We start from the raw sequence: 56,576 nt of genomic DNA, 5'->3' as shown, positions 1-56,576 counted from the left end.
AGCGGCACCCGCGCCGGGCCGAAACCCAGGGACACCACGCACGACACCAGCAACAGGGCACCGAGTGCGATCAGCATCAGGGCGTAGCGACGGTTGGTCATTCGCCGTGGAAACCCTTGGCCAGGGTTGCGACCGCCAGCACGTTATCGATCCCCGGCGTGGCCTGCACGTAAGGGATGACGATGAAGCGCTGGTGCCTGATCGCGGCCACCGATTGCAGGGCCTTGTTGCTCAGCAGGAATTGAATCTTCTGATCGGCAGTGACTTCGCTGTAGTCGACGATCACGATCACCTGCGGGTTGCGCTCGACCACGGTTTCCCAATTGACCCGGGTCCAGCTTGCGTCGACATCCTCCAGAACATTGCGCCCGCCAGCGGCGTCGATCAGCGCTTGCGGCATACCCAGGCTTCCTGAGGTCATGGCGCGATCTTCGCCGCTGTCGTACAGGAAGACCCGCGGTTTTTCCGCGGGCAGGTCTTTGCCAATGTCTGCCACTTGCGCCTGCATGTGGGTGATCAGGGCATTGGCGCGGTCCTGCACGTCAAAGATTCTGCCGAGGTTGCGCAGGTCGTTGTAGGTGTCTTCGAGGCTGGCCGGCGGGCGCTTCATCACGAAGGCGCAGGACTCGCTCAGCTCATACACATTGATGCCCAGCGGTAGCAGGGTTTGCGGCGTGAGATCGCCGCCGATACGCATGCCGTAGTCCCAGCCGGCGAAGAAGAAATCGACGTTGGCATTGAGCAGGGTTTCCACCGACGGGTACTTGGCCGCCAGTTCCGGCAGGCCTTCGAGAATGCCCTGCATCTCGGGCGTCACGGCCTTCCAGCCACTGATGCCGCTGTAACCGGCCATCCGTGGTTTGAGGCCGAGGGCGAGCATCATCTGGGTCATGTTGATGTCGTGGCTGAGCGCGTGTTTTGGTGCCTGCTTGAAGGTCACTTCGCGGTTGCAGCTTTTGATTGTCAGCGGGTAACGGGTGGCTTCGGCCAATGCCTGGACGCTGCCCAGCAGCATCACGAGAGAGAGGCAGGAGCGCAGCAGGGAACGCAAAGTCATGGTTGGGTTATCCAGGTGATTCGTGGGTAGCCGTGCAGTGGATGTTCATCGATCAGTGCTTGGACGCCGAACACATTGCGCAGCAGCGCAGCGGTCAGGACTTCTTTCGGCGTGCCGCTGGCGACGATACGACCATGGTTGATCACGTACAGTCGATCACAAAAAGCCGCCGCCAGATTGAGGTCGTGGATGCTCGCCAGGGTGCCGATATTCAAGCGCTTGACCAACTTCAAAAGCTCAAGCTGAAAATGCGGGTCGAGGTGGTTGGTCGGCTCGTCAAGGATCAGCAGTTGTGGTTGCTGGGCCAGGGCGCGGGCGAGGATGACCCGCTGTTTTTCACCACCGGAGAGAGTGGCGAACCCGTGGTCTTCGAAGCCCTTGAGGCCAACGGATTCCAGGGCCTGATTGACCAGGTCGCGGTCTTCAAGGGTGTCGCCGTCGAACAAGCCTTTGTGCGGCGTGCGGCCCATGGCGACCACCTCCTCGACGGTCAGGCCGAAGGCATCAGGGAACTCCTGCAACACCACGGCGATGCGTTGCGCGCACCAGCGCGAGGAGTGCTTCCAGACGTTCTGGTGATCGAGTCTGACCTCGCCGCTTTCCGGTTGATTGAAGCGCCAGGCACACCGCAACAGGCTGGTCTTGCCACTGCCGTTGGGGCCGATCAGCCCGACGAACTCACCGGCGGCCACGTGTAGCGAGGCGTCACGCAGCTGGAATTGGTGGTGGCAATGGCCGTGACCCAGTGGGGACCAGGTAAGGTTTGTCAGATTCAGCGAGGTCATGCAGTGACTCTTGAGGTGATGCTGATGGCCCCTTCGCGGACAAGCTCGCTCCCACAGGTCTTACGCAATCCCTGTGGGAGCGAGCTTGCTCGCGATGGGGCTGAGGTGATGCGCGGGGAGTTTACAGTGCCTTTCGCCCGGCGCATCTCGCCTGTTTCAAGATGAAGATGAAGCCGACTCAGTTTGCCGGGTAAAGCGCGACAGCAGCACGCGATCGAGCACCCACACCGCCACCAGAGAAGCACCCACCAACGGGAAGGCCACTGCCAGGGCGAACATGATCACCATCGCGGTTTTCCATTTTGGCAGGTCATGGCGCAGCGGCGGCACGCCGAGTTTTCCTTGCGGACGGCGCTTCCACCAGATCACCACGCCGCTGACCGCGCTGAGCAAAATCATCAGGCAGATCAGCAATACGACGATCTGGTTGAACACGCCGAACATCTTGCCCTCGTGCAGCATCACGCCGATTTCCGTGGCGCGGGCGACGGTGCCGTACTGCTCGAAGCGTACATCGGCCAGGACTTTGCCGGTGTACTGATCGATGTGCAGCGTGGCGTCATTGCGCGGGTCGTCGGCGAATACGGCGATGGTGAACACGCCGGTCGCGGTGGTCGGCAGGGTGATGCTGTAGCCCGGTTCGACCTTGCGCTCGCTGGCGATGTTTTGTACGTCCTGCAGGCGGATGGTCGGTGATGCCGGACCGGCCGCTGCGTCGTCGTGGGCCATGTGCTCGGCATGGTCGCCGGACATCGGCATCGGGGTGTTTTCCATGGCCCACGGCACGGTCTGGCGGGTGGCGGTGTTGAGGCTGCGTGCCTCGACGTCGGACTTCGGCACGTCATCCCACATGGCCGCCGGGAACACGTTCCACACTTCGGCGTATTGCTTGCCCCAGAAACCGGTCCAGGTCATGCCGCTGAGCAGCATCACCAGCAGCAGGGACGCGCCCCAGAACCCGGTGACCGCGTGCAGGTCGCGCCACAATACGCGACCTCGACTGTTCAGGCGTGGCCACAAAATGCCTGCCGCCTGACCGCGCGGCCACCACAGGAAAATGCCGGACACCACCAGCACCACGCCCCACCCGGCGGCCAGTTCGATCAGCCGATCGCCAACGGTGCCGATCATCAGCTCGCCGTGAATCGACCGGGCGATGGCTTGCAGGTTCTTCTTGGCGTCTTGTTCACCGAGGATGTCACCGTGGTACGGATCAACGAAAACGTTCAGCTCCTTTTCATCGTTGAGCACGACAAACTGCGCGCTGCGCTCGGCAGTGACCGGCGGCAGGTACTGGGTGACCTGACCTTGTGGATAAGCCGTTTTCACCCGTGTCAGCAGGTCGTCGGCCGGGACGGTGTGATGACCGGCCGGGACGTTGAGCAGGCTGCTGTACATCAGCGAGTCGAGCTGCGGTTTGAACAGGTAGACGGTGCCGGTCAACGCCAGCATCACCATGAATGGCGCAACGAACAATCCGGCATAGAAATGCCAGCGCCAGGCCAGGTTGTAGAAATTCACTTTGGGCTGTTTCATCACGTGTGCTCCGCTTGGCTGGATCTTTTAGTTGTTTGTTTTTGCGGTTGCTGCGCAACCGATCGCGAGCAGGCTCGCTCCCCTGTAGGGGCGAGCTTGCTCGCGAAGTTTTTAGAAACTCATGTCCACCTTGGTCCAGAGCGTTCGCCCCGGTTCCTTGATGGCTTGCGGGTTATTGGCCGGGTAGCCGAAACCGGCGTTGCCGGCCAGGTTCAAGTGTTCGGCGTAAGCCTTGCCGAACAGGTTGTCGACGCCGCTGCTGACCTTCCAGTTGCTGTTGATCCGATAGGCTCCGTTGAGGGAGAACACGCCGAAGCCCGGCGTCTTGTCGAAGTCCTTGCCGACCACGTTGCCCTTGTTCTGGTCGATGCGGTTTTGTGCGGCAACCACTCTCCACAGTGCGCCGGCGCTCCAGTTGTCTTCGCTGTAGGTCAGGCCGAAACGGGCATCCAGCGGCGGCATCTGCGGCAATGCACTGCCATCGCTGCTGTTCTTGCCCCAGGCGTAGGCCAGGGTCGCGTCGGCTTTCCAGTTGTCGGTGAAGTTGTAAGCGGCGCCCAGTTCGCCGCCCATGATTCGCGCGTCGATGTTTTCGGCTTGCGAGGTCGTACCCATCATTGTCGGGGTGTAGTTGAACAGGATGTAATCGCGCACCTGTCCGACGTAAGCCGAGGCCCAGGCTTCGAGGTCTTCGGTCTTGTATTGCAGGCCGAAATCGAGTTGGGTTGTTTTTTCCGGTTTGATCGAGTCGAAGGCATTCACCGAACCGGCGGGGCCGGACTTGGGAGAGAAAAGCTCCCAGTAATCCGGGAATCGCTGGGAGTGACCGAGGCCGGCATACAGGGTGGTCGGGCTGTCGGCCAGGTCATGTTCATAGCGGATGAAACCACTCGGCAGGGTGTCGGCGCGGGTGTCGTCGGCGGTCGGATTCGGGCGGGTCATCATGCCCGAGCCGGTGGTCTGCCGATAATCCTTGGCCGAGGCGCGGTCCAGGCGCGCGCCGCTGATCAGGCGGTCACGGTCGGCGGCGTACCAGGTCAATTCGCCGAAGACTCCGTAGTTATGGAAGTCGGCATCCTTGGTGTACGGCAGGTCCTTGTAGGTGTCGACGCCCATGGCGCCGCGCTGGCGATGTTCGTTGGTCTGCGCGTCGATGCCGCTGATCAGTTGCACATCAGTCCAGCGCCAGGTGGCCTTGACCCGGGCGCCGAGGGTGCGGCGGTCGACGTTGGAGGCCATGGGGCCGGCCATCATCCCGGTGCCGGACGGCGTGCGCAGGGTGTAGTTGTCCATCACGTGATCGGCGTAGTTGTAGTAGACCTGCGCCTCGACCTTATCCAGTACCTCGCCGATGTTGGATTGCTCGAAGCGCAGGCCAAGGCTTTCGCGCAGGAACTGCGAACCGTCCATGCCGCGCCCGGCGTAGCGGGCTTCACCATCGCCACGGCCGGCGGTCAGTTCCAGCAAGGTGTCGGTATTCGGCGTCCAGCCGACGGCCACGTCGCCGTTCCATTTGTCATAGCGCGACGCCACGGTGTCGTTGTTGCCGTCCTGGTAGTCGTCGGAGTGCGCGGTGTTGCCGATGACCCGCACATAACCCGATTGTCCACCGGCGGCAGCGTCCACCAGTTTGTCGAAGCGGCCGTTGGAGCCGGCCAGCACGCTGGCGTTGACCCGTGTGCCGAGTGCGCCGAAATGCTCCGGCTCGCGGTCGAACAGGATAGTGCCAGCCGAGGAACCCGGTCCCCACAGCACGGTTTGCGGGCCTTTGATCACGGTGAGCTTGTCGTAGGTTTCCGGCGAGATGTAGGAGGTCGGGGCGTCCATCCGGCCCGGGCAGGCACCGAGCATCATGCTGCCGTTGGTGAGGATGTTCAGCCGCGAGCCGAACATGCCGCGCAGCACCGGGTCACCATTGGTGCCGCCATTGCGCACCATGGCAAAGCCGGGGATGGTCTTCAGGTAATCGGCGCCATCGCTGGCGGGCACCGGTTGTCGCGGGTCCTTGGGGTTGGTGACGATGGTCAGGGGCGAGCTGGGCGCAACGGCGGTAATCACCGTCGGGCTCAGTTCTTCGGTGTGACCGGCATGGTCATCGGCCAGCACAGAAGGCGCCAGCAATGCACCGCACAGGATAGCGGTGGCGTGTCTGAAACGAACGCCGAATTCGTTCAGGGCATAAGAGGCTTGGGCAGGGCTCAAGCACGGGACAGCGGAAAACCTGGACATGACAATTTCCATCGAACAGTCGTAAACGACACGGCCGGCAGCCTGAAGCTGTCCCTGTGGGAGCAGGCTTGCTCGCGAAAGCGGTGTGCCAGACGACATCAACGTTGACTGACACTTCCTCTTCGCGAGCAAGCTCGCTCCCACAGGTTGCTTTGGCTGTCTTGCGGACCGTGTGAAATCAGAAGTGAGTGTTTACGCGACGACGGGCGGGGCGCGGGTGCGGGCGCCGGGGAAGAAGGTTGGCCGGGCATGGCCCTGGCGCGCAGAGGGTGTGGTGAAGGTATTGATGGGCGGGATGACGAAGTTGGCGAAAGACACGCCACCGGTCAGCGCCGGGCAATTGAACAGCAGGCTGCAATAGCCACACTTTTCCCACAGCACATGGTGCCCGGGGGCTGGCGGGCAATGCTCGGTGGTGGCTTGCGTGGCTTGCGTGGCTTGCGTGGCTTGCGTGGCATGGTCGGCATGCTCCATCGCCGACATGTCCATGCTCATACCCGTAGGCATGCTCATCGACATGGCGCGCGAATCCATCGGCATCGACTGAGAAATCAGCGGACCGATAAAGATCATCAGCATGGCGAACAGGCTGATCCAGCTGCCACGTGTCAGGCTCAATGCCTGATTGCGTGACCTGGATGACCTGGCGCTAAGCGGGCGCATGGGCGTATTCAGCGCGGGTGGTTATTGCGCGTGCTTGTGTTCTTGCATGGCGTCCGGCGCCTGCTTCTGCACCGCGACTTCGACCGTCACGTCACCGGACTTCTCGAAGTGCAGCGTCATGGGGAAGCGCTTGCCGTCAGTGAGCAGGCTGCGGTCCTTGAGGCCCAGCAACATCACGTGATAAGCCATGGGTGCGAAAGTGACCTCGCCACCGGCGGGCACTTCCACGCTCGGTACGTGCTGCATTTTCATCATGTCGCCTTGCATCACGTGCTCATGCAATTGCGCTTCGCCCGCAATGGGGGTGTCGACGCTGAGCAGGCGGTCGGCGGTCTTGCCTTGATTGTTGATCACGAAATACGCCGCAACGGTGGGCGCATTGGGTGGCAACTCCTGGGACCACGGATGAGCGATTTCCAGTGTGCCGACCTTGTATTCGTGGGCATTGGCAAAGCAGGCAGGCAGCAGCAACGCAGCCAGAACGATGAGTTTGTTCAACATGGCAATTCTCCGGAACGATTTAAAACGCAGTCAATTGCGAGAAAAAATCACACCAGAGGGGACGCGCGGGGGTTGAGGCTCGGCCATTGCTGGCGCGGTGACGGGCTTTCCAGAGAGGTGGCAGGCAGGCTTCGGTTGGACTCGAAGTGCGCGAAATACAGTTGTGGCGTATGCCCCGGCAACGCCACCAATGGCGCGGAACCCGAGCAGCACCAGCAATGCTGCATGTTGGAATGATCGTCGCTTTGCGGGGCTTTGTGTTCAAGGTCCCCGATGGAAATCGCCACCATCCTGGTGCCACTGGAGCTGCAGAAGCTACCCCACAACAACTGTTCGGCGGATGACTTCGCCGTTTGCGCCATCGCTCCGGACATCGGCATGGCGAGCATGTTGAACAGCACTGCGAAGCAGGCTATCCAGGCAATTGCGAGCCGGTGTCGGGACATGGGACAAAATCCGTTTGGGTGGGCGATCAGGCGCGGGCTATTTAGCCTGATCAGGGCCGATAAGTAAAAAGGCGGCGTGCGGTGTGGTGTCGCAGCATCAGACAGCGATGGCGTGCAAACGCAGACCCAAGGCTTTCATAACCTTCATGATAGTCGCGAATTCCGGATTGCCACTACTGCTCAGTGCCTTGTACAGACTCTCGCGCCCCAAGCCGGCATCACGGGCTATTTGTGTCATGCCCTTTGCCCGGGCGATATCGTTGAGCGCTGCACGTATCAGCACGCCGTCTCCAGCATCCTCTTCAAAGCAGGCATCCAGATAAGCCGCCATTTCTTCCGGTGTCTTGAGAAACTCGGCGGCATCAAAACGGGTAAATTGTTCGGCCATGATTTACTCCTCATTACCGATATTGTGTGCCATTTGAATAGCACGTTTGATATCTCGTTTTTGAGTCGACTTGTCACCCCCAATCAACAGCAAGTAAATCACCTCATCTCTGCGAGTGAAGTACAACCTGTAGCCTGGGCCGTAGTGAACGCGCATCTCATACACCGCAGCACCTACAGATTCACAATCACCAAAATTTCCATACTCGGCTGCCCGGAGTCTCGCGATTATTCGAGCTTTGCCAATGGTGTCCCTCAGCGAGTTGAGCCAGTCAGCAAATACTTGGGATCGCTCAAAATCGATCATGTTGAATCGTATTCCTTGGGATACAGAGTGGCAAGCGGCACTTTCTTTTGGGCGAGGCCATTCATCCCCGTGGATGTCGGGTGCGCTTGATCGGTTCAGGAGGAGGCGAACTATAGGACTGCGGTCGTAGAGTAGATAGCCAGCTGCGTCTGAGTTTATTGCCAGCGCAATCACTGGATTTAGCAACTCTCAGGAACAGTCCTACATCGATAGGACATCCAGCATATCCGCCACCGAGAGGAATTCACGATCCACGTCGGGCAACACCGGCCGCTTCAAGACAATCACCGGCACCCCACGTTCACGTGCGACTTCCAGTTTCGGTTCGGTCGCCGTGCTGCCGCTGTTCTTGCTGATCAGCACGTCGATGTTTCGCCGTTCGAACAACTCGCGTTCATCGTCGATCAGGAAGGGCCCACGTGCGCCAATCACTTCGCAGCGCTCATTGCCCGGATACACATCCAGTGCGCGCAGGGTCCAGAATTGTTCCGCTGGAATTTCGTCCAGGTGTTGCAGGGGCTCGCGACCGAGGGTGAACAGCGGTCGACGGAATGGCTTCAGGGCGTCGATCAGTCCGGCCCAATCGCTGACTTCCCGCCAGTCATCACCCGTTTGGGCTTGCCAGGCCGGACGCCGTAGCGCCCAGCAGGGAATGCCGCTCAAGCGCGCGGCGGTCGCGGAGTTCTGGCTGATCCGGGCGGCGTAGGGGTGAGTGGCGTCGAGCAGCAGATCGATGCCTTCATCGCGAATAAATTGCGCCAGACCCTCGGCACCACCGTAGCCGCCGACGCGCACTTGGCATTGCAGATCCGTCGGAATCCGACCGACACCGGCCAGGCTGTAGATATGCTGCGGTCCCAGCGTGCGGGCAATGGCCATGGCTTCGGTCACGCCGCCGAGCAACAGGATGCGCTTCATTGAAAGGCTCCCGCATGGCCAACGATCCCGCCCTGGCGATCGATGGCGAAGACTTCCACCTGAACCTGCGCCGGCACCACGCTGCGGGCAAAATCCAGGGCGTGCTGACAGACGGCATCGCCCAGGGCGACCCCGGCTGTGGCGGCCATGACCAGTGCCTGCTGGCTGGTGTTGGCCTCGCGGATGCTCTGCTGCAACGCCGCATCGGCGCCGACCTGCGCCGCCCATAACGCCAGTTGCGGCAGGTCAATGCTCGAATGGCGACTGTGCAAATCCATGTGCCCGGCCGCCAGTTTGCTGATCTTGCCGAAACCACCGCACAGGCTGAGTTTATCCACAGGTACTTTGCGCAGGTGCTTGAGCACGGCGCCAACGAAGTCGCCCATTTCGATCAGGGCGATTTCCGGCAGGTTGTAGACCCGGCGCATGGTGTCTTCGCTGGCGTTGCCAGTGCAGGCGGCGATGTGCAGGTAACCGTTGGTTTTCGCCACGTCGATACCCTGGTGGATCGAGGCGATGTAGGCCGCACAGGAAAACGGTCGGACGATACCACTGGTGCCGAGGATCGACAGACCGCCAAGAATGCCCAGGCGTGGATTCATGGTTTTCAGTGCCAGTGCCTCGCCATTCTCGACATTGACCGTGACCTCGAAACCGCCGCTGTAGTCGAGCTCGTCAGCCAGTCGGGCCAGGTGTTCGCTGATCATTTTGCGCGGCACCGGGTTGATCGCGGGCTCGCCGACTCCCAGCACCAGCCCGGGCCGGGTCACGGTGCCGACGCCGCGACCGGCCTTGAAGCGCGTCCCCGGTTCGCTGCTCAGGCGCACCTGGGAGTAGAGCAGGGCACCGTGGGTCACGTCCGGATCGTCCCCGGCGTCCTTGAGGGTTCCCGATTCGGCGCCGTCCTCGGTGAGGCGGCAGAACTCCAGGCGCATCTGCACCTGTTTGCCCTTGGGCAACACGATTTCCACCGCATCGGCCGATGTGCCAGCCAGCAGCAGACGCGCGGCGGCGAGGCTGGTGGCCGTGGCGCAACTGCCGGTGGTCAGGCCGCTGCGCAGAGGGGCGGGGTGTTCGGCGGTTTCGTCACGCATCGAAGGGTTTCGTCACGTCCAGCAAGGTAATCGGCAAGGCCTGGCGCCAGGTGTCGAAGTCGCCCAGCGGTTGGGCCTGGGCGATATGAATTCGCGTCAGCTCCCCGCCGTGTTGCTCGCGCCAGGCCATCAGGGTCATTTCACTTTGCAGTGTGACTGCGTTGGCAATCAGCCGGCCACCGGGTTTGAGTTCGGCCCAGCAGGCATCGAGCACGCCCTCGCGGGTGACACCTCCGCCGATGAAAATCGCATCCGGCCGCTCCAGCCCGGTCAGTGCCTGCGGCGCGCTGCCGCGAACCAGTTGCAGGCCGGGAACGCCTAGGGCATCGCGGTTGTATTCGATCAACGCTTGTCGGCCCGCATCTGCCTCGATGGCCAGTGCGCGGCAACCGGGGTGGGCGCGCATCCATTCGATGCCGATCGAGCCACTGCCGGCGCCGACATCCCACAACAGTTCGCCGGGGGTCGGGGCCAGGCGCGCGAGGGTGATGGCGCGCACATCGCGCTTGGTCAGTTGGCCGTCGTGCTTGAAGGCGGAGTCCGGCAGGCCGGCCAGTCGCGACAGGCGTAGCGTGTCCGGCTCGGCGATGCACTCGATAGCGATCAGGTTCAGGTCGGCGATCACAGGATCGGTCCATTCATTGGCGATGCCGTCGACACGTCGCTCGGCTTCACCGCCCAAATGTTCGAGCACCGTTATCCGGCTCGGGCCGAAACCACGTTCACGCAGCAGTGCGGCGATGGCGGCGGGGCTGCTGCCGTCGTTACTCAACACCAGCAAGCGCACGCCACTGGACAATTGGGCGTTGAGTGCGGCGACGGGGCGGGCAACCACTGACAACGTGACCACTTCCTGCAAAGGCCAACCCATTCGCGCCGCGGCGAGCGAGCAGGAAGAGGGAGCGGGCAGAATAAGCATTTCATCGCTGGATAAATGTCGGGAGAGACTGGCTCCCACCCCGAAAAACATTGGATCACCGCTGGCCAGGACGCAAACGGGTTCTCCCTGTTTCGCCAAAACCGGTTCAAGGGCGAAAGGACTGGGCCACAATTGCCGTACACCGCAGATGCAGGCTGGCAACAGGTCCAGTTGCCGTTGACCGCCAATGATCCGCGTAGCGTTCAGCAGAGCGTGTCGGGCATTTTTGCCAAGCCCCTTGAAGCCTTCTTCTCCAATGCCTACCACTGTCAGCCAGGGGGTCATGCTGTTCCTCTTCTATCAATCGAAGCCAAATCATCGCGCTGCCGGTCTATGTCGACCTGTGCGGTGGTGCATCATAGCGCGGTGTGGATTGAGTTCGCCGGTTGTCAGCGGGAGAAAGCGTCATTGACGGTGATAGCGCACTATTACGGATGTATTGTTGGTACCTTTTGCAGGTCGAATCTCTTCATCCTGATTTCGCTCCGTTTGCGGTCTATGAGCGCTCTTTTGCTTTCGAGTACGCTTTTGTCAAGTTTCAGAGTGGCTCGGTGCTGAATGATCTTTGTCGTCTGTTCTTCCATGTGAAAAAATAGAAAATTGCTCCTTTTTGTAGATGTCACCAATTCGAGATTAAAAACTGCGATCTCAAGAAAACCCTTTGAATCATAGCGTGCAGGTATTACCTGAAACCGCTCTCCCAAGAGACTTTGTTGATCCAGCGAATACAGCGCGGGCTCGTCGGTTTTCAGCGCGTCGAGCGTGTCAATCATGGCGTTCCCTTGTCGGATGTCCGGCATGGCTTGAGCGCTTTGGACCAGAAACTCCGCAATGCTTTTCGAGAGAGTGTGTTGAGTGCGGGTAAAGATCGCATCCTGAAAGACGGACCAGCCAAGAAAATTCAACGTTGTGACGTATTCATGCAGCCACTTTGTCGAGTTGGCAAAGCGACTGCTGACCATGTCGGCGGACTGGGTGGCTATCTGAGTGCAATGAGTGAAGTCATCGTAATCTTGCAGCGAAAGTTGCTCGATGCATGAAATGAGATTGTGGGCGGTCAATGCTCCAGCCGGTGTTTCCGTGTTCATGTACTACTCCTTGAATATATCTATATTCCGGTGTTGTTTGTTTTGTATGTTGGGCAAAAGTACAAGAGTGGCCGTGTGGTTTGAATAAGATTGATGGGTGAAGTTGATTCTTGCTGTTTGCAAGCGAAGCAACTTTATGTCTGGATCGAGAGTATTTCGTCGTCAAGCCGCTTGGGCTTTTCATCAGACCGCCCAAAGCAGGCATAATGCTGTCCTTCGTCTTGTACCGGTCGTCCTGTGAAGTCACGTCAGATACCCAACCGCTTGCGCCCTTCCGCCTGTCCCGGGTTGTTGCGTGTCGTCCAGGCATTGGACGGTGGTATTTGCCGGATCAAACTCGACGGTGGCGCCATCCGTGCGCACCAGGCAATCGCTGTGGCCGATGCCGCCGAGCGATATGCCAGCGGAACGATCGAGGCGACCAACCGGGCCAACCTGCAGATCCGCGGCATTGGCAACGAGCAAGCGGCGTTGATCGACAGCCTGCTGGCCGCCGATCTGGGGCCGCGTACGGCGGCTGGCGACGATGTGCGCAACCTGATGCTCAGCCCCGGTGCCGGGATCGATCGGCGCATGCTGTTCGACACCCGCCCGCTGGCCGGGCAGATCCTCACCACACTGCAAAACCACGAAGCGTTCCACGACCTCAGTGCCAAGTTCGCCGTGCAGCTTGATGGCGGTGAAGAACTGACGATGCTCGAGCATCCCCATGACCTGTGGCTCTCGGCGTTTGAACAAGACAGCGAGCGACGGCTGGCGTTCGGTCTGGCGGGATGCCCGACGGACAGCCCCGCCGGTTCGGTTGCACTGGCTGACGGGCACGCGCTGGTAGTCGCGGTCCTTGAGTTGTTCCTTGAACTGGCGCGCCCCGAGCAGACGCGAATGCGCCATTTGCTGGCCGAATACCCGATCAGGGACATTGTGCTTCGACTGGCTGAGCGAGTGCCGCTGCAGGCCGTTATCGGTTGGCAACGGGTTTCGGGCGCCAGTGATTTGCACATGGGTGCCCATCCCCAGGCCGAGTCCGGTGTTGTCTATGTGGGAGCCGTCCCGCCGCTGGGGCGACTCGATCCGGCGATGCTGCGGGGTGTGGCACAACTGGCGCGGGAGTTCGGTGATTCCAGTCTGCGCTTCACTCCTTGGCAAAGCCTGCTGTTGCCCAATGTCCGCACGGAAAACGCCGCTGAGGTCATTCGGCAATTGCAATGTCTGGGCTTGCAGTGCGAAGCCGATCTGCCATTGTCCCGGTTGATCGCCTGCACCGGCTCAAACGGCTGCGGTAAAAGCCTGGCCGAGACCAAGGGTGATGCCTTGCAACTGGCGACATTGCTGCAACGTCACGGACAAACGCCGAGTGTCCATTTGAGCGGGTGCGCGCGCTCCTGCGCCGCCGCGCATACGGCGCCCGTCACATTACTGGCCGTCGCCCACGGTCACTACGACCTCTATTTTCGCGATGCAGCGCAGCCGGGTTTCGGCGCGCTGCACGCACGCAACCTTACTATTGAAGCGGTCGCGACCCTGCTCGACGCCCGCTCACGGAGCCCCCTTGATGCTTGATTACATCCGCGACGGTCAGGAGATCTATCGCAACTCCTTCGCGATCATTCGCGCCGAGGCCAACCTCGACCGAATCCCGGACGATCTGGAGAAACTCGCGGTCCGTGTCATTCACGCCTGCGGCATGGTCGAGGCCATCGACGGCCTGCAGTTTTCCGAAGGTGCGGGCAAGGCCGGGCGTGATGCGCTGGCGGCCGGCGCGCCGATTTTGTGCGATGCGCGGATGGTCTCCGAAGGCGTGACCCGTGCGCGATTGCCGGCGAACAATCCGGTGATCTGCACCTTGCGCGACGAGAGTGTTCCGGAACTGGCTCGTGATTTGGGTAACACCCGCTCAGCCGCTGCGCTGGAACTGTGGCGCCCGCATCTGGAAGGCAGCGTGGTGGTCATCGGCAACGCTCCGACGGCGCTGTTTTACTTGCTGGAAATGCTCGACGCCGGTGCGCCAAAACCGGCGCTGATCCTCGGTTTTCCGGTGGGCTTCGTCGGTGCCGCCGAATCCAAGGCCGCGCTGGCGGCTGACAGCCGTGGCGTGCCTTTTGTCATCATGCAGGGTCGCCTGGGCGGTAGCGCCATGGCCGCCGCCGCCGTCAATGCCCTCGCCACGGAGATCGAATGATGCAGCAACCTGGACGTTTGATCGGCCTCGGCGTCGGTCCCGGTGATCCGGAACTGATTACCGTCAAGGCCCTGCGCTTGCTGCGCGAATCCCCAGTGGTGGCGTACTTCGTGGCCAAGGGCAAGAAAGGCAACGCCTTCGGTATCATCGAGGCGCATCTGCAGGAAGCGCAGAATTTGTTGCCGCTGGTGTACCCGGTGACCACCGAAGCCTTGCCGGCACCGTTGTCCTACGAGCAAGTGATCAGCGACTTCTACGATGACGCAGCCGACGAATTGGCGACGCATCTCGATGCCGGTCGCGACGTGGCGGTGATCTGCGAGGGCGATCCGTTCTTCTACGGCTCCTACATGTACCTGCACGACCGGCTCGCCGAGCGTTATCAGGCCGAAGTCGTGCCCGGTGTGTGCTCGATGCTCGGCGGGGCCTCGGTGCTCGGTGCGCCGCTGGTGTATCGCAATCAGAGTCTGTCGGTGTTGTCCGGTGTGTTGCCGCACGACGAACTCAAGCGTCGCCTGGCCGATGCCGATGCGGCGGTGATCATGAAGCTTGGGCGCAACTTTCCCAAGGTTCGCCAAGTGCTGGAAGAACTCGGCCTGGCCGAGCGCGCGTTGTACGTCGAGCGCGCGACCATGGCCAATCAGAAGATCGTGCCGCTGGATCAGGTCGAGCCGATGTCCTCGCCGTACTTCTCGTTGATCATCGTTCCTGGTGAAAGGTGGCAAGGCTGATGCCCCGTCCAGTTCCGGCGATTGTCATTCTTGGCAATGGCAGCCTCGCCACCGCGCGTAGTATTCAGCAGGTGTATCCCGACGCCCTGATCCATGGCTTGGCCGAACGGGTCGAAGGCGCGGATCGGGCCTATCAGGAGTTCGGTGCGACCCTGCGCGAACTCTATCAACAGGGCACGCCGATCATTGCCCTGTGCGCGGCCGGGATCGTGATCCGCACGCTGGCGCCCTTGTTGCTGGAAAAAGGCGCCGAACCACCGGTATTGGCGGTAGCCGAAGACGGCAGCGCAGTGGTTCCACTGCTGGGTGGTCTTGGTGGGGTAAATGTGATGGCGCGGGAGATTGCCGCCGCGCTGGAAGTCGCGGCGGCGATCACCACCAGCGGCGAGTTGCGTTTCGGCACGTGCCTGCTCAACCCGCCCAGTGGCTATGCCCTTGGTGATCTGGAGTTGGGCAAGCGTTTCGTTTCCGATTTGCTCGCCGGCGAAACGGTGCGCATTGAGGGTGAGGCTCCGTGGCTGGCACACGTGCAGTTGCCTGAGAATGAGCAGGCGCGGCTGACCGTTCACGTCGGCCATACCGAGCGCGAGCCAGCCGCCAACGAATTGCTGATCTATCCACGCAACGTGCTGGTTGCCGTCACGGGCGAATCGAGCAATGTGTCGGGGACCATTCGCGAGGCTTTGCATCAGGCCGGAATCGCCGTGCAATCGATGGCTTGCCTGTTGGCCGCCGACACCGAAATGGCCAGCTCCGCGCTGCGCGAAGTTGCGCTTGAGCTGGGTGTGCCATTGCGTTTTGTCAGTGCTGCAGGTGCGGCCAGTGAACTGCTGCGGCATGCCATAGCGCAGCCTGTCTCCATCGTTGGTGATGACACTATTGCCATTGCGGTCGCCGAGCAGCCGCTGGACCCCTTGCAGATCGGCCGCCCTCGCGGGCGCCTGGCGGTGATTGGTCTCGGGCCGGGCGCTGCCGAATTGATGGTGCCGGCGGTGAAGGCGGAACTGGCTCGTGCCAACGATGTTCTCGGCTACGAGACCTACGTGCGCATGGCCGGGCCGTTCCGGGCTGATCAGATCCTGCACTGCACCGATAACCGTGAAGAAATGCAGCGCGCCCGTCACGCCTTTGAACTGGCTGCCCAAGGTCGGTCGGTGGTGGTGGTGTCGTCTGGCGATCCGGGTGTCTTCGCCATGGCAGCCGCTGTGCTTGAGGCGCTTCACGAGTCTAGCGATGCCATCTGGCACAGCGTCGATCTTGAGATTTTGCCGGGTGTCTCTGCTTCGTTGGCAACGGCTGCCCAGGCCGGTGCGCCCTTGGGGCATGACTTCTGTGTGCTGTCGCTGTCGGACAACCTCAAGCCTTGGTCGATCATTGAAAAACGCCTGGATCTGGCCGCTCAAGCCGATCTCGCTCTGGCCTTTTACAACCCGATCTCACGTTCGCGGCCGTGGCAATTAGGGCGGGCGCTGGAGATTGTTGGCCAGCATCGTGAACCGGCCACTCCGGTTGTGTTGGGGCGGGACATCGGCCGTCCGGGTCAGACCTTGCGGGTGACAACACTCGGTCAACTGAGTGTCGATCAGGTGGACATGCGGACCATGGTACTCATCGGCTCTTCGACAACGCGCGTGATTCCTCGCCTCGATGGCAGTACGTGGGTTTACACGCCGCGCAGCTATGGCGATAAGCTCACCCCCCTATAACAGTCAGTATTTTTTATTTATTGGATAAAACCGGATCGTCATAGGTTAATGACGGTCCGGTTGTCTTGCGTGCTTTATTTGTATGAGTTGTATGTGCTCTTAGTAAATATTGATTGAGGTACATATGTTGTATTTAGTCGCTGTTGATAGTCTGGATAGGGCGGGTTAGATTCAGGGCGCTCCCGGATGGGGCGCTTATTAATATATAAAGGAGTATTGTTTGTGGATAATTTTGAGAGTGCGGTAAGTGTTTCGCAACGCGTTGACTTTGTAAGAAAGTGCATTCAGAAGCGTAAAGTTGCCTTGGCTGGCAGGCCGCGTGTAAGGTCCTTGGCTTTGTCGATTGCATCGAGCCCTACAAAGGAGCTCAACGCGGTGGTACTTGGCAACAGTCTAGTCGGATACGGAGACAAAATAAGTCTCGAGAACATGGCGATTATTGAAAACTTGATCACCATGTCGAAGATGGAAGCAACTTACGAGGTTTCTGATAGTAAGGATCCCAAGGCTTGGTACCATGCGTTTACAAAGTGCATGGAGGATCTTGGATGTTTCGTGCCGGATAAAGGCTATTCAAAATACAGCGCCACTTCGCTTAAGGTAACGATGGATAATGTCATGGTCGATATTATTCAGGCGGCCGTCGAAGCCGCAAAGGCTGCAATTCCAGGGGCCTCCGTGCTCAGTGCAGTGACCAGCTCTACATTGGATGCATTGAAGAAAGAGCCTGAGGCAATCAACCTGTTGAATCTTGAGTCGAAGAATGCCGAAGGCGTGCGCCTGTCCACTATTCCCTGCGAACAAATGGCAAACGGAATTATCCTGATTGCGATAGGCGCGGTTGATCATCAGGGTGGGGGTAAGGACGGCGGCTTGCTGTTTGTTGATTGGAAGACGTCCTCTCTGGATATTTTTCACGGAAAGTCGTTCATTACTTTCAATCCCGTCCGTTATGCGGAAATCAAGTCGGATATCGAAGAGTATCTTGGCGTCCACCGAAAGGAAGTTCTGGTCAAGCGTTTCAGCCGGCGCAAGTGAAGGGGCAAGGCCAGAGGCTTTGTGTCTCTGGCCTTCTTGAAAAAAAGGAAAGCGTATGGCGTATTCCGTATTGATAAATTCAGGCAGCGTTTTGCTGTTGTCGACGTCGTTGTCGGCTGCAGTCGGGCAGGACGCCCTTGACACTATTTTATTTGCGCAACTCGCGGCAGAGGAAGATTTTCCAGGCGGCAGGAACCACGCTCAATGGACCGATGTATTTGTGGATACGCTGGTTGCCTGTGGTTGGAAGTTCCACGATCAAGGGAGAACTTCGGGAATGTTCCCGGTTGCAGGTGTTACGGTTTTCTCAATACAGGACGCTGTCCATGCGGCCTTTCAATCAAGTCTGTCCGCTGAGCAGATCGTGCTGACGGCAAGTGCTTTGCGCAGGGTCGCGCAATTGCCGGAGACGTCGGTGGCAGCCGGTGTTTTCCGTGGGCAATCGATCATGACTGTCGAGACTGAATCGGCGAGCACGGCAGGTCATTACGCCGGCAACCGTCATCATCGCGTGAGAGTGCTGGCAGGCGTTGTCGAGGCTGATGGCTTCCTGACGTTGGTTTCGGTGTTTTTTGAAACGGGTCAGCCGATAGATCGCCAGTTCATCAGGCAGGATTTTGCCTTGAGTCGCGTTGTGGGAGGTGTGAGCACTTCGTTCCTTCATTCGCGGTTTTCGGTCGACGAATACAAGGCATTCAGAGAAGACACAGTGCTGTGGTTAGGGTCGCAACGACAGGCACTGTGCATCAAGGTCAGCGAGCACGCCGTGCAGTCTCCTCGTTGATTGATGCCGGTTTCCGACACCGCTCAAGGGGAGACCGAGAACAAGAACGGTGAGAGACATGACGGGCTAAGGAATCAGGTAGCCCCTGACCCCGGTGAAGATGATCTGTGCCGCCAGTGCACACACGAACAACCCCATCAATCGGCTGACGATCTGTAACCCCTGGTCGCCGAGAATCCGTTCGATGCGGCTGGACAAGAACAGCACCACGCCCACGGTAAAACTGGCCAGGGCAATGCCGACAATGGCCGTGAGCTTGTCGTCCCAGTGCGGCTGGCTCACGCCCATCACCAGCAAGGCACCGATGGTGCCGGGGCCGACTGTCAGCGGGATGGTCAGTGGAACGATGGTGACATCCTGCTGCACATTGTCGGTCTGTACCGCCGATTTGCCTTGTGCCATGCCCAGCGCCGAGATGAACAGCACACTGCCGGCACCGATACGAAAGGCGTCCACGGTAATGCCGAACACACTGAAAATCACTCGGCCGAACAAGTACAGCAGAACGCTGGAGACCAGGGTGGCGACCGCTACTTTCCAGGCCAGCCGACGCTGTTCCTTGCGCGAATAACCACGGGTCAGGCTGATGAAGCAGGACAACACGAAGAATGGGCTGTAGAGCACCAGCATCTTCAGATAAACGCTGAACAACACATGGAGCATGGTGCCGGGCTCACTGGCGAGGGAAGTCGAGGGGGAGTCTATCAGGGGTTGCGAAGTCTGTCGGCTCAGGACGTTGGGGTCGTCGTGCGTTTCTGCTGATCACGCTGGGCGACCCAGTGTTCGATCAGTTCGCGCAACTGCGACAGTTCCACCGGCTTGGCCATGTGTCCGTCCATGCCAGCCTGGCGCGCACGCTCTTTATGTTCGGCAAGGATATGGGCGGTCAACGCCACCACAGGGGTGCGAACCCGCTGGTTGCCGACTTCCCAGGCACGCAATTGCTGGGTGGCCGAGAAGCCGTCGAGGATCGGCATTTCGCAGTCCATCAGCACCAGGTCGTAACGCTGGGCTTTCATCGCCTGCAGGGCTTCTTCGCCGTTGCAGGCGGTATCCGGTTGCAGGTTGAGCTTGCTCAGCATGCCGCGGATCACCTTGGTCGAGATGCTGTTGTCTTCAGCCACCAGAATGCGGAAGTCGCAGGGGACCTTGACCGGCAGCGTCGGGCCGATTGGCACGGGCTGGGTCGCGACGAGCCCTTTGTTGCGCTGGGTCAGTTCGTCGGCCAGAGTGGTCTTGAGGGTGTAGCCGGCAACCGGCTTGGCCAGGATGCGCTTGATCCCGGAGTTGCGCGCGATGATCTTGCTCGGTGCGTTGCTGATGCCGGTGAGCATGATCAGCAGGATGTCATGGTTCAGGCTCGGGTCTTCCTTGATCTTGGCCGCCAGTTGCATGCCGGTCATGCCGGGCATGTTCTGGTCCAGCAAGACTATATCGAAGTAGTCGCGCAAATGAGCCTTGGTGCGCAGCAGGGCCAGCGCCTCCTTGCCGGAAGATGCGGCGCTGACGTTCAGGCCCCAGGCGCTGCATTGCTGCACCAGCACCTTGCGACAGGTGTCATTGTCATCCACCACCAATACCCGCGCGCCTTGCAGCGGGCCGTCGAGGTCGGAGGTCGGGTGTTCGAGGCGATCCGGGTCCAGCGGCAGGGTCAGCCACAGGGTGCTGCCCTGGTTGTTGCCGCTCTTGATCCCGAATTCCCCCTGCATCAAGCGGATCAGCTGGCGGGCTATCACCAGCCCCAGGTTGCCGCCCAACTGGGTAGCCGAAAGAAAATGCCGGCTGTGCAGTTCGGCGTGCATCAGGGCGTCGCGCTCTTCGGCGTCCATGGGCTCGCCGCTGTCCTGCACGGCGATACGCAGGCGTGGTTTGGTGTTGCGCTCGTCGAGCGCCACGACGATCAGGATTTCGCCTTCATCGGTTTTTTTCAGGGCGTTTTCAAGCAGGCTCAACAGCGTCTGGCGCAAGCGTGTCGGGTCACCGCTGATCACCCGCGGCACTTGCGGCTGGATGAAGCTGATCAACTCGACGTTTTGCTGCTCGGCCTTGGCGCGGAAGATGCTCAGGCAGTCTTCGATCAGCGCGTTGAGGTCAAACTGCACGTCGTCCAGTTCAATCTGTCCGGACTCGAGTTTGGAAATGTCGAGAATTTCGTTGATCAGTGTCAGCAGTTCGTTGCCGGCGCTGTGGATCGTCTGAACATAGTCGCGTTGCTTGACCGATAGCGGTGTGCCCAGCAGCAGTTCGGTCATGCCGAGGACGCCGTTCATCGGGGTGCGGATTTCATGGCTGATTTTCGCCAGGAACTCGGCCTTGGCGTTGATCTCGGCGTTGCTGGCCGCCAGGTCACGACTGATGCTGAAGCGGTCTTCGGTGATGCGTCGCTGGCGCTCGCTCAGTGCAATGCTCATCAACAGGCCGCTGATGCAGATGAACGCCAGCAATGTGGTGATCAGGCCATGGGGTTCGATCAGGGTCAGCCCCAACAGAGCAGGCAGGATGACCAGTGTCCCGAGGTTGAACACCACCATGGCCGCCACGAAGAGGCGAGCCGGGCGATAACCTTTTTGCCAGTGATAGGCGCTGATGAACAGCATAGTCAGGCCAGCCAGGGCTACCAGGCCGTAGGTGATGAAGTTCAGTGGCAAGGTATTGACGAACAGCAGCATCAGGCTGCAGGCGGTGATCAGCACGACCTCGCCAAGCAGCAACCGGTTCAGCGGATGCGGCCCGAGCGGGGCGAAGAAACGATAGGCAAGCATCAGGCCGCAGGGGGCAGTCATTAATAATGCCAGGTAAGCCCCCGGCGTTTGCAGTGCATGCCAGTCCGGCAGCCAGGGGCCGGCGAGATTCAGCAACAACAGCAGACTGAGCATCAACAGCCCTTCGCACGTCGCCAACCAGAGGGCGCTGTGCGAGCGGGTGTAGGCGTAGCGGATGAGGTTGTGCAGGATCAGCATGGCGATGCAACCGAACAGCAGGCCATAAATCAGCGTCTGGTTCTGGTTGGCGGCCGAGTTGATCGCTGACTGCAGGGTGATGTAGGGTCGTAACTGGTGGTCGGAGGCCAGTCGCAGGTATACGTCGAGGGGGGTGTCGCTTTGCGGCAGGGCCAGCATGAAGTCGCTGCTGGGCAATGGTCGCTCGGATTGGGGGTGTTCGTTGCCCGTGCTGGATTGATCGATCAGCTTGTCGCCGTCCAGTACGTACATGTTGAACTGGCGCAGGTCAGGTGCGAACACGCGCAGCAACTGTTCATGTTTGCCCGGTGCAAGCCTGAATCGCAACCATAACGCGCCATCGGGTTCGGCGGCGGTAATGTGGTCGAGTTCGATAGGGCTGAATTGATTGGTGTAACGTGCGGAGCGTATGTCGCTCAGTTGCAGGTCGCCCTGTTCGTCGAGCAATACCGCCCAGCCACTGCCTTGCGCGGCCTGGGCCGGTAGCATGCAGAGCAAGGTCAGCAAAGTGACGGTCAAGCTTATGGCAATCCTGAGCCAGCGCACGGCGAAATCCCTTCGTTAGGTTGATGCCAGAATATAACGATGCGCGGCGCCGGAATAGCCAGACAATAAACGGTGTTCATTGCCTGGCGCGGTGTCTACCTTATTCCTGATTTTCGCCACGCTCGCGGGCAATGGCGCGGTAGCCAATGTCCTTGCGATAGAAGCAGCCTTCCCAGTCAATCGAAGCCGCGAGCTTGTAGGCCTGTTGCTGTGCAGCGTCAACGCTGGCGCCCATGGCCGTTGCGCAAAGCACCCGACCGCCGGCCGTTACGACTTGACCGTCCTTGAGCGCAGTACCGGCGTGGAAGACTTTGCCTTCCAGTGCGGCGGCTGCATCCAGCCCCTTGATGGCCACGCCTTTGGCGTAGTCACCAGGATAGCCGCCAGCGGCAAGCACGATGCCGACGCTCGGGCGTGGATCCCATTGCGCTTCTACTTTGTCCAGCGCCTGGGCCAGAGCAGCCTCGACCAGCAGCACCAGGCTCGACTGCAGGCGCAGCATCACCGGTTGGGTCTCAGGGTCGCCGAAGCGGCAGTTGAATTCGATGACTTTTGGGTTACCAGCCTTGTCGATCATCAGGCCAGCGTACAGGAAACCAGTGTAGACGTTGCCTTCCTCGGCCATGCCGCGCACGGTCGGCCAGATCACCAGGTCCATGACGCGCTTGTGCACTTCGGCGGTGACCACTGGCGCCGGGGAGTAAGCACCCATGCCGCCGGTGTTTGGACCGGTGTCGCCGTCGCCGACGCGTTTGTGGTCCTGGCTGGTGGCCATCGGCAGGACGTTCTTGCCGTCGACCATGACGATGAAACTGGCTTCTTCGCCGTCCAGGAACTCTTCGATGACCACGCGCGAACCCGCATCGCCAAAGGCATTGCCCGCCAGCATGTCGCGCACGGCGTCTTCGGCTTCGGCCAGGGTCATGGCGACGATCACACCTTTACCGGCGGCCAGGCCATCGGCCTTGATCACGATCGGAGCGCCTTTTTCACGCAGGTAAGCCAGGGCCAGCTCGATCTCGGTGAAGTTCTGGTAATCGGCGGTCGGGATCTTGTGGCGAGCCAGGAAGTCCTTGGTGAAGGCTTTCGAGCCTTCCAGCTGCGCAGCGCCAGCGGTCGGACCGAAGCAATCCAGGCCACGGCTGCGGAACAGATCCACAACACCGGCAACCAGCGGCACTTCAGGGCCAACGATGGTCAGGGAAACGTTTTTCTCGGCAAAGTCTGCCAGTTGCTCAAGTGCCAGTACGTCGATGGCGACGTTCTCGCACTTGGCTTCGATGGCGGTACCGGCGTTCCCCGGAGCCACGAACACCTTCTGCACGCGCGGATCCTGAGCCACTTTCCAGGCCAGGGCGTGTTCACGGCCACCGCTGCCAATGATCAAAACATTCATTTCAAAAACCTCGGATGACGCAAATCTGGGAACTGTAGGAGCGAGCTTGCTCGCGATGGTGGTTAACGATAGCGCGGGGTGTCTGAAACACTGTGGCGTCTAGTCGTTCTTCGCGAGCAAGCTCGCTCCTACAGGGGAATGCTGTGCTGTCAGTGACGGAAGTGGCGCATGCCGGTGAACACCATGGCGATGCCGGCTTCATCAGCTGCAGCAATCACTTCGTTGTCACGCATCGAGCCGCCTGGCTGGATCACTGCAGTGATACCGACCTTGGCCGCGTTGTCGATGCCGTCGCGGAACGGGAAGAATGCGTCGGATGCCATGACTGCACCTTGAACCTGCAAACCGGCATGTTCTGCCTTGATTGCAGCAATACGCGCGGAGTTCACGCGGCTCATCTGGCCGGCGCCGACACCGATGGTCTGGCGATTCTTGGCGTAGACGATGGCGTTGGACTTCACGTACTTGGCAACTTTCCAGGCGAAGATCAGGTCATGGATTTCCTGCTCGCTCGGTGCGCGCTTGGTCACCACTTTCAGGTCGTCGGCGCCAATCATGCCGATGTCGCGGCTCTGTACCAGCAGGCCGCCGTTGACGCGCTTGTAGTCCCAGGCAGCAGCGCGGTCAGCCGACCACTCGCCGCAGGCCAGCAGGCGTACGTTGGCTTTGGCAGCGACGATGGCGCGGGCCTCTTCGCTGACCGACGGAGCGATGATCACTTCAACGAACTGACGTTCGACGATGGCCTTGGCGGTCTCGGCGTCCAGTTCACGGTTGAAGGCGATGATGCCGCCGAAGGCGGATTCGGTGTCGGTGGCGTAGGCCAGGTCGTAGGCCTTGCGGATGCCGCCTTCGGCATCAGGGCTGACAGCCACGCCGCACGGGTTGGCGTGCTTGACGATCACGCAAGCCGGCTTGACGAAGCTCTTCACGCATTCCAGCGCGGCGTCGGTGTCGGCCACGTTGTTGTACGACAGTTCCTTGCCTTGCAGCTGGGTCGCAGTGGCGATGCCGACTTCGGCAGGCTTGGCTTCAACATAGAACGCCGCGCTCTGGTGCGGGTTCTCGCCGTAGCGCATTTCCTGGGCCTTGATGAACTGGCTGTTGAAGGTGCGCGGGAACTCGCTGCGACCTTCGGTGCTCAGGGTGTCGGCAGACTGGTTCACGGTGCCCATGTAGTTGGCGATCATGCCGTCGTAGGCGGCGGTGTGCTCGAAGGCCTTGAGCATCAGGTCGAAACGCTGGGCGTAGGTCAGGCCGCCGGCCTTGAGGTTTTCCAGGACGCTGGCGTAATCGCTGGCGTTTACCACGATGGCCACGTCCTTGTGGTTCTTGGCGGCGGAACGGACCATGGTCGGGCCGCCGATGTCGATGTTCTCGATGGCGGTCGGCAGGTCGCAGCCTGGCTTGTTGATGGTGGCTTCGAACGGGTACAGGTTGACCGCTACCAGGTCGATCGGCTTGATGCCGTGCTCGTTCATGATGGCGTCGTCGATACCGCGACGACCAAGGATCCCGCCGTGGATTTTCGGGTGCAGGGTCTTCACCCGGCCGTCCATCATTTCCGCGAAGCCTGTGTAATCCGCGACTTCCACTGCGGCAACGCCGTTGTCCTGCAGCAGCTTGAACGTCCCGCCGGTGGAGAGGATCTCGACGCCCAGGGCTTCAAGCTCCTTGGCGAATTCGAGGATCCCGGTCTTGTCGGAAACGCTGATCAAGGCGCGGCGGATCGGCAGGCGGGTAGTCTGGTCGGTCATCTCAATTTCCATCAAAAGCAAAGGAAGTCAGCAAAAAAGGCGACCGGTTTTACGCGGGCGCCTTTCTGGTTTGATTGAATGCTTACAACAAATCGTACTGCTTGAGTTTCTTGCGCAGCGTGCCCCGGTTCAGCCCGAGCATCTCGCTGGCCTTGGTCTGGTTGCCCTTGACGTAGTTCATCACGCACTCGAGCAGGGGAGCCTCGACTTCGGAGAGCACCAGGTTGTACACATCCGTGACGGCAGCGCCCTCAAGGTGGGCGAAATAATTGTGCAGCGCCTTCTCGACACTCCCGCGAAGGGTCTGACCTTCTTCGCTTGGCGTATTGAGGTGCTGTTTCAAATTCACGTTGTCGCTCACGGGTGTTGTTCCACTCACTAAAGTCTCGGTCATCATCGTCATGCGGCCACCCACTCTCCGTCCCCTGTCAGGCTCTTGTAACGCTCGGCGAAAAACGCCCGAACGTTGGCGCATTGTGCATCCGTACCATCCAAACGATTGAAGTGGGCGCGAAACTCCCTGGCGCCCGGCAGGGTTGCGAGATACCAGCCCACATGCTTTCGAGCAATGCGCACGCCCATGACATCACCATAGAAGGCGTGCAGGGCAGCCAGATGCTCTAGCAGAATGCGTTCCACCTCGATCAGTTCCAGCGCCGGGAGTTTCTCGCCGGTACGCAGGAAATGGTCGATCTCGCGAAAAATCCATGGCCGCCCCTGGGCAGCCCGGCCAATCAACAGGCCATCGGCACCGGTCGCGTCGAGCACGTACCGGGCTTTTTCCGGCGAATCGATATCGCCATTGGCGAAGACCGGAATCGACACCGCCTGCTTGATTGCGGCAATGGTGTCGTACTCGGCTTCACCGGTGTACAGGTCGGCACGGGTGCGGCCATGCACCGCCAGCGCCGTAATGCCTGCCTGTTCGGCGATCTTCGCCACCGTCAGGCCGTTCTTGTTGTCCCGGTCCCAACCGGTCCGGATCTTCAGGGTAACCGGCACATCGACCGCAGCCACGACGGCCTGCAGGATCTCGGTTACCAGGGGTTCATCCTTCAACAGTGCGGAACCGGCAGCCTTGTTGCAGACTTTTTTTGCCGGACAGCCCATGTTGATATCAATGATCTGCGCACCCATTTCAACGTTGGCACGGGCGGCGTCCGCCAGCATCTGCGCGTCCCCACCGGCGATCTGTACCGAGCGTGGCTCGGGATCACCTTCGTGGATCATGCGCATGCGCGACTTGCGGGTGTTCCACAAACTCATGTCGCTGGTGACCATTTCCGAGACGACCAGTCCCGCGCCCAAGCGCTTGCACAGCTGACGAAAGGGCTGGTCGGTGACACCCGCCATGGGGGCGAGAATCAAGCTGTTATGTAATGTGTATGGGCCGATGCGTACCGCCGACATAGGACTTCCCTGTTGTGGGGCCGGATCATGAGAGTTCGAAAAAGGGTTGGCATGATACCCGCTCTCGATGACTGGATAAAGGCTGAATTGAACAAAATCTGAACAGTTACTCTGTTATTACCCGTGGTTTGGTTCGCCTGGAACAGTCAGAAAGCCGGCGTTAATCCGGGAGTAATGAAGCGTTTCACTCTGGAGAGTGGAAGCTCAGACTGTAGTTCACGGCCTTGGCACCTGGGTCGAGAATGTCCAGGGCGATGTGGATCGGCGTTTGCGGAGGCATCTCCGCCATGCCTTCGAGATCGCCATTGAGGTACTCGCCAGGCTTGAAGCGACGACTGGCGATCAGATGGCCATTGAGGTCGGCGAAGCGCAGTTCCAGCAGCGGGAAGGGCTGGGAGAAGGGCGCGCGGTTATAGATGATCGCATCGACCACCAGGGCGCCATTGAACTCGGGGTGGCTGCGCACCACCAGATTGCTGCTTTTGATTTTCGCGATGTCGACTTTGGAGGGCACGGTGCAGCCGATTTGCGGGCACAGTTGCTGGAACCACGGGCGATATTGATCCTGTCGCGCCAGTTCGTCGAAATGGTAGGCGATGTACTGGCCAGCGAGGGCGCCTGCGGCAATCAGCACCAGCAGCAACCACAACAGCCGTCGGCCCCAAGGTGAGCGGCGTTTTTGCCAGTCCAGTTGCAGCGGGTCGTCGGTCAGGTCTTGCAGCGCTTCGGCGCGCACGCCCGGTTCGCTGCGTTCGCGTCGCTTGCGCAGCGGTTCTATCGAGGGCAGGTTGTCGTCGATTTCGCTCTCGTCGGCGGCCGACAGGCGTTCGTGGTTCAGCGGCGCATCAAGAGGGTCGTGCAATCGCAAATGGGGTGGTTGCGGTTCGTCGTCGAGATCAACCGGTTCCAGGGACAGCGAAGGTTCGGTGCGTGAGGTTTTGCTCGTTTCGACGGTCGGCTCTGGTGTTTCAAGGCTGTCGAGCGGTTCGTCGACTGGCGCACGATCGGCCGCCGACGCACTGAACAGGCTGTCGGACCACGGCTCCTCGTCGTCCTGCCCGGCGCTGTCGCGACGGGCGCTCAGCGAGTCGTCGCGATGGCGGCCGAGTTCGGTGGCCGGCTGGATTTCCCGCTGTTCGAGCCGGGCGAGTTCTTCGTCGAGGTCGAGACTGTCCAGGTCCAGTTCGGTCGCGCTCCATTGCTTTTGGCTGATGGCGCGCGGTGGCGATGGCTCAAGGGGCTCCTCAGGCTGCACAGGCGGGAGCGGCGTCGCGACCGGTGCTTCCTTGCCGGCCTGCTCAAGCAACTGCCTGGCGGCATTGAATACCTGCAAGCAGGAGCCGCAACGAACCACCCCGCGAGCCACGCTCAACTGGGCATGGCTGACGCGGAAGCTGGTTTGGCAATGCGGGCACTGGGTGACGAAGCTGTCGGTCATGCGGCGATCCGGATTATGCAGGCGATCATTCTAGCGCCGACGGCCAGTGATGCGCACCCAGCCATCGCGATTGGCGATCGGGTCCAGATCGAAGTCCCTGGCGTAGGCGGCAGCGACTTCGTCACCCTGTTCGGCGAGGATGCCCGACAGCGCCAGGCGCCCGCCCGACTTGACCAGGCCCGACAGTTGCGGCGCCAGGGAAACCAGCGGGCCGGCGAGAATGTTGGCCACCAGCACATCGGCCTGAACCTGCGGCAAATCTTCCGGCAGATACAGTGGGAACAGTTCATCAGCGATGTTATTGCGCCCGGCGTTGTCGCGGGACGCTTCCAGCGCCTGCACGTCGATGTCGGTACCAACGGCTTCCTTGGCGCCCAGCAGCAGGGCGGCAATCGCCAGAATCCCCGAGCCGCAGCCGAAGTCCAGCACGTTGCAGCCTTTCAGGTCCTGGCCGTCGAGCCATTCCAGGCACAGTGCGGTGGTCGGGTGGGTGCCGGTGCCGAACGCCAGGCCCGGGTCCAGCAGCAAATTCACTGCATCAGGCTCCGGCGCGGCGTGCCAGCTCGGCACGATCCACAGGTGCTGACCGAAACGCATTGGCTGGAATCCGTCCATCCAGCTGCGTTCCCAGTCCTGGTCTTCGATCACTTCGCTGTGGTGCTCGGGCAACGGGCTGCCGGTCAGCAGCTCCAGATGGGCCAATACCGGGCCTGGCTCCGTGCCGCCTTCGAACAGGGCCAGCAGGTGCGTGTGGGACCACAGCGGCGTGGTGTTGAGTTCCGGCTCGAAGATCGGCTGATCTTCGGCGTCCATGAAGGTCACCGACACGGCGCCCACTTCAAGGAAAGCGTCTTCATAGGTTTCGGCTTGTTCTGGGCTGATGGCGAGACGGACTTGCAGCCAAGGCATGGCGGGCACCTTTGAAAAATATTGATTGCAGCCTAGCGGGCTGCGAGAAGCGCGCAAGTTTACGCGAGCGCGGAGGTTTTGTGGGAGTGGCTTGCCCTGTACATCGACACATACCCCTGTGGGAGCGAGCTTGCTCGCGATGGCGGTCTATCAGTCGACATCGATAGTGGATTTGCCGACGCTATCGCGAGCAAGCTCGCTCCCACAGGGGGGGGCAGTCGGATGAAATGTCCAGATACAACAAAGCCGCCCGAAGGCGGCTTTGTTGATCGGGTCGAAGCTTAGTGCTTCTCGCCAGCCAGCTTGTGCTCGAGGTAGTGAATGTTCACGCCCCCTTTGCAGAAGCCTTCATCGCGGGTCAGGTCGCGGTGCAGCGGGATGTTGGTCTTGATCCCGTCGACCACGATCTCGTCCAGCGCATTGCGCATGCGCGCCATGGCTTCGTCGCGGGTTGCGCCGTAGGTGATCAGCTTGCCGATCAACGAATCGTAGTTCGGCGGAACGGCATAGCCACTGTACAGGTGCGAGTCGACGCGAACGCCGTTGCCGCCTGGAGCGTGGAAATGCTTGACCGTGCCCGGGCTTGGCATGAAGGTTTTCGGGTCTTCGGCGTTGATCCGGCATTCCAGCGCGTGACCGCGGATGACCACGTCATCCTGGGTGAACGACAGCTTGTTGCCGGCGGCGATGCTGAGCATCTCCTTGACGATGTCGATGCCGGTGACCATTTCCGAAACCGGGTGCTCTACCTGGACACGAGTGTTCATCTCGATGAAGTAGAAGCGGCCGTTTTCGTACAGGAACTCGAAAGTGCCTGCGCCACGGTAGCCGATATCGATGCAAGCCCTGACGCAGCGTGCGAGTACTTCCTCACGTGCGTTTTCGTCGATACCCGGAGCCGGCGCTTCTTCAAGAACCTTCTGGTGACGACGTTGCAGCGAGCAGTCGCGGTCGCCCAGATGGATAGCCTGGCCCTGGCCATCGGAAAGGACCTGGACTTCCACGTGACGTGGGTTGGTCAGGAATTTTTCCAGATAGACCATCGGGTTGCCGAACGCCGCGCCTGCTTCGGAGCGGGTCAGTTTCGCCGAGGCAATCAGGTCTTCTTCCTTGTGCACAACGCGCATGCCGCGACCACCGCCGCCGCCAGCGGCCTTGATGATCACCGGGTAACCGACTTCGCGACCAATGCGCAGAGCGGTTTCTTCGTCTTCCGGCAGCGGGCCGTCAGAACCCGGAACAGTCGGTACGCCGGCAGCGATCATGGCGTGCTTGGCCGATACCTTGTCGCCCATCAGGCGAATGGTTTCGGCTTTTGGGCCAATGAACGCAAAGCCGGATTTCTCGACCTGCTCGGCGAAGTCGGCGTTTTCCGCAAGGAAACCGTAGCCCGGGTGAATGGCGGTGGCGCCAGTCACTTCGGCCGCGGCAATGATTGCCGGAATGTGCAGGTAGGAGTGGGCGGCCGATGCCGGACCGATGCAGACGGATTCGTCTGCCAGGCCCAGGTGCATCAGTTCCTTGTCAGCCTTGGAGTAAACGGCGACGGTCTTGATGCCCATCTCTTTGCAGGCGCGCAGGATCCGCAGGGCGATCTCACCGCGGTTGGCGATCAGAACTTTTTCCAACTTCGCAGTCATCAAAGGCTCTCCGCGGTTCAAACGATGGTGAACAGCGGTTGGTCGTACTCAACCGGCTGGCCGTCTTCGACGAGGATGGATTCGATCACACCGCTGGTTTCAGCTTCGATGTGGTTCATCATCTTCATGGCTTCAACGATGCACAGGGTGTCGCCTTTCTTCACGGTCTGGCCGACTTCCACGAAGGACGGCGAGGTTGGCGAAGACTTGCGATAGAACGTACCGACCATCGGCGAACGGGCAACGGTGCCGTTCAGTGCTGGCGCGGCGGCGGCAGCAGGTGCGGCAGCGGCAACCGGAGCGGCGGCAGCGACAGGCGCGGCAGCCGGAGCATGCATTGGAGCTGGCGCGTAGTACTGCTGAGCCGGGGTCTTGCTATGACGGCTGATGCGTACGGACTCTTCGCCTTCCTTGATCTCGAGCTCGTCGATGCCGGACTCTTCCAGCAATTCGATCAGTTTCTTAACTTTACGGATATCCATGAATCATCAACTCCCAAGGGTCGGTCAGGGGCGGTTAACTTGTTGTTCAAGCTGTTCCAGGGCGGCCTCCAGGGCCAGTCGATAACCGCTGGCGCCAAGGCCGCAGATCACTCCCACCGCTACGTCGGAGAAGTAAGAGTGATGGCGGAAAGGTTCGCGTTTGTGCACGTTAGACAAATGCACTTCGATGAATGGGATGCTCACCGCCAGCAGCGCGTCACGTAATGCGACACTTGTATGTGTAAAAGCTGCTGGGTTGATCAGAATGAAGTCCACGCCTTCACTGCGGGCAGCGTGGATGCGGTCGATCAATTCGTACTCGGCGTTGCTTTGCAGGTGCAGCAAATGGTGACCGGCTTCGCGGGCACGGCGTTCCAGGTCCTGGTTGATCTGCGCCAGCGTCGTGGCGCCGTAGGTGCCCGGTTCGCGAGTGCCGAGCAGGTTCAGGTTGGGTCCGTGCAGAACGAGTAACGTCGCCATCGGCGGTTCCTATGTTATCTGTGAGCAATTGTCAGAACCCGGCGACTATGCCGCAAAGCCTTTGTGACTGTCCAGTTCTCTGCAATAGCCAGCACGATGACCGATGTTTGCGCGAAATATATGACTGCTTGATTAAAATTGGTCATTCGCCCTGATTACACGTTCGGCGAAGTCCCTGGCGTTGATCTCGCCGATCACCCGCACATCGGCGCGTTCGACACCATCCTTGCCAAAAAACATCAGGGCCGGGGGGCCGAACAACTGGTAGCGATCGAGCAGGGCGCGTTGCTCGGCGTTGCTGGCGGTGATGTCGAAGCGGATCAGCCGGTAACCCTTGAGGCGTTCGATGACGACAGGGTCATCCAGTACCTCGCGTTCGATGACCTTGCAGCTGATGCACCAGTCGGCGTACCAGTCGAGCAGCAGCGGTGTACCGGACGACCGGGCCTCAGCGAGCACGCGGTCCAGATCGGCGGAAGTGCTGACGGTTTGCCAGGTGCTGGTGTTTTGCGCAGGTCCGTTGTTGTCAGCGATACGGGGCTGGCCGATCGGGTTGAACGGATCGGTCTGGCCGCTGAAGGCGCCATACCAGCAGGCCAGTGCGTAAAACAGCAGGAACATGCCGAACAATTGCCCCAGGCGTTTGCGTGGTGGTTTATAGACGAACTCCAGCGCACCCATGAACAGGCCGACACCGCCGGCCAGCAAACCGATCAGCAGCAAGGTGACCTGGCCCGGCAAGACGCGGCCGAGCAGGCCAACGGCCAACCCGAGCAACAACACACCAATCGCGTTTTTCACGTAGACCAGCCACGGACCGCTCTTCGGCAGCCAGGCTGCGCCACCGGTGGCCACCAGCAACAGCGGCGCGCCCATGCCGAGGCCGAGCATGAACAGTTTCAAGCCGCCACCCAGCGCATCGCCACTGGCGCTGATGTACAGCAACGCCCCGGCCAATGGCGCCGAAACGCAGGGTGAAACCAGCAAGCTGGAGACCACGCCCAACACCGCGGCGCCCCACAGTGACCCGCCTTCGGTGCGGCCGGCGATGCGGTCCAGGCGACTGCTGATGGCATGCGGCAGCTTGAGTTCGAAGACGCCGAACATCGCCAAGGCAAACACGGCAAAAAACATCGCGAACGGCACCAGCACCCAGGCCGATTGCAGCCGCGCCTGTAGGTTGAGCTGGGCGCCGAACAGGCCCATCAGGGCGCCGAGCAGGGCAAAACAGGCGGCCATCGGCAGCACATAGGCCAGCGAAAGATTGAAACCGCGCCAGCCACCGACCTGACCGCGCAGCACCACCCCGGAAAGGATCGGCAGCATGGGCAGCACGCATGGCGTGAACGTCAGGCCCAGGCCGGCGAGGAAAAACAACGCCAGTTCGCGCCAGCTCCATTGATAAGCCGTCGCCGGAGCGCCGCTGCCGTCGATGCTCAGGCGCTCGGTTTCCGGCGGATAGCACAGGCCTTTGTCGGCGCATCCCTGATAGGTCACGACCAGAGTGAAGGCGCGTTGGTCGGTGCGCGGCAACTCAACGTCGAGAATGCCGTGGTACACCTCGACATCGCCGAAGTATTCATCGTGCTTTTTCTGACCGTCGGGCAGTTTCGCCGCGCCGAGGAGGACATCGGCCGGGTCGGCGCGAAATTGAAAACGGTGGCGGTAGAGGTAGTAACCTTCGGTGGCGACGAAACGCAACTTGATCGACTGCGGTGTGCTGCCTACCAGGCTCAGCTGGAAAGCTTCGCGCACCGGCAGGAAGTCGGCGCTGTTGTTGATCGAGCCCAGGCTTGAGCTGGGTCGGTTCTCCAGCAAGCCAGTGGCGCTGGCCGGCAGGACGAACACTAAAAACAACAGGCAGAGCAAGCGGCGCATGACGATCTCGCGTATCGGAATTGGGGGGATGATAGCGGACGGCGGCGTGATATGCAGGAGGGGAGTCTGAGGTGTTTGTTCTGACGCCATCGCGAGCAAGCTCGCACCCACAGGGGATTTGCGTCGTGCACAAATCAAATGTGGGAGCGAGCTTGCTCGCGATGGCGGTCTATCAGACGCGGAAGGCCTGAACGGCTGTATGCAATCGACCACCCAGCACCAGAAGATTTTCTCCCTGTTCACGCCCTTCACCAATGCGCAGCAAATTATCCCCTCCCAACTGATGAATCCGCTCACTGTGGTCACGGATTTCGCTGACAGCACCGCTTTGCTGGGCGGTGACATCGGCGATGCGTACCGCCGTGTCGGAAATGGTCTGGATCGCCCCGACGATTTTATCCAGCGCGCCATCAGCGGCCTGGGCTTGGCTGGCCGTGGCTTCGGCGTGTTCGACCTGGGCTCGCATGCCCTCCACCGATTGCCGCGCGGCGGTTTGCAGCCCTGCGATCAGCGTCTGGATTTCTGCGGTGGCCCCGGCGGTACGTTGCGCCAGTGAGCGCACCTCTTCGGCCACCACCGCGAAGCCTCGGCCCATTTCCCCGGCCCGGGCCGCCTCGATGGCGGCGTTCAAGGCCAGCAGGTTGGTCTGGTCGGCAATCGAGCGGATCACCGTCAACACGCCGCCGATGGTGGCCGACTCTTCGGCTAGGTGTTCGATCATTTGCGCATTGCCTTGCACTTCATCCACCAGCGCATGCAGGCCGGTGAGGCTCAGGCCGATGACTTTCTGTCCATGCTCCACGGCCAGGCCGGCGTGGCGGCTGGCTTCGGCGGCCTGGCTGGCGTCGCCGGCGACTTGTTGAATGGTCGCTTCCAGTTCGCTGAGGGAGTCGCGGATCAGTGCCGTGTCGCCAGCCTGATGCTCGGCACCGTCATGCAGGTCGTTGCTCAGGTCGGCCAGGGTGCGGCTGCTGCCGGCCACCTGTTCGGCGTTGCGGCGAATGGTCCCCACCAGGTCCACCAGATAAGCGCGCAAGCGGTTGAGGGAGGCTTCAATGTCATGCAATTCGCGGTTGGTGTTGCCCAGTTGAATGTCGCGGCTGAAGTCACCTTCGGCCCAGGTCGAGAGGGCCGGGGCGAGGTTGGTCAGGGTCCGGGCGAGTTTGCGTTGCAGGGTGTCGATCAGCAATGCGATCAACAGAATCAAGCCGATCATCACGCCTTGCATCAGCCGTACTTCACCCTGGATCTGCCCGTGCTGGGCGCGCACCACCGGTTCCATCCCGGCAATGGCCTGTTGCACGTCGGCGATTTTCAGGTGGGTCGCCGCGCTGAGGTCGGCGCGTTTGCGGATTTGATCGCGAGTGCGCGAGAGCTCGGCCGGATAGCGGATGAGCAGGCTGTTGAGCTCGCGCTTGAGGCCGACGCCGGCATCTTCGACGACGGTTTTTTCCTTGTTCTCCAGGCCCATCATCGAGGCGAAATCATCAGTGTTCGACTCGCTGCTGGTGGTCACGCCCAGCAATGGCAGGGCGTCGAGTTTCTCTGCCTGGATACGGATGTTGGCCACTTCGCGTTCGACATCGGCGGCCAATTCGCTACGGCCGCTGCTGACCAGTTTGTCCCGGGTCAGGGACAATTTTCCCAAGTGTTGCGATGCGGTGAGCAGCGGCGTGAGGTAGGCCGCATTGCCACTGGCGTACTGGCTGAGCTGATCGAGACTGGCGCCCAGTTCCCGCTCGGCCTGCAGCAGCAAGGCCTGCGGATCACCTGCCAGTTTGCCGGCGGCCAGCAGGTCGGTCTTGCTGAATTCTTCAAGGGTCGACAGGCTGGGGCGCAACGCCTCGGCCAAGGCCGGTGGCAATTCGCCGAGTTCTTTTTGCAGGCTGTCGATGCCTTGGGCGGCACTGCTCAGGCGCAGCGCATCGCCGCTGCCCAGGTAATCCTCAATGCTGCGGGCGACGTCATTCTGAAATTGCTGCGACAGGCCCAGGTAGCGCTCCATTAATAGATATGGGCGCTCCAGGGCTTTCTGCGACCACCACAGCGTAGCGCCGAGGGCCACGCACACGGCCACCAGAAGGAGGGTATTGAGATTGGTCAGCAGCTTCAGGCGCATTACGGACTACCAACGGCAGAAATGGTAAGTGCCTGAAGTTATTGCGTTTCTGTTACAGGGTTATGACCGTATCGGTCGATTCCGATAAAAAAGTGGCACTTTGCTTTGATGTGCGTGCGCCCTGTACGCGATTGCGTCCGCCGTGTTTGGCGCGATACAGCGCTTCGTCCGCCTGGTTGGCCATCATCAGGCTGTCGGAGCTTTCGCAAAGCTCAACCACTCCGGCACTGAAGGTGCACCACAGATCCTCGGGTTGCGCGGGATAGTGAATCTCGGCAAAGCGCTGACGGATTTCATCGAGCACGTTGTAGGCCGCTTCGATATCGGTATCCGGCATGACGATGGCGAACTCTTCGCCACCGTAGCGGCCGATGAAGTCGGTTTTGCGCAGGCGTTGCTTGAGAAACAGCGCCAGGCTCTTGATCACCCGGTCGCCCATGGGGTGGCCGTGGCTGTCATTGACCCGTTTGAAGTGGTCAATGTCGAGCATGGCAAAGCTCAGTGGCTTGCTTTCGCGGCGGGCGCGGAACGAGCAGTCTTCGAGCAATTGCAGGATATGCGTGTGGTTGTACAACCCGGTGAGACTGTCGCGGACCATCCGTGCCTTGAGGTTGCGTGCCCGGGCCGCGCGGTTGCGCACGGTGGTGATCAGGTGTCGGGGCTTGATCGGTTTGGTCAGGAAGTCGTCGCCGCCCTCGCTCATGGCGTCGAGCTGCTTGTCCAGGTCGTCTTCGGCCGACAGGTAAATGATCGGCACGCTGACGTAACGGTCGTTATGGCGGATCACCTTGGCCAGTTCCGTACCGGTGCAGGCCGGCATGTACATGTCGAGGATGATCAGGTCCGGCTGGAAGTCCGCCAGTTCGGCCATGGCCTGGATCGGCTCGATGAGCGTGCGGGTGACGATCCCGGCGCTGTTGAGCAGACGCTCGGTGTGCAAGGCCTGGGCGCGGGAGTCGTCGATGATCAGCACTTTATAAGGCTCGTACTGGGCAACGCAGGTCAGGACTTCGATCTTCTCCAGCAGGCTCGACGCTTCGAGGGTGCCGGTAAGGAATTCCTGGCCGCCCGCACGCACGGCGGCCAGGCGGGTCGGGGTGTCGGTTTCGTGCAGGCTGAAGAACAGCAGCGGCAGCTGATGATCGAGGCCTTCCTGGGCTTCGGCGGCCAGTTTCAGGCCGACACCGGTGCCACTGAAGTCCACGTCCATGACAATCGCCGCCGGCATGCGTTCGACCATCGATGAGCGAAACGCGTCTACGCTGTCCAGGGACTGGGCGCTGAGGCCGAAGAATTCCAGTTGTTTGGCCAGGCGCTCGGCGCGGTCGTGATCCTGCAACATCACGTAGATGGGCTTGCGCAGCGGCGGCAGGAAGGTTTGATCGAGTTGGTCGCCATGGCGCAGGCCGGTGCGTGACAGGCGCTGCATCAAGCGGTTGAGATCGGTGATCAGGCCACTGCTCAGGCGTCCGCGATTGGCGTCGACCGCTTCCAGTGACTGACCGATGTGGCGTGCCAGTTGCGAGTGTTCCGGTTGTTCGAAACGCTCGGCGAAACGCAGCAGGCGCAGATTGGCCTCGCTCAGTTCCGAAAGGTCGGCGGTGGACCACTCACTGCGTTGCAGGCGCTGCCATATCTCAAGAATCTGACGAGCCTGATGAATTACCCGCTGGGCAAAGTGGTGCTTGAGGCGCTCGCGGCTGGGATCTTCTGGCTCGGTCATATCCTGACTACTAGTTAGGGTGCACACTGAGGTCGAGTGGTGGCTCTATGCTAGCACCACTTTTCCATTACATGAGTGCTGTACGTCAATAATCTGCAATGTGTCTTTATTCAGTTTGTGACTGGCCGGTCTTGTTCTAGCCTTTCAAGTCGCGGTTTTAAGGGGCGAAGTACCTGAATCAGGGCACTTGGCGGGGGCGGGGTGGAAATGGGCGAGTGACGGAACGCCGGCCATTCATGATTTTTTTGCCAGTGCTGATCGGCCCGTTTTTTCGGGTATTAGAGGGTCGGGGATTCCCTTAGGGTGGCAATCCAAACCATTAGGGGGGATTTTGTGGGTCGCAGCGTCGTCGGGTGCACAGACGTTCTTTTGATCCGCAAGCCCGGTAATTTTCTGCATCGGTGCGATGGCGGGTGCCGGGCCAAGGCACGTTGTTGTATGGTTGTGGTCGAACCGTTGAACTCAAGAGCTTGAAAGGATATCGCCATGCTGGACTGGAAGAACCGCACAGACAGTGCGCCTGAACGTGCCGCTGAACCGAAGTCGGAGACCCGCAGTTATCTGGGTGGTCTGTTGTTCAGCCGGGCGCTGGCCACTCTGCTGGGCATCTACCTGTTGGTGGCGAGTGTCCTGGGCTGGTACTGGAGCCAGGAGCCGGCGCTGTTCCCGGTCCAGCAAACCGCTCAACTGGCGGCCGAAAAAGAAGGCAAGCAGATGGTCGTCGGCTACACCACGGTGGAAACCCTCAAGACCGTTGCCGGCACCTTGCTGACCAAGCAGGGCGGCTATATTTCCAACGACCGATTCCCGCCAGGCCTGTGGATGGACAACATGCCGAGCTGGGAATATGGCGTGCTGGTGCAGGTCCGCGACCTGAGCAGGGCACTGCGTAAAGACTTCGCCCGTTCGCAATCGCAGTCCGCCGAAGACGCCGACCTGGCCAAGGCCGAGCCGCGCTTCAACTTCGACAACAAGAGCTGGGTGCTGCCATCCAGTGAGTCCGAGTACCTGGAGGGCATCAATTCCCTGAGCCGCTATCAGGCGCGACTGTCCGATCCTAACCAGAAGAGCGCGTTGTTCTATGCCCGCGCCGACAACCTGAACAACTGGCTGGGTGACGTCGGCACCCGTCTGGGTTCGCTGTCGCAACGACTGTCGGCCAGTGTGGGCCGGGTCAAGCTCAACACTGCGCTGAAGACCGAGGTGGTGACGCCGGGTGTGGCGCCGCAAGTCGATGAGGAAATCGTCGAAACCCCATGGCTGCAGATCGACAACGTGTTCTACGAAGCTCGCGGTCAGGCCTGGGCTCTCTCGCATTTGCTGCGCGCCATTGAAGTCGACTTCGCCGATGTGCTGGCCAAGAAGAACGCCACGGTCAGCGTGCGCCAGATCATTCGTGAACTGGAAGCGTCGCAGGAGCCGGTGTGGAGCCCGATGATCCTCAACGGCAGTGGCTTCGGCGTACTGGCCAACCACTCGCTGGTCATGGCCAACTACATTTCCCGGGCCAACGCGGCGGTGATCGATTTGCGTCAACTGCTCAATCAGGGCTGAGTCATGGTCGATAATGCCAGGGAGGCCGCGCACCGTGCGGCTTCCGATGCCGAACAGATCGCCTGGGTTGACGAGCAGGACAACCTGCTCGGCGCCCTGGTTCGTTCCGATTTGCGCGAGCGCGGGCTGATCGGGCGCGGCACCTACATTATGTTGTTCAACTCCGCTGGCGAGCTGTGTGTGCATCGCCGCACCCTGAGCAAGGCAATCTATCCCGGTTTCTGGGACGTGGCGGCGGGGGGCATGGTGCTCGCCAGTGAAACCTATGCCGAGTCGGCGGCAAGGGAGCTGGAGGAAGAACTGGGCGTGAGTGGCGTGGAACTGACCGCCCATGACCACTTTTACTTTGAGGACACCGGCAATCGCCTGTGGTGTTCGGCGTTCTCGGCGGTGTGGGACGGCCCGTTGATCCTGCAACCGGAAGAGGTGCTCGAAGCGCGCTTTATCCCTATCGATCAGGTCATGCTGGAAATCGAGCAAAAGCCTTATTGCCCGGACTCTCTGGCCGCGTTGAAGCGCTATTTGCGCTCACGCCGGATCGACGTCGCAAAACAGCTATAAATTGGCGCCGATTGGCTCTTAGCAATCGGCGTTTTTGCCGTTACACTGCGCGACCTTTTTAAACTGAACCGGTATTGCTGGTTGTTGCTGTAGGAGCGAGCTCGCTCGCGATGGACGTCAACGATAACGCGGGCATCCAGAATGAACGCGTCGCTTTTGAGTCCATCGCGAGCGAGCTCGCTCCTACAGTGAAATGAATGTCGTACCGTTTCAGTAGCGCTGCCCCTGCCTGAGTGGGGCTTCGCGGTCGATAGCCTTCCCAAGTGCTGCGACCAGTCTTTGTCCTCCGAAGAGGATTGCCGGTGGCCAAAAAAGCCGCATCCTTCGCCGCCTTGGGCGGCCTGGTATTTTCCACCGACGCAGGTCGTCATTGCCCGGAATGCAGTAAACCGGTGGACGCCTGCATCTGCAGACAGACCGTTATCCCGGCCGGCGACGGCATCGCTCGCGTGCGTCGCGAAAGCAAGGGCCGTGGCGGCAAGACGGTGACCACCATCACCGGCGTGCCGTTGGCTGAAGACGCGCTCAAGGACCTGGCCACGACGTTGAAGAAACGTTGTGGTACCGGTGGGGCGCTGAAAGACGGTGTCATCGAAATCCAGGGCGATCATGTCGAGCTACTCTTGGCAGAACTGATCAAGCTCGGTTTCAAAGCGAAGAAGTCCGGCGGCTAGCAGCCTCTGTGAAAACCACCCTCGGCTTGATCCGGTCCTGATGACATTCAGGTCCGGCATCGTCTACATGGTTTTCACAGAGCCTGTTCATGACCGGTATCTAAACTCACTGCGGTCGGCGGGGTCTATTGCCTCGTTGACGAACCGTCATTTTCATTCTTTAGACTGCGCCGGCCTGAACCCAGGCGACGCACTATGACTTCTTTATAGGGGACTTCGATGTCCGTACGACGCACACGCAAAGACGATGGCAGCCAATGGACAGTTGCGGACAGCCGCAGTGTTTACGGGATTCGCCATTGGGGGGCCGGGTATTTCGCGATCAATGACGCCGGTCGCGTCGAAGTTCGTCCGAACGGTCCGAGCAGCTCGCCTATCGACCTGTACGAGCAAGTCGACCAGCTGCGCAAAAGCGGCCTGTCCTTGCCATTGCTGGTCCGTTTCCCGGACATCCTGCAAGACCGCGTGCGTCAGCTGACCGGCGCATTCGACGCCAACATCGAGCGTCTGGAATACCAGAGCAAGTACACCGCGCTGTACCCGATCAAGGTGAACCAGCAGGAAGCGGTGATCGAAAACATCATCGCCACCCAGAACGTTTCCATCGGCCTGGAAGCTGGCTCCAAGCCTGAACTGCTGGCGGTGCTGGCACTGGCGCCGAAGGGCGGCACCATCGTCTGCAACGGCTACAAGGACCGCGAGTTCATTCGCCTGGCACTGATGGGCCAGAAGCTCGGCCACAACGTGTTCATCGTGATCGAGAAAGAATCCGAAGTCGGCCTGGTGATCGAAGAAGCGGCTTCGCTCAAGGTCAAGCCTCAGGTCGGCCTGCGCGTGCGCCTGTCGTCCCTGGCCTCGAGCAAGTGGGCGGACACCGGCGGTGAAAAATCCAAGTTCGGCCTGTCGGCGGCGCAACTGCTGTCGGTGGTCGAGCGTTTCCGCGCGGCGGGCCTGGACCAGGGCATTCGCCTGCTGCACTTCCACATGGGCTCGCAGATCGCCAACCTGGCGGACTACCAGCACGGTTTCAAGGAGGCGATCCGTTACTACGGCGAACTGCGCAACCTCGGCCTTCCGGTGGATCACATCGACGTCGGCGGTGGCCTGGGCGTGGACTACGACGGCACGCACTCGCGTAATGCCAGTTCGATCAACTACGACATGGACGACTACGCTGGTGTCGTGGTCGGGATGCTCAAGGAATTCTGCGATGCGCAGAGCCTGCCGCACCCGAACATCTTCTCCGAAAGCGGCCGTTCCCTGACCGCGCACCACGCGATGCTGGTGATTCAGGTGACCGACGTCGAGAAACACAACGACGACGTGCCGCAGATCGAGAACAAGGAAGCGCTGCCGGAAACCGTGCAGTGGCTGGTGGACCTGCTGGGTCCGACCGACATCGAAATGGTCACCGAAACCTACTGGCGCGCCACGCACTACATGAGTGATGTTGCCTCCCAGTACGCCGATGGCAAGCTGACCCTGGCCGAGAAAGCCCTGGCCGAGCAGTGCTACTTCGCCGTGTGCCGTCGCCTGCACAACTCGTTGAAGGCACGCCAGCGTTCCCACCGTCAGGTGCTGGACGAACTCAACGACAAGCTGGCCGACAAGTACATCTGCAACTTCTCGGTGTTCCAGAGCCTGCCGGACACCTGGGCCATCGACCAGGTCCTGCCGATCATCCCGCTGCACCGTCTCGATGAAGAGCCGCTGCGTCGTGCGGTACTGCAAGACCTGACCTGTGACTCCGACGGCAAGATCAACCAGTACGTCGACGAGCAGAGCATCGAGACCAGCTTGCCGGTGCACGCGTTGAAAGAAGGTGAGGACTACTTGCTGGGTGTGTTCCTGGTCGGTGCCTACCAGGAAATTCTTGGCGACATGCACAACCTGTTCGGCGATACCGATTCGGTGAACATCTACCAGAACGCCGATGGCAGCGTGTACCACGCCGGTATCGAAACCCACGACACCATCGAAGACATGCTGCGTTACGTGCACTTGTCGCCGGAAGAACTGATGACCCACTACCGCGACAAGTGCGCCAGTGCCCGCATCAGCGCAACCGAGCGCACGCAGTTCCTCGATGCCTTGCGTCTGGGGCTGACCCGTTCGTCTTACCTGTCTTCCTGAGGTAAGCGTCACGCTCATCAGGTCGTCTGAAAATTTACCGTTCGCTGCGGAAATTTCAGATGACCTGGTGCGGCAATTCTCCTGTTCCAGGCGAAATTTCCAGCATCTTCGACGACCCAACGCATTTGGTCTTCTTTTCGCGTAGGTTATTTCCTAATTTGTATTTCGGCACTCTACTCGGCCATGTCTCTCAGCGAGAATCCCCGGCCGCCCCTCCTGTAGAGAAACGCCGATGTTCAATCCAGTCAGCGAACCGTCATTTCGTCTGGATGTAGCAGGTCTGCCCGATTCCTTAGAGGTCCTGGTCTTTACCGGCAGAGAAGCCATCAGCGAGCCGTTCGTGTTCGACCTGGAACTGCTGATCGAAGACCCGGTGCTTGACCTTGCCAGTTTGCTGTATCGCCCTGCCTCGTTGCATTTCGGACCAGCCGGAAGCTACGTGCATGGACAATTGCATGAGCTCGTCCAGCGTGACCACGCCAGCGGACCCCGACTCTGCCAGGTGCGTCTGGGGCCAAAACTGGCTTGCCTGGCCCAGCGCTTCAGCCAGCGAATCTTCAGTGCCCGATCAGTGCCGCAAATCCTCGACCAGGTCCTCAAGGAGCACGGCATTACCGGCAAGGATCGACGTCTGGAGCTAAGTGGCCAATACCCGCCCCGGGATTTTTGCACACAATATCGAGAGTCAGACCTGCAATTTCTCCAGCGACTGTGCGCCCAGGAGGGGCTTCACTACCACTTCGAACACCGGGCCCGGGGGCACTGTGTGGTGTTTGGTGATGACCGGCAGCATTTTCCAACCGGCGAACCTGTGGTATTGCGCAGCGAGGGCGATCGACCGGCGGTGCGGCAGTTCGAACGTCGGCGTAGCGGTGGGACAGCTGTGCAGTGCGCCGAATGCCGGACGGACCTGGCGACCTTGCGAAGCGGTCGACTGATGCCACTGTCCGGTCATCCGGTTGCCGATTGCAATCGGCTCTGGCTGCTGACCCGCGTTGAGCATTGGGGCAGCCAGGATACGACGACGCCTTACCACAACCAGGCCCGTGTCCTGCACTGGCCGGCACCCATCAAACCGCCCTGTGTGACGATCGAACCAAGGATGCATGGCCCGCAACGGGCGTGGGTCGTCGAGGTCGATGAGCCAAGCCCTGACCCGCAAAGGCCGGTACCGGTGCAATTCGACTGGCTTTATCAGGGCGAAGGGGCGACGCCCAGTCATTGCTGGCTGCCCCTGGCCAGGCAGTTGCAGGCCTCGACGTTCACGCCGATACGGGAAGGGACCGAGGTGGTCGTGGGTTTTGTCGAGGGCGATCCCGATCAACCGCAGATAACCGGGGTGCTGCATGCGCCGGCAACGGTCGAGGTGACGGACGCCGACACCCCCCAGCCCGGCTGCACCCATGATGAGGGCCTGGAGCAATGGTTGCGCTCGGGGGAGCCATTGCTGATGTTGTGCCTGCTACCCGGTGGCGGCAGCTTCAACCATTGCGCACAGGCTTTGTGCACCTGTCGTCTGGCGACGCAGCTTGGCCAGAGCTCTGGAGCATGATTGCCACACGTACGCCCGAGGCACCCCCGCAGTGGTTGTTGCTGGATGTGCCGGGCACGCCGCAGGCGGGTGTCACACTTCGGCAAATGTTTGCCCAGGCCCGATGGTTCGGGTTGTTCGAAGGCACGGAGTGGCATGCGCTACATGAACAGGGGCCGGTCCTGGTCGATCTGCGCACCTGCCCGGCACTGGCCGATTTATGCATCGTCGACGGAAAACGCTGGCCCGGATTGCTGGTGGTCAGCGAGGCGGGCGCTTCGTCGTTGCTGGCGCATTTGCGGCGCATGCTCACGGTCACGCTTGGCCTGCACCGGGCCCTTCTGAGTTACTACAACCCAACCACAGCGAGTTATTTTTTCGATGCCTGCGATGCGGTTGAACTGAGTCGCTGGCTAGGACCTATCCACCAGTTACGCTGGTTCGGCGGTAGTTGGGCCGACCGCGCGATGGGGTGTGAGGGCTGGCAGCGCTTGTCCAGCCCGGGGTTGTCGGTCAGCCCGTTGGCAGTCGAGGAAAGCCTCAGCGTTGGGCAGCAGGGAAAATTGCAAACCTGCCTGCTCGAGCAGCATGCCTGGCGCTGGAACCGATCCACCGGTGTCGATTTTCCCCGCCTGTGGGCTCATGTGCAGGAGGGGATCGCGCTGGGGTTCAGCGAGCGCCCGGTGCTCGATGGCTGGATATGGCTACGCCTGCAGTATCCTGACGCGGCGCCCGTGCAGCCGTTGCCGGGCGGAACTCAACAGGAACGCCTCGATCACCTGCGAAACCTGTGGCAGAACGATCCACCCTGGCCATGAGGTCGAAATTGATTGTCGGGGCCACGCCCGATCAGTGAATACCGCCGGCGAACCAGCCATCGTTACGGCGCAGGCGCCAGGCGATCATGCCGAGGGTCAGGCTGCGCAGCAGCATGAACAACAGAAAGGTTATCCACAGGCCATGGTTGCCCCCGTCTTGCAGTGCCCAGCCGAAAGGCAGCACCAGCGCCACGGTCAACAGCATGCCGTTGCGCATCTCCCGGGCGCGGGTGGCGCCGATGAACAGGCCGTCGAGCAGGTAACTCCAGACGGCAATCAGCGGCAGTACGGCGAGGTAGGGCAGGTAGATGAACGCGGTGTCGCGCACACTTTGAATGTCGGTCTGCATCTCGATGAACAGATGCCCGGCGAGCAGAAACAGCGCGGCAAAGCCCAGGCTTGCGAGCAACGACCAGCCACCGGCCACCACCAATGAACGGCGCAGGGCATCGCGGTTACGGGCGCCAAGAGCATGTCCGCACAGGGCTTCGACAGCGTGGGCCAGGCCATCGAGGGCGTGGGCGGTCAGCAGCAGGCCATTGAGCAAAAGAGCGTTGGCCGCGACCGTGGCGTCGCCCAGCCGTGCGCCTTGCACCGTGATCAGGAAGAACACCGATTGCAGTGCCAGGCTGCGGATGAAGATATCGCGGTTGACCGCCAGCAATGGCCGCCAATTCTGCCACAGCGCCAATGCCGCCCAGACGATATGCCCGGGGTAGGCGCGCAGGGCTTTGCGGGTCATCAGCAAGCCGATCAGTGCGCCGGTCCATTCGGCAATCACCGAGGCCCGGGCAGCACCGACCACACCCCATTCCAGGCCGAGGACGAACCACAGGTTCAGGGCAATGTTGACCAGGTTAGTGCTCAGCAAAATCGCCAGGGGTGCCCGGGCATTCTGGGTGCCGAGGAACCAGCCGACCAGTGCATAACTGGCGAGCGCCGCCGGCAGGCCGAACAGGCGGGTATGGAAGAACTCGCGGGTCAGCTGATCGAGCTCAGCCGACGGTTGCATGAAATGCAACGCGACCCCGCTCAAAGGCACGCCCACCGCACCCAGGACCACGGCCAGGCCGATGGCGAGCAGCAGGCCTTGCAACAGAATCTGCCGCAAGGCGGCACCATCCCCACGCCCCGCTGCCTGGGCGGCGAACCCGGTGGAGCCCATGCGCAGAAAGCCCATGGCCCAGGCAAGGAAGGTGTACAGACTGGCCCCGACCGCGACGGCACCGAGTTGATGGGCGTGGGGCAGGTGACCGATGACGGTGCTGTCGACCAATGCCACCAGCGGTACGGAAATGTTCGAGAGAATCATCGGCGCGGCGAGTGCCCAGACCCGGCGATGGGTAGGGCGGTCGCGCCAGTCGGCGGTCAGGTTGGACATGCAGGCTCCTTGGAGGAGCGGGCATTGTAGCGGTGAAAACGGATTAGCTAAGTGAGCTCAATTCATAAAACACCAGAGATCCAATGTGGGAGCGAGCTTGCTCGCGATAGCGCTCTTTCAGTTGAATCAATTTTTGATGTGCCGACGCCATCGCGAGCAAGCTCGCTCCCACAGGTGTTCGGTGGGGTCAGTGGATGATCCAGCTGAGCAACCACAGCCCCAGCACCAACCAGATGAAACCCATGATGAACGACGCATTGAGAAAGGCGCGGATCGCTGACCACAGCAGGATCAGGCCGAGGATCAAGGTCACGATGCTGATGACCGAGGTATCCATGCCCAGCGCCTGGGACAGGCCTTCGATGAAATTGCTGCTGGCGTTGCTCAACAGATTGAACAGACCACTGAGGCCATCAACGATGAAGCGGATGATCGAGCCGAGTACCTGGCCGAGCCATTCGGAAAAACCTTCTACCTGCATGAAGTGAACGTCCTGTTTAAAGAGAATTGAGTCTTGGGCTGTCGATCAGGCTGCCGAGTTCCCACAAGCATAGAGGGTTGCACAGAGAACATGCATCTTCTGCCCTTGCCTTCACCTGTGATCCCCCCGAAGCTATACGTCTTCAGGAGAGCCCGATGAACCTTGTTGAACTGACCGAACGCCTGCACGCCATCCGTGACCGCAATGACTGGCGGCAATTTCACAGCCCGAAAAACCTGGCCATGGCCGCGAGTGTGGAAATGTCCGAGCTGGTGGAAATTTTCCAGTGGCTGACCGAAGACCAGTCACGCCAGTTGCCGGCGGACAAACTCGCCCACGCCGGGCAGGAAGTCGGTGACATCGTGCTTTATCTATTGCTGCTGTGCGGCGAACTGGGCCTGGACATGGACGCCGTGGTGCGCAGCAAACTGGCGGACAGCGAACGGAGGTTCAGCTGATGAGCGACCGTCATTTCGATCAACTGGCGACCCGTTTCGCCGAAAAAATCTACGGCGGTGCCAAAGGTGCAATCCGTCTGGCGGTGTTGCAGGCCGATCTGGCCGAAATCTTGCCCGACCGGCCGCTGCGCGTGCTGGACATCGGCGCTGGCCTTGGCCACATGTCGTTGTGGCTGGCCGAGCGGGGCCATCAGGTGACCCTCGCCGAGCCTGCCGAGCCGATGCTCGAAGGCGCCCGCCAGCGTTTTGCCGAAGCAGGGCAGAGCGCCACGTTCATTCAGGCACCCTGGCAGGAGCTGCTCGGGCAACTCACCGAACCCTACGACCTGGTGTTGTGCCACGCCGTGCTGGAATGGCTGGCCGAACCCCACGCCATCCTGCCGGTGCTGCATCAGCTGACCAAGGCTGACGGCTGGCTGTCCCTGGCGTTCTACAACCGTGACGCGCTGATATATCGCAACTTGCTCAAGGGGCATTTCCGCAAGATGCGCAAGAACGATATGGCCGGCGAAAAGCAGAGCCTGACCCCGCAACAGCCCCTTGATCCGCGTGAGCTGGCGGCGCAACTTGAAGGTCTGTGGCAGGTCGAAACCATGAGTGGCGTGCGGGTTTTCCACGATTACATGCCGGTGGAATTCCAGGCCCGCGCCGAGCTGGTGGACCTGCTGGAAATGGAACTGGCCCACCGTCGTCATCCGAGCTTTGCCGGGCTTGGACGTTACTTGCACTGGATCTGTCGGCCTGTCTGATCGGAGCACGCAATGAAAAGTCATTCAGGTGTACTGGTGTTCTGCCTGGGGCTGGCTGCCTGTCAGGGCAGCAACCCCTATGTCGCCACGTCCAACCCATTGCCACCGGCGCCGCCCCAGACCGCCAACACCTTTGACCGCAGCGCTTACCCGGCAGCCCCCCGTGACTATGGGCGCTACCGCAGTTGGGCCTGGCTCGACGGGCATCTGCCACCGGGCACCGCCTGGGCCGACTCGGCACAGATCGCCGAAGCGGTCAGCAATGCGCTGGATCAACGCGGCTTGCGCCCGTTGCACGACAATCGCCCGGCCGACCTGTTTGTCAGCGCCGACCTGCGCCTGGAAACCCGTTTGCGCCAGGTACAGGACGACTATTACGGCGGCGGTTATGGTGGCTACAACGGCTACGGCCCTGGATATGGCGGGTACGCCACCGTACCTGTCGTTCGTACCTATCAGGAGCAAGTCGTGGTGGTTCAGGTGGATATGTTTGACGCCAGGAGCGGCCAGCCGGTGTGGAGCTCCAGCGCTGAAACCGGCAACCGGGGCAGCGAAAGCGAGCGGGCCGATGCCATACGGGAGGCTGTGAAAAAGGCAATGTCGGCGTATCCTCCTAGTTAGCTTCTTGTAGATAAGAAGCATTCCGCAGGATCATGCCTTCAACCGGAGACTCATCATGTTCCGCCGTTTTGTTTTACTGGCAGTGGCCGCGCTGCTCAGTGCCTGCGCCGCCAACCAGGTCAATCATGACTTTGACGCCAGCCGCGACTTTGCTGCCTATCGCAGCTGGACCTGGAAAGAACCCGCCCTGCAATACCGTCCCGACGATCCACGGATCAAGAGCGACCTGACCGAGCAGCGCATCCGTCAGGCGGTTGCCGATCAACTGGATCAGCGCGGTCTGCGCCCGGCCGCCGCAGGCGCCAAGGGCGATTTGAATGTGCAGACCTACCTGATTGTCGAAGAGCGGCAACAACAGGTGACCACCAATTACGGTGGCGGCTGGGGTAACCCATGGTATGGCTACTACGGCGCCCCTATGTATAACGAAACCCGCAACGTCAGCTACAAAGTGGCGACCATCCAGATCGACCTGCTCGATGGCAAGGACGGCAAACTGGTGTGGCGTGGCAGTGACGAACAGATACTCAGCCGCACGCCGAACCCGACGGATCGTCGCGATGCCATCTGGGAAACGGTCACGCGGATATTGGCCAACTACCCACCGCACGCATCCTAGAGTCAGCCAGTCTCTCAACCCCTGTACCCTACAGGGGTTTTTATGCCTGGCACTGGCAAGCCTGGGGATCGACCTGAACAAAGTCGAGGTGGGTGCCAACCTCGGTTGTCACTCGGGACGCCCATCCCTGGTGATCTGATCCGGCAGCACAATCGGCAGTTCTATGCAGAAACGCGCACCCTCGGTGGAGTTCCTGACGCTCAGCTTGCCGCCCATGTTCTCGACAATGTCATAGCTCACCGAGAGCCCCAGACCGGTGCCGAAGCCCACCGGTTTGGTGGTGAAGAACGGCTCGAAAATCCGCTCCAGCAAACGCGGGTCGATACCGCCGCCGTTGTCCTCGACCCACAGGCGTACCGAGTGTGTATCCCGTTCGGTATACAGCGAAATCCACGGCTTGAACCCGGACAGGGTTTCGCGCTTGCCGAGTAACGCGTCCCGAGCGTTGACCATCAGGTTGATCAGTACCTGTTCAAGCTGATCGACATAGCCGCGCACCTGCGCCTCAAAACCGGTCTCGCTGATGCGCAGGTCGACGCCTTTGTCGCGTAGGTCCTCGGACAACAGTGACAGCGTGCCTTCGATGGCCTGGACCGGGTTGAACGGTTGCTGCTCGGTTTCCGAGCGGCGGCCGAACACCCGCATGTGGTCCACCACCCGCGCGGCGCGCTGCACTTGCGTGTCGATGCGCGTGAGCTTGTCGATCAGGTAATCGACCTGTACGTCGCCGTTGTTCAGGCGCTTGAGTACGTTGACGATAGCCATGCGCATCACATTCAGCGGCTGGTTGATCTCATGGGCCAGGCCGGTGGCCATTTCTCCGAGGGTGGCCATTTTCGCGCTTTGTGTGAGCTGCTGCTGCGCGCGCCTCACCTCGGTGTTGTCGCGCCCGACAGCCTGGACCTCGAGCAACCGGCCCTGTTCATCGAACACCCCACGATCGGACCAGACCCACCAGGCGTGTTCGCAGCCGGGCAGTTGCAGGTTGATCTCGGCGGTGCTGACCGGAAACTCGGGGCTCAGTCGGTTCAGCCGCTGGATGAATGCAGTGCGCTGTTCCCCGGACATCCAGTCGCCCAGATTCACCCCCGGCAATTGTTCGGGCGCCAACTCCAGACAGGTGGCCAGCGGGCGGTTGCCGAAGGTCAGGATCAAGTCCGGCTGGTAGCGGCAGATCATCGCCGGCGAGTCTTCCACCAACATCCGGTAGCGTTCTTCACTCTGCCTGACCTGTTCGGTGGCCAGGGTCGCTTCGGTGATGTCCAGCCACAGGCCCACGGCTTCCACCGGCAGGCCGAGGTCGTTGCGCAACAACTTCGCTTCATCCAGCAGCCAGTGATAGTCGCCGTGACTGTCACGCAACCGATAGCGGGCGCGCACCGAGCCTTCACGCAGCAACAGCCGCGTGCGCTCGAAATACTGCAGTCGGTCGTCGGGATGCACCCGCTCCCCCAGCGCCCCGGGCGCGCAGTCGGCGAGGGTCCAGCCGAGCAGTGGCAACAGGCTGTCGCTGAAAAACACCGGGTGCAACGCACCGTCGACATAGCGCTGTACGTAAATCACCGCCGGAGAGCTGGCGATCAGATTGTCCAGGCGTGCATGGGCGGCGATGGCGCTCTGTTCCTGGTTCTTGATGTCGCTGATGTCGAGCATGAACCCCACCAGACGACGGTTTTTTCCCGCGCCCAGAGCCTGGCCTTGCAGGCGATACCAGGCGGGTGCGGGCGCACCGTAGGGGCGATACAGGCGCACGCACAGCAGCAGGGGAGTGCCAGTCTCCTGCAAGTCTTGCAGGCAGATGCGCAGCTCTTCGCGGTCGGCGGGATACACCTGATCGAGCCAGTCCTGCATGGATAAACGCGACATTCCAAGGTTCAGGGTAGTGGCCAGCGAAGGTGCCAACTGAACCTCGTCGCTGTCGCTGAAAACTTCCCACCAGCCTGTTCCCAGCAAGGCTTGCAGCGATTCCAGGCGTTCCAGTTGCAGGTGATGCCGGTGCTCGCGCAGGCGCCCGAGCAAGGGACTGGCGAGCGCGGCGGTGATTTGTAGCCAGTCGCGTTCCGTGACATCGGGGGCGCGTTTTTGCGCCGTGAAGAAACCGCACAGCAACCAGGCGACCACCCCTTGCGCATCATGATAGGGCACGACGAAGCCATCGGTATTGCCGAACGTACCTTGCAGGCGCGGGTGTTCGCGCGGGGTCAGGTGCTGCGGAGCCGAGCCGCTCAAACTGTCCAGCCCCGTGCCCAGGCGTTGACCGTTTTGCCAGAGTTGCGGTGCATCCAGGGCTGCGTAGTGCTGGTGAATCTGCCAACCATGTTCCTGCTCATCGAGCAAGGCGAGGGCAATGCAGGGGATCTGAAAACGCTGGGCCAGGCTTTGCAGTTGCTCGGTCAGCACCTCGGGCAGGCGCGTCAGGCTGCACAGGCGCAACTGTTCGGCGATTTGCTGCGCCAGCACCTGGCATTGTTCGCGGTTGCGCGATTGCAGACGCTCAAGCAGCAGGTCGCCGATGTCCAGCATCTGCAACAACCAGGTATCGGCCAAGGGCTGCGCCCAGCCGCGCAAATGCAGCGGGGGGCCGTTGAGGCTGTAGAAGTCCAGGTCCAGGGTTTGCCCCTGCCAGTCCGCCGGCGAGCCTTCGATGACGAGGCTGCTGTGGGGCAACAGGAAGTCGAACAGATGCGGTGCCTGCTCGCTGGGGGGGTGCTGGGCCAGCAAGTGCCGCAGCGGACCGCTCAGTTGAACGACACGCCCCTCGGCATTGAGCTGCATCTGCAATCCGAAACTGTGCACCCGCGGTGCCTCTTGCGGTTCCGGCGGGGGCGGCGGATGGCGATGGAGCAGGCGCCCGAAGAGTTTGTCCCCGGCACTCAAAATTGCAGGCTCGCACTGGTCGTGAGGGTCGCCGGCAGATTCGGTACCTGTCCGATGCCCGGCAGGTTCAGATGAATGGCGGCGGTCAGCAATCCCAGGGCGAACTCATTCGCGGCGGCACTTTTTTGTTTGTGGGGGAGGCTGGCTTTCATGAGTGCGTCTACCTTGACCATCACTGAGTAATGTCAGCATAGAATCATTCCGCCAAAACGGAGGTTTGGGTTGTGTACATATCCATTTCTTCGGTAACGGCCACTTATGGTTCCGCTCTTAGCGGGTCACTTTTGGCTGTGGGAGCGAGCTTGCTCGCGATGGCGGCCTGCCAGCCGACCGAAATCTTGCAGGTGTACCCAATCCACTGTGGGAGCGAGCTTGCTCGCGATGACGCCCTTTCAGCCAACACATTCCTGTGTAGTTTTCCTCAAGTCCCGAGGAAACCTCCGACACGTTTTTCAGGTTGTCCGTCGGAAGCGCGATCTCTAGCCTTTGTCGGTCGCTGAAAAATCAGTGATCGGGTTTGGTCGCCCGGGTTTAGAATGGCGCACAGTGCCGCGTGAGCGGCATTTTTGTGCTTGCTTAATGGCGAGCTGTGCGTGGGAGGGCTTAGGCCCTGCCGGGTTTCCATTCCCTGGTCGACCAACCTGCGTACGGTTCGCCACCCTTCTGCTTGGTCGCAGTGATGGCGAACTCCAAATCCAAGAATGGAGCTTCACCATGTTCAAACCCACCCCAAATCCCCCCGAAACCGACGACGTTTCTCCCTACCAATCCCCTCACTCAAATAAATTCCACGAAGCCGCCGACCGCGCCCTCGATCACTACCTCAATCCGCCCAAGCCACCTGCCGTTCACAAACCCAGCACTATGTTCGTCATCGCCCCGGACATCGATACCGAGACCCTGCTGGCCCACGCCTGTGAGTCGCTGGCGTCGGCGAGTGTGATGGCGAGTGATTTCGCAGGTTTTCTGGAGGGCTCGCAGCGCAACACCCTGCTGGGGATTGCGCAGGTGATCATGCTGGGTGAGCTGGCGGTGAACCGGGCGTTGGATAATCTCGATCCGCAAAACTAACCGCGGAGCTTTTGTGGCGAGGAGCCAGCGCCCTCGCCACGTCGAGGTATCAGCTTTCTCAGGCAACCGGCCGCCAATCCCCGACCATATGCTCCAGCTCCCCGACACCCACCAACTGAAAATCCCCGCTCGGCCCTGGCGCACTGGCCAGTAACGTCACCTCACTGGGCAACCGTACCGGTTTCTTGAACTGCACCGCGATCTCGACATTCGCTACAGGCAGATGCCCGGCCAGCGCAGCCAACGTGCGTGCCTTGTTCCACAGGCCATGGGCGATGGCGGTCGGGAAGCCGAAGAGTCGGGCGCTGGCCGCGCTGAGGTGGATCGGGTTGTAGTCGCCGGACACCTTGGCGTATTGCCGGCCGATGTCCGAAGGCGCTTTCCAGTGCTCGACTTCGCTCAGGGCCAGGCTGGATACCAGGCTCTCTTCGAGCGGTTCACCCTCGAGTTTGACGCCGCGACAGAGCATCCGGCTTTCTGCTTCCCACAACGGCCCCAACTGATCGTCGAGGGTGGTCAGCAGATCGAACGTCGCGCCTTTGGCGTGGGGTTGCAGGTTCTGCACTTGCACGCTGACGCATACCCGATTCACTCCACCCATGGGACGCAGTACACGAACGCGATTGCTCAGGTGAATCAGGCCCAGTAGCGGGAACGGGAAGTCCCTGGTCGTGAGCAGTTGCATCTGCAAGGCAAACCCGAGGATGTGCGGGTAGGTCGGTGGCAGCAGGCCGTTGTCGGCGAAACCACAGACCTTGCGATAAGCCGCCAGGCGCTTGGGGTCGGCTTCGACCCAGCAACGCAAACCCGAATCGGGTAGGGTGGTGCCCGTGATTTTTCGCCGTGTCGCCGCTCGTGCGTACAATCCTGGCAGGCCGGGTTCGCGGTTGAGTGTGTGCCAGTCGGTGATCATCCTTAAGCCCCCAGAACGCTTTGCCCGCATACACGCAACGCTTGCCCGGTAAACGCGCCGGTGCCCGGTTGCGCGAGCCAGGCCACGGCCTCGGCGACGTCCTGCGGCAGGCCGCCCTGGCCAAGCGAACTCATGCGGCGTCCGGCTTCGCGCAGGCCGAAGGGAATGTGCGCGGTCATCTGCGTTTCGATGAAGCCCGGTGCCACGGCGTTGATGCTGATGCTGCGCTCGTGGAGTAGCGGCGCCCAGGCTTGCGCCAATCCGATCAACCCGGCCTTGCTCGCCGCGTAATTGGTTTGCCCGCGATTGCCGGCGATGCCGCTGATGGACGCCAGCAGGATCACCCGGCCGTTGTCGTGCAGGGCGCCGCTGTCGAGCAGGGCTTTGGTCAGCACTTGCGGCGCATTGAGGTTGACCGCCAGCACCGCGTCCCAGAATTCCGGGGTCATGTTGGCCAGGGTTTTATCCCGGGTGATGCCGGCGTTGTGCACCACGATGTCGAGCCCGTCGGGCAGTTGTTCAATCAACTGCGCGGCGGCGTCTTCGGCGCAGATGTCGAGGGTGATGGTGCGCCCGCCGAGGCGTGCGGCGAGGGCTTCGAGATCAGTTTTGGCCGGCGGCACGTCGAGCAGGATGACGTCGGCACCATCGCGGGCCAGGGTTTCTGCAATGGCGGCACCGATACCGCGCGCCGCACCGGTGACCAGTGCCTTGCGCCCGGCGAGCGGGCGTGTCCAGTCGGTGACGGGCGTCAAACACGGATTCAAGCGAATGACCTGCCCGGACACGAAGGCGCTTTTCGGTGAGAGGAAAAACCGCAGTGGGCCTTCCAGTTGCCCCTCGGCACCTTCACCGACGTAGATCAATTGCAGGGTGCCACCGCTGCGTAATTCCTTGGCCAGTGAACGGCTGAAACCTTCCAGGGCACGCTGGGCACTGGCGGCGAACGGGTCACGCAAGGTTTGCGGATCGCGCCCGAGAATCACCAGGTGCGCACAGTGGTCGAGGTTTTTCATCAGCGGCTGGAAAAACTCGCGAAGTTGCTTGAGCTGATCGGTGTGCAGCAGGTCACTGGCGTCGAACACCACGGCCTTGAGTTTCGGTCCATGGCCGGGAATCCAGGCCGTGGCCATCGAAGGCTCGGCGCCGTAGCTGTAGATTGCGTCGGTCAGACGGTTGGCGAAAGCGCTGACGTGTTCGGCCAACGGCCCGCCTCCAATCAGCAGGGCGCCTTCTACAGGTCGCAACCGGCCCGCTTGCCAGCGCTCCAGTCTGGTCGGTGTCGGCAACCCCAGGGCGCCGACCAGGCGATGGCCGATGGACGAATTGGCGAAGTCGATATAGCGGTCAGACATGGAACACGCTCCGAAAGCTGGGGATCAAAGTGTGGACCATGAATGGCGATCAGTCGTTCGATCCACGAGATAAGGCCTACGCTTGGTTACATTGTAGGAGCGAGCTTGCTCGCGATGGCGGTGTATCAGCCAACATCGATGTTGCATGTGCTGACCTCTTCGCGAGCAGGCTCGCTCCCACAGGGGTTAGTGTTTACATCAGGTCTTTTGTCAGGAGCTCTTCATGACCCAACTGCACCGCGTCGCGATCATCGGCGGTAACCGGATTCCCTTCGCCCGCTCCAACGGCCCCTATGCCACGGCCAGTAACCAGGTGATGCTCACCGCCGCCCTCGAAGGCCTGATCGAACGTTACAACCTGCACGGCCAGCGCATTGGTGAAGTGGTCGCCGGGGCGGTGCTCAAGTTGTCGCGAGACATGAACCTCACGCGCGAGTGCGTACTGGGTTCGCGACTGTCGCCCGCCACTGCGGCCTATGACATCCAGCAGGCGTGCGGCACCGGGCTGGAAGCGGCACTGCTGGTGGCGAACAAGATTGCCCTGGGCCAGATCGACTGCGGCATCGCCGGTGGCGTGGACACCACCTCGGATGCGCCGATCAGTGTCAGCGAAGGCCTGCGCAAAATCCTCCTGCAAGCCAACCGCGCGAAAACCACCGGCGACAAACTGAAAACCTTCCTGCAATTGCGTCCCAAACATCTGATCCCCGAATTCCCGCGCAACGGCGAGCCGCGTACCGGGTTGTCCATGGGCCAGCATTGCGAGCTGATGGCCCAGACCTGGAACATCCCTCGCCAGGCACAGGATCAATTGGCGCTTGAGAGCCATCAGAAACTGGCGGCGTCCTACGCCGAGGGCTGGCACAACGACCTGATGACACCGTTCCTGGGCCTGACCCGCGACAACAACCTGCGCCCGGACTCCACGCTGGAAAAGCTCGCCGCGCTCAAGCCGGCCTATGAGAAAAGCGCCAAGGGCACCCTGACCGCCGGCAACTCCACGCCACTGACCGATGGCGCGTCACTGGTGCTGCTGGGCAGCGAGGAATGGGCCAAGGCACGCGGGTTACCGATACTGGCCTACTGGCGTGACGGTGAGGCGGCGGCGGTGGATTTCGTCAACGGTGCCGAAGGGTTGTTGATGGCGCCGGTCTACGCCGTACCGCGCTTGCTCGCGCGCAATGGCCTGACCTTGCAGGACTTCGACTACTACGAAATCCACGAAGCCTTCGCCGCGCAAGTGCTGTGCACCTTGAAGGCCTGGGAAGATGCGGAGTACTGCAAAACCCGTCTCGGGCTCGATACGGCGCTGGGCTCGATCGACCGCAGCAAGCTCAACGTCAAGGGCAGCTCACTGGCGGCGGGGCATCCGTTTGCCGCCACGGGCGGGCGCATCGTCGCCAACCTGGCGAAGTTGCTGGATGCGGCGGGCAAGGGGCGGGGGCTGATTTCGATTTGCGCGGCGGGCGGGCAGGGCGTGACCGCCATTATCGAGCGTTGAACAGAAACAACTGTGGGAGCGAGCTTGCTCGCGATGGGGCCATCAGCTTCAACATCCATGTTGACTGCCATACCGCTTTCGCGAGCAAGCCCGCTTCCACAGGTTTTGTGCCTGGCTCAGATTATGTGAGCGACACCGAAACCTTGTGGGAGCGAGCTTGCTCGCGATGGGGC

The 56,576-nt window shown here is 60.9% G+C and carries 52 protein-coding genes (1 of these 52 only partly in view); 18 read left to right on the top strand and 34 right to left on the bottom strand.

Translation table 11 applies throughout. The features are described from left to right. The 14 genes from AC1RDQ_RS10600 to AC1RDQ_RS10535 form a co-directional block, all read right to left on the bottom strand. Positions 1–101, bottom strand: partial view of a FecCD family ABC transporter permease gene (locus AC1RDQ_RS10600; RefSeq protein WP_407514968.1) — the beginning only. 910 nt of this gene lie to the left of the window's left edge; 101 of the gene's 1,011 nt are visible here — the first part of the coding sequence; it begins with the start codon at positions 99–101; its stop codon lies beyond the left edge, outside the window. Then, positions 98–1,057, bottom strand: coding sequence for an ABC transporter substrate-binding protein (locus AC1RDQ_RS10595; RefSeq protein WP_492587201.1), 960 nt, complete (start codon positions 1,055–1,057; stop codon positions 98–100). The genes AC1RDQ_RS10600 and AC1RDQ_RS10595 overlap by 4 nt, the downstream gene beginning before the upstream one ends. After that, positions 1,054–1,842: an ABC transporter ATP-binding protein gene (locus AC1RDQ_RS10590; protein WP_090452889.1), complete on the bottom strand. Its 789-nt coding sequence runs from the start codon at positions 1,840–1,842 to the stop codon at positions 1,054–1,056. The genes AC1RDQ_RS10595 and AC1RDQ_RS10590 overlap by 4 nt, the downstream gene beginning before the upstream one ends. Before the next feature lie 156 nt (positions 1,843–1,998). Then, positions 1,999–3,378: a PepSY-associated TM helix domain-containing protein gene (locus tag AC1RDQ_RS10585; protein ID WP_429521906.1), complete on the bottom strand. Its 1,380-nt coding sequence runs from the start codon at positions 3,376–3,378 to the stop codon at positions 1,999–2,001. Positions 3,379–3,489: 111 nt separating this feature from the next. Beyond that, on the bottom strand, positions 3,490–5,607 hold the full coding sequence (locus AC1RDQ_RS10580; protein WP_492587199.1) for a TonB-dependent copper receptor: 2,118 nt from the start codon (positions 5,605–5,607) through the stop codon (positions 3,490–3,492). Positions 5,608–5,799: 192 nt separating this feature from the next. Then, on the bottom strand, positions 5,800–6,270 hold the full coding sequence (locus AC1RDQ_RS10575) for a DUF2946 domain-containing protein (RefSeq protein WP_492587197.1): 471 nt from the start codon (positions 6,268–6,270) through the stop codon (positions 5,800–5,802). Positions 6,271–6,291: 21 nt separating this feature from the next. After that, a complete protein-coding gene (locus AC1RDQ_RS10570) occupies positions 6,292–6,771 on the bottom strand; it encodes a copper chaperone PCu(A)C (protein WP_057712179.1) in 480 nt (159 codons plus the stop codon). A 47-nt stretch (positions 6,772–6,818) separates the two neighbouring features. Continuing rightward, on the bottom strand, positions 6,819–7,217 hold the full coding sequence (locus AC1RDQ_RS10565) for a DUF2946 domain-containing protein (protein WP_492587195.1): 399 nt from the start codon (positions 7,215–7,217) through the stop codon (positions 6,819–6,821). Between the two features lie 97 nt (positions 7,218–7,314). Further along, complete coding sequence (locus AC1RDQ_RS10560) at positions 7,315–7,605, bottom strand: addiction module antidote protein (RefSeq protein ID WP_057397803.1); 291 nt, start codon at positions 7,603–7,605, stop codon at positions 7,315–7,317. Between the two features lie 3 nt (positions 7,606–7,608). Further along, positions 7,609–7,911: a type II toxin-antitoxin system RelE/ParE family toxin gene (locus AC1RDQ_RS10555; RefSeq protein ID WP_218495156.1), complete on the bottom strand. Its 303-nt coding sequence runs from the start codon at positions 7,909–7,911 to the stop codon at positions 7,609–7,611. 201 nt (positions 7,912–8,112) lie between these two features. Beyond that, a complete protein-coding gene (locus tag AC1RDQ_RS10550; protein ID WP_492587193.1) occupies positions 8,113–8,829 on the bottom strand; it encodes a cobalt-precorrin-6A reductase in 717 nt (238 codons plus the stop codon). Continuing rightward, positions 8,826–9,923 (bottom strand): cobalt-precorrin-5B (C(1))-methyltransferase, encoded by a 1,098-nt coding sequence (locus tag AC1RDQ_RS10545; RefSeq protein ID WP_492587191.1) that lies wholly within the window; start codon positions 9,921–9,923, stop codon positions 8,826–8,828. Before AC1RDQ_RS10545 ends, AC1RDQ_RS10550 begins: the two co-directional genes overlap by 4 nt. Further along, the gene (gene cbiE, locus AC1RDQ_RS10540; RefSeq protein WP_492587190.1) at positions 9,916–11,127 is read right to left on the bottom strand and encodes a precorrin-6y C5,15-methyltransferase (decarboxylating) subunit CbiE; all 1,212 of its coding nucleotides are present in this window, start codon (positions 11,125–11,127) and stop codon (positions 9,916–9,918) included. The genes AC1RDQ_RS10545 and cbiE overlap by 8 nt, the downstream gene beginning before the upstream one ends. A gap of 143 nt (positions 11,128–11,270) precedes the next feature. Further along, positions 11,271–11,930 carry a hypothetical protein gene (locus AC1RDQ_RS10535; RefSeq protein ID WP_492587188.1) on the bottom strand — a complete coding sequence of 220 codons (660 nt, stop codon included), beginning with the start codon at positions 11,928–11,930 and terminating at the stop codon, positions 11,271–11,273. A 252-nt stretch (positions 11,931–12,182) separates the two neighbouring features. On the opposite strand from AC1RDQ_RS10535, the gene cobG reads away from it, so the two are divergent. From cobG to AC1RDQ_RS10505, 6 genes are all read left to right on the top strand, one after another. Further along, positions 12,183–13,490, top strand: a complete 1,308-nt coding sequence (gene cobG / locus AC1RDQ_RS10530) for a precorrin-3B synthase (RefSeq protein WP_492587500.1) — start codon at positions 12,183–12,185, stop codon at positions 13,488–13,490. Next, entirely contained in the window at positions 13,483–14,109 is a 627-nt protein-coding gene (locus AC1RDQ_RS10525) for a precorrin-8X methylmutase (protein ID WP_057712171.1), read from the top strand. The genes cobG and AC1RDQ_RS10525 overlap by 8 nt, the downstream gene beginning before the upstream one ends. Next, entirely contained in the window at positions 14,109–14,840 is a 732-nt protein-coding gene (locus AC1RDQ_RS10520; RefSeq protein WP_033063580.1) for a precorrin-2 C(20)-methyltransferase, read from the top strand. The genes AC1RDQ_RS10525 and AC1RDQ_RS10520 overlap by 1 nt, the downstream gene beginning before the upstream one ends. Next, complete coding sequence (gene cobJ, locus AC1RDQ_RS10515; protein ID WP_492587186.1) at positions 14,840–16,546, top strand: precorrin-3B C(17)-methyltransferase; 1,707 nt, start codon at positions 14,840–14,842, stop codon at positions 16,544–16,546. Before AC1RDQ_RS10520 ends, cobJ begins: the two co-directional genes overlap by 1 nt. 222 nt (positions 16,547–16,768) lie before the next feature. Further along, positions 16,769–17,584 (top strand): hypothetical protein, encoded by an 816-nt coding sequence (locus AC1RDQ_RS10510; RefSeq protein ID WP_492587184.1) that lies wholly within the window; start codon positions 16,769–16,771, stop codon positions 17,582–17,584. Positions 17,585–17,639: 55 nt separating this feature from the next. After that, on the top strand, positions 17,640–18,368 hold the full coding sequence (locus AC1RDQ_RS10505; protein WP_492587182.1) for a hypothetical protein: 729 nt from the start codon (positions 17,640–17,642) through the stop codon (positions 18,366–18,368). A 66-nt stretch (positions 18,369–18,434) separates the two neighbouring features. Here the strand turns inward: AC1RDQ_RS10505 and AC1RDQ_RS10500 are convergent, their stop codons facing one another. The 14 genes from AC1RDQ_RS10500 to gcbA form a co-directional block, all read right to left on the bottom strand. Continuing rightward, entirely contained in the window at positions 18,435–19,031 is a 597-nt protein-coding gene (locus AC1RDQ_RS10500) for a MarC family protein (protein WP_090452911.1), read from the bottom strand. A 65-nt stretch (positions 19,032–19,096) separates the two neighbouring features. Further along, complete coding sequence (locus AC1RDQ_RS10495; RefSeq protein ID WP_090452913.1) at positions 19,097–21,874, bottom strand: hybrid sensor histidine kinase/response regulator; 2,778 nt, start codon at positions 21,872–21,874, stop codon at positions 19,097–19,099. A 100-nt stretch (positions 21,875–21,974) separates the two neighbouring features. Beyond that, complete coding sequence (gene purD / locus AC1RDQ_RS10490) at positions 21,975–23,270, bottom strand: phosphoribosylamine--glycine ligase (protein ID WP_057712165.1); 1,296 nt, start codon at positions 23,268–23,270, stop codon at positions 21,975–21,977. 149 nt (positions 23,271–23,419) lie between these two features. After that, positions 23,420–25,027 (bottom strand): bifunctional phosphoribosylaminoimidazolecarboxamide formyltransferase/IMP cyclohydrolase, encoded by a 1,608-nt coding sequence (purH, locus tag AC1RDQ_RS10485; RefSeq protein WP_057712164.1) that lies wholly within the window; start codon positions 25,025–25,027, stop codon positions 23,420–23,422. 82 nt (positions 25,028–25,109) lie between these two features. Beyond that, positions 25,110–25,430: a DNA-binding transcriptional regulator Fis gene (fis, locus tag AC1RDQ_RS10480; RefSeq protein WP_015093301.1), complete on the bottom strand. Its 321-nt coding sequence runs from the start codon at positions 25,428–25,430 to the stop codon at positions 25,110–25,112. Beyond that, positions 25,427–26,437, bottom strand: a complete 1,011-nt coding sequence (gene dusB, locus AC1RDQ_RS10475) for a tRNA dihydrouridine synthase DusB (protein ID WP_057712163.1) — start codon at positions 26,435–26,437, stop codon at positions 25,427–25,429. The genes fis and dusB overlap by 4 nt, the downstream gene beginning before the upstream one ends. 184 nt (positions 26,438–26,621) lie before the next feature. Further along, positions 26,622–27,875, bottom strand: coding sequence for a DUF3426 domain-containing protein (locus tag AC1RDQ_RS10470; protein WP_492587181.1), 1,254 nt, complete (start codon positions 27,873–27,875; stop codon positions 26,622–26,624). Between the two features lie 30 nt (positions 27,876–27,905). Then, positions 27,906–28,784, bottom strand: coding sequence for a 50S ribosomal protein L11 methyltransferase (prmA, locus tag AC1RDQ_RS10465; protein ID WP_492587179.1), 879 nt, complete (start codon positions 28,782–28,784; stop codon positions 27,906–27,908). Between the two features lie 281 nt (positions 28,785–29,065). Then, positions 29,066–30,424 carry an acetyl-CoA carboxylase biotin carboxylase subunit gene (gene accC, locus AC1RDQ_RS10460; RefSeq protein WP_057712161.1) on the bottom strand — a complete coding sequence of 453 codons (1,359 nt, stop codon included), beginning with the start codon at positions 30,422–30,424 and terminating at the stop codon, positions 29,066–29,068. A gap of 17 nt (positions 30,425–30,441) precedes the next feature. Continuing rightward, positions 30,442–30,906 carry an acetyl-CoA carboxylase biotin carboxyl carrier protein gene (gene accB / locus AC1RDQ_RS10455; protein ID WP_008053948.1) on the bottom strand — a complete coding sequence of 155 codons (465 nt, stop codon included), beginning with the start codon at positions 30,904–30,906 and terminating at the stop codon, positions 30,442–30,444. Between the two features lie 24 nt (positions 30,907–30,930). Next, positions 30,931–31,386: a type II 3-dehydroquinate dehydratase gene (gene aroQ / locus AC1RDQ_RS10450; RefSeq protein ID WP_007971361.1), complete on the bottom strand. Its 456-nt coding sequence runs from the start codon at positions 31,384–31,386 to the stop codon at positions 30,931–30,933. 132 nt (positions 31,387–31,518) lie between these two features. After that, positions 31,519–33,264 (bottom strand): protein-disulfide reductase DsbD, encoded by a 1,746-nt coding sequence (locus tag AC1RDQ_RS10445; protein ID WP_492587178.1) that lies wholly within the window; start codon positions 33,262–33,264, stop codon positions 31,519–31,521. A gap of 172 nt (positions 33,265–33,436) precedes the next feature. Continuing rightward, complete coding sequence (locus tag AC1RDQ_RS10440) at positions 33,437–34,480, bottom strand: methyl-accepting chemotaxis protein (protein ID WP_407515164.1); 1,044 nt, start codon at positions 34,478–34,480, stop codon at positions 33,437–33,439. 955 nt (positions 34,481–35,435) lie between these two features. Continuing rightward, on the bottom strand, positions 35,436–37,106 hold the full coding sequence (gcbA, locus tag AC1RDQ_RS10435) for a diguanylate cyclase GcbA (RefSeq protein ID WP_057712158.1): 1,671 nt from the start codon (positions 37,104–37,106) through the stop codon (positions 35,436–35,438). Positions 37,107–37,592: 486 nt separating this feature from the next. On the opposite strand from gcbA, the gene AC1RDQ_RS10430 reads away from it, so the two are divergent. The 6 genes from AC1RDQ_RS10430 (at position 37,593) to AC1RDQ_RS10405 (ending at position 44,377) form a co-directional block, all read left to right on the top strand. Next, complete coding sequence (locus AC1RDQ_RS10430; RefSeq protein ID WP_090452925.1) at positions 37,593–38,660, top strand: DUF2333 family protein; 1,068 nt, start codon at positions 37,593–37,595, stop codon at positions 38,658–38,660. A gap of 3 nt (positions 38,661–38,663) precedes the next feature. After that, positions 38,664–39,221 (top strand): NUDIX hydrolase, encoded by a 558-nt coding sequence (locus AC1RDQ_RS10425; RefSeq protein ID WP_057712156.1) that lies wholly within the window; start codon positions 38,664–38,666, stop codon positions 39,219–39,221. A 302-nt stretch (positions 39,222–39,523) separates the two neighbouring features. Next, the gene (locus tag AC1RDQ_RS10420) at positions 39,524–39,895 is read left to right on the top strand and encodes a translation initiation factor Sui1 (RefSeq protein ID WP_057712155.1); all 372 of its coding nucleotides are present in this window, start codon (positions 39,524–39,526) and stop codon (positions 39,893–39,895) included. A gap of 219 nt (positions 39,896–40,114) precedes the next feature. Continuing rightward, on the top strand, positions 40,115–42,028 hold the full coding sequence (speA, locus tag AC1RDQ_RS10415) for an arginine decarboxylase (protein WP_057712154.1): 1,914 nt from the start codon (positions 40,115–40,117) through the stop codon (positions 42,026–42,028). A gap of 232 nt (positions 42,029–42,260) precedes the next feature. After that, positions 42,261–43,580, top strand: a complete 1,320-nt coding sequence (locus tag AC1RDQ_RS10410; protein WP_492587176.1) for a type VI secretion system Vgr family protein — start codon at positions 42,261–42,263, stop codon at positions 43,578–43,580. Then, positions 43,577–44,377 (top strand): DUF4123 domain-containing protein, encoded by an 801-nt coding sequence (locus tag AC1RDQ_RS10405; RefSeq protein WP_057712152.1) that lies wholly within the window; start codon positions 43,577–43,579, stop codon positions 44,375–44,377. Before AC1RDQ_RS10410 ends, AC1RDQ_RS10405 begins: the two co-directional genes overlap by 4 nt. Positions 44,378–44,408: 31 nt before the next feature. On the opposite strand, the gene AC1RDQ_RS10400 is transcribed toward AC1RDQ_RS10405, so the two are convergent. After that, positions 44,409–45,758 (bottom strand): MATE family efflux transporter, encoded by a 1,350-nt coding sequence (locus AC1RDQ_RS10400; RefSeq protein WP_492587174.1) that lies wholly within the window; start codon positions 45,756–45,758, stop codon positions 44,409–44,411. Between the two features lie 187 nt (positions 45,759–45,945). Next, positions 45,946–46,239 (bottom strand): hypothetical protein, encoded by a 294-nt coding sequence (locus AC1RDQ_RS10395; protein WP_057712150.1) that lies wholly within the window; start codon positions 46,237–46,239, stop codon positions 45,946–45,948. 155 nt (positions 46,240–46,394) lie between these two features. Between AC1RDQ_RS10395 and AC1RDQ_RS10390 the strand changes: the two genes are divergently transcribed. Genes AC1RDQ_RS10390 through AC1RDQ_RS10375 form a run of 4 tightly spaced genes read left to right on the top strand, consistent with a single transcriptional unit; the run spans position 46,395 to position 48,686 of the window. After that, positions 46,395–46,697 carry a MazG-like family protein gene (locus AC1RDQ_RS10390; RefSeq protein WP_090452931.1) on the top strand — a complete coding sequence of 101 codons (303 nt, stop codon included), beginning with the start codon at positions 46,395–46,397 and terminating at the stop codon, positions 46,695–46,697. After that, positions 46,697–47,446 (top strand): methyltransferase domain-containing protein, encoded by a 750-nt coding sequence (locus AC1RDQ_RS10385; protein ID WP_492587172.1) that lies wholly within the window; start codon positions 46,697–46,699, stop codon positions 47,444–47,446. Before AC1RDQ_RS10390 ends, AC1RDQ_RS10385 begins: the two co-directional genes overlap by 1 nt. A 12-nt stretch (positions 47,447–47,458) precedes the next feature. Then, on the top strand, positions 47,459–48,067 hold the full coding sequence (locus AC1RDQ_RS10380; RefSeq protein WP_492587170.1) for a DUF4136 domain-containing protein: 609 nt from the start codon (positions 47,459–47,461) through the stop codon (positions 48,065–48,067). A 55-nt stretch (positions 48,068–48,122) separates the two neighbouring features. Continuing rightward, positions 48,123–48,686, top strand: a complete 564-nt coding sequence (locus AC1RDQ_RS10375; protein ID WP_057712146.1) for a DUF4136 domain-containing protein — start codon at positions 48,123–48,125, stop codon at positions 48,684–48,686. A 108-nt stretch (positions 48,687–48,794) separates the two neighbouring features. Here the strand turns inward: AC1RDQ_RS10375 and AC1RDQ_RS10370 are convergent, their stop codons facing one another. Beyond that, positions 48,795–51,563 carry an ATP-binding protein gene (locus tag AC1RDQ_RS10370; protein WP_492587168.1) on the bottom strand — a complete coding sequence of 923 codons (2,769 nt, stop codon included), beginning with the start codon at positions 51,561–51,563 and terminating at the stop codon, positions 48,795–48,797. Further along, positions 51,560–51,715 carry a hypothetical protein gene (locus AC1RDQ_RS10365; RefSeq protein WP_198530222.1) on the bottom strand — a complete coding sequence of 52 codons (156 nt, stop codon included), beginning with the start codon at positions 51,713–51,715 and terminating at the stop codon, positions 51,560–51,562. Before AC1RDQ_RS10365 ends, AC1RDQ_RS10370 begins: the two co-directional genes overlap by 4 nt. A gap of 562 nt (positions 51,716–52,277) precedes the next feature. On the opposite strand from AC1RDQ_RS10365, the gene AC1RDQ_RS10360 reads away from it, so the two are divergent. Next, positions 52,278–52,634, top strand: coding sequence for a DUF6124 family protein (locus AC1RDQ_RS10360; protein ID WP_150813544.1), 357 nt, complete (start codon positions 52,278–52,280; stop codon positions 52,632–52,634). A gap of 58 nt (positions 52,635–52,692) precedes the next feature. On the opposite strand, the gene AC1RDQ_RS10355 is transcribed toward AC1RDQ_RS10360, so the two are convergent. Together AC1RDQ_RS10355 and AC1RDQ_RS10350 are read right to left on the bottom strand one after the other, a co-directional pair. Further along, positions 52,693–53,547, bottom strand: coding sequence for a MaoC family dehydratase (locus AC1RDQ_RS10355; RefSeq protein ID WP_492587166.1), 855 nt, complete (start codon positions 53,545–53,547; stop codon positions 52,693–52,695). A 2-nt stretch (positions 53,548–53,549) separates the two neighbouring features. Continuing rightward, positions 53,550–54,902, bottom strand: coding sequence for a 3-oxoacyl-ACP reductase (locus tag AC1RDQ_RS10350; RefSeq protein WP_492587164.1), 1,353 nt, complete (start codon positions 54,900–54,902; stop codon positions 53,550–53,552). Positions 54,903–55,125: 223 nt separating this feature from the next. On the opposite strand from AC1RDQ_RS10350, the gene AC1RDQ_RS10345 reads away from it, so the two are divergent. Next, positions 55,126–56,403, top strand: a complete 1,278-nt coding sequence (locus AC1RDQ_RS10345; RefSeq protein ID WP_340312229.1) for an acetyl-CoA C-acetyltransferase — start codon at positions 55,126–55,128, stop codon at positions 56,401–56,403. Positions 56,404–56,576 lie beyond the last annotated feature (173 nt).

The sequence above is a fragment of the Pseudomonas sp. GW823-FHT02E01 genome, from assembly GCF_058797535.1.
The sequence above is the reverse complement of the archived record's forward strand: the minus strand, read 5'-3'. Positions and strand labels throughout refer to the sequence as shown.

Excerpts from the sequence above, each read along its gene's own strand:
- AC1RDQ_RS10380 (WP_492587170.1), top strand. The coding sequence starts at position 47,459 with ATGAAAAGTCATTCAGGTGTACTGGTGTTCTGCCTGGGGCTGGCTGCC.
- AC1RDQ_RS10520 (WP_033063580.1), top strand. The coding sequence starts at position 14,109 with ATGCAGCAACCTGGACGTTTGATCGGCCTCGGCGTCGGTCCCGGTGAT.
- AC1RDQ_RS10430 (WP_090452925.1), top strand. The coding sequence starts at position 37,593 with ATGCTGGACTGGAAGAACCGCACAGACAGTGCGCCTGAACGTGCCGCT.
- AC1RDQ_RS10425 (WP_057712156.1), top strand. The coding sequence starts at position 38,664 with ATGGTCGATAATGCCAGGGAGGCCGCGCACCGTGCGGCTTCCGATGCC.
- aroQ (WP_007971361.1), bottom strand. The coding sequence starts at position 31,386 with ATGGCGACGTTACTCGTTCTGCACGGACCCAACCTGAACCTGCTCGGC.
- AC1RDQ_RS10350 (WP_492587164.1), bottom strand. The coding sequence starts at position 54,902 with ATGTCTGACCGCTATATCGACTTCGCCAATTCGTCCATCGGCCATCGC.
- AC1RDQ_RS10535 (WP_492587188.1), bottom strand. The coding sequence starts at position 11,930 with ATGAACACGGAAACACCGGCTGGAGCATTGACCGCCCACAATCTCATT.
- AC1RDQ_RS10385 (WP_492587172.1), top strand. The coding sequence starts at position 46,697 with ATGAGCGACCGTCATTTCGATCAACTGGCGACCCGTTTCGCCGAAAAA.
- AC1RDQ_RS10565 (WP_492587195.1), bottom strand. The coding sequence starts at position 7,217 with ATGTCCCGACACCGGCTCGCAATTGCCTGGATAGCCTGCTTCGCAGTG.
- AC1RDQ_RS10505 (WP_492587182.1), top strand. The coding sequence starts at position 17,640 with ATGGCGTATTCCGTATTGATAAATTCAGGCAGCGTTTTGCTGTTGTCG.
- AC1RDQ_RS10345 (WP_340312229.1), top strand. The coding sequence starts at position 55,126 with ATGACCCAACTGCACCGCGTCGCGATCATCGGCGGTAACCGGATTCCC.
- AC1RDQ_RS10440 (WP_407515164.1), bottom strand. The coding sequence starts at position 34,480 with ATGATCGGCTTGATTCTGTTGATCGCATTGCTGATCGACACCCTGCAA.
- AC1RDQ_RS10405 (WP_057712152.1), top strand. The coding sequence starts at position 43,577 with ATGATTGCCACACGTACGCCCGAGGCACCCCCGCAGTGGTTGTTGCTG.
- AC1RDQ_RS10390 (WP_090452931.1), top strand. The coding sequence starts at position 46,395 with ATGAACCTTGTTGAACTGACCGAACGCCTGCACGCCATCCGTGACCGC.
- accB (WP_008053948.1), bottom strand. The coding sequence starts at position 30,906 with ATGGATATCCGTAAAGTTAAGAAACTGATCGAATTGCTGGAAGAGTCC.
- AC1RDQ_RS10570 (WP_057712179.1), bottom strand. The coding sequence starts at position 6,771 with ATGTTGAACAAACTCATCGTTCTGGCTGCGTTGCTGCTGCCTGCCTGC.
- dusB (WP_057712163.1), bottom strand. The coding sequence starts at position 26,437 with ATGTCGGCGGTACGCATCGGCCCATACACATTACATAACAGCTTGATT.
- AC1RDQ_RS10525 (WP_057712171.1), top strand. The coding sequence starts at position 13,483 with ATGCTTGATTACATCCGCGACGGTCAGGAGATCTATCGCAACTCCTTC.
- accC (WP_057712161.1), bottom strand. The coding sequence starts at position 30,424 with ATGACTGCGAAGTTGGAAAAAGTTCTGATCGCCAACCGCGGTGAGATC.
- cobJ (WP_492587186.1), top strand. The coding sequence starts at position 14,840 with ATGCCCCGTCCAGTTCCGGCGATTGTCATTCTTGGCAATGGCAGCCTC.
- AC1RDQ_RS10560 (WP_057397803.1), bottom strand. The coding sequence starts at position 7,605 with ATGGCCGAACAATTTACCCGTTTTGATGCCGCCGAGTTTCTCAAGACA.
- AC1RDQ_RS10400 (WP_492587174.1), bottom strand. The coding sequence starts at position 45,758 with ATGTCCAACCTGACCGCCGACTGGCGCGACCGCCCTACCCATCGCCGG.
- AC1RDQ_RS10580 (WP_492587199.1), bottom strand. The coding sequence starts at position 5,607 with ATGTCCAGGTTTTCCGCTGTCCCGTGCTTGAGCCCTGCCCAAGCCTCT.
- gcbA (WP_057712158.1), bottom strand. The coding sequence starts at position 37,106 with ATGACCGAGCCAGAAGATCCCAGCCGCGAGCGCCTCAAGCACCACTTT.
- AC1RDQ_RS10550 (WP_492587193.1), bottom strand. The coding sequence starts at position 8,829 with ATGAAGCGCATCCTGTTGCTCGGCGGCGTGACCGAAGCCATGGCCATT.
- AC1RDQ_RS10410 (WP_492587176.1), top strand. The coding sequence starts at position 42,261 with ATGTTCAATCCAGTCAGCGAACCGTCATTTCGTCTGGATGTAGCAGGT.
- AC1RDQ_RS10395 (WP_057712150.1), bottom strand. The coding sequence starts at position 46,239 with ATGCAGGTAGAAGGTTTTTCCGAATGGCTCGGCCAGGTACTCGGCTCG.
- fis (WP_015093301.1), bottom strand. The coding sequence starts at position 25,430 with ATGACGATGATGACCGAGACTTTAGTGAGTGGAACAACACCCGTGAGC.
- cbiE (WP_492587190.1), bottom strand. The coding sequence starts at position 11,127 with ATGACCCCCTGGCTGACAGTGGTAGGCATTGGAGAAGAAGGCTTCAAG.
- AC1RDQ_RS10575 (WP_492587197.1), bottom strand. The coding sequence starts at position 6,270 with ATGCGCCCGCTTAGCGCCAGGTCATCCAGGTCACGCAATCAGGCATTG.
- AC1RDQ_RS10355 (WP_492587166.1), bottom strand. The coding sequence starts at position 53,547 with ATGATCACCGACTGGCACACACTCAACCGCGAACCCGGCCTGCCAGGA.
- AC1RDQ_RS10375 (WP_057712146.1), top strand. The coding sequence starts at position 48,123 with ATGTTCCGCCGTTTTGTTTTACTGGCAGTGGCCGCGCTGCTCAGTGCC.
- AC1RDQ_RS10500 (WP_090452911.1), bottom strand. The coding sequence starts at position 19,031 with ATGCTCCATGTGTTGTTCAGCGTTTATCTGAAGATGCTGGTGCTCTAC.
- AC1RDQ_RS10470 (WP_492587181.1), bottom strand. The coding sequence starts at position 27,875 with ATGACCGACAGCTTCGTCACCCAGTGCCCGCATTGCCAAACCAGCTTC.
- AC1RDQ_RS10545 (WP_492587191.1), bottom strand. The coding sequence starts at position 9,923 with ATGCGTGACGAAACCGCCGAACACCCCGCCCCTCTGCGCAGCGGCCTG.
- AC1RDQ_RS10555 (WP_218495156.1), bottom strand. The coding sequence starts at position 7,911 with ATGATCGATTTTGAGCGATCCCAAGTATTTGCTGACTGGCTCAACTCG.
- AC1RDQ_RS10445 (WP_492587178.1), bottom strand. The coding sequence starts at position 33,264 with ATGCGCCGCTTGCTCTGCCTGTTGTTTTTAGTGTTCGTCCTGCCGGCC.
- AC1RDQ_RS10365 (WP_198530222.1), bottom strand. The coding sequence starts at position 51,715 with ATGAAAGCCAGCCTCCCCCACAAACAAAAAAGTGCCGCCGCGAATGAG.
- AC1RDQ_RS10360 (WP_150813544.1), top strand. The coding sequence starts at position 52,278 with ATGTTCAAACCCACCCCAAATCCCCCCGAAACCGACGACGTTTCTCCC.
- prmA (WP_492587179.1), bottom strand. The coding sequence starts at position 28,784 with ATGCCTTGGCTGCAAGTCCGTCTCGCCATCAGCCCAGAACAAGCCGAA.
- purD (WP_057712165.1), bottom strand. The coding sequence starts at position 23,270 with ATGAATGTTTTGATCATTGGCAGCGGTGGCCGTGAACACGCCCTGGCC.
- AC1RDQ_RS10590 (WP_090452889.1), bottom strand. The coding sequence starts at position 1,842 with ATGACCTCGCTGAATCTGACAAACCTTACCTGGTCCCCACTGGGTCAC.
- speA (WP_057712154.1), top strand. The coding sequence starts at position 40,115 with ATGTCCGTACGACGCACACGCAAAGACGATGGCAGCCAATGGACAGTT.
- AC1RDQ_RS10595 (WP_492587201.1), bottom strand. The coding sequence starts at position 1,057 with ATGACTTTGCGTTCCCTGCTGCGCTCCTGCCTCTCTCTCGTGATGCTG.
- purH (WP_057712164.1), bottom strand. The coding sequence starts at position 25,027 with ATGACCGACCAGACTACCCGCCTGCCGATCCGCCGCGCCTTGATCAGC.
- AC1RDQ_RS10585 (WP_429521906.1), bottom strand. The coding sequence starts at position 3,378 with ATGAAACAGCCCAAAGTGAATTTCTACAACCTGGCCTGGCGCTGGCAT.